The 57,671-nt window shown below is 73.3% G+C and carries 43 protein-coding genes and 5 pseudogenes (1 of these 48 only partly in view); 28 read left to right on the plus strand and 20 right to left on the minus strand.

What is annotated here, in order from left to right; all coding sequences use genetic code 11:
* Positions 1 to 472, plus strand: a 472-nt coding sequence (locus ACZ52J_RS24525) for an ROK family protein (RefSeq protein ID WP_465621703.1), incomplete at its 5' end; no start/stop codon positions are given.
* Between the two features lie 21 nt (positions 473 to 493).
* Here the strand turns inward: ACZ52J_RS24525 and ACZ52J_RS24530 are convergent.
* Positions 494 to 2,497 carry an alpha-amylase family protein gene (locus ACZ52J_RS24530; RefSeq protein ID WP_465621705.1) on the minus strand — a complete coding sequence of 668 codons (2,004 nt, stop codon included), beginning with the start codon at positions 2,495 to 2,497 and terminating at the stop codon, positions 494 to 496.
* Positions 2,498 to 2,736: 239 nt separating this feature from the next.
* On the opposite strand from ACZ52J_RS24530, the pseudogene ACZ52J_RS24535 reads away from it, so the two are divergent.
* A pseudogene (locus ACZ52J_RS24535) lies at positions 2,737 to 3,153 on the plus strand (SDR family oxidoreductase); the annotation flags it as partial.
* The gene (locus ACZ52J_RS24540) at positions 3,150 to 4,148 is read left to right on the plus strand and encodes an aldo/keto reductase (RefSeq protein ID WP_465621707.1); all 999 of its coding nucleotides are present in this window, start codon (positions 3,150 to 3,152) and stop codon (positions 4,146 to 4,148) included. The pseudogene ACZ52J_RS24535 and the gene ACZ52J_RS24540, both read left to right, overlap by 4 nt.
* A gap of 296 nt (positions 4,149 to 4,444) precedes the next feature.
* Here the strand turns inward: ACZ52J_RS24540 and ACZ52J_RS24545 are convergent.
* Positions 4,445 to 6,846: pseudogene (locus ACZ52J_RS24545) on the minus strand (SpoIIE family protein phosphatase).
* Between the two features lie 383 nt (positions 6,847 to 7,229).
* On the opposite strand from ACZ52J_RS24545, the gene ACZ52J_RS24550 reads away from it, so the two are divergent.
* The 8 genes from ACZ52J_RS24550 to aspA all read left to right on the plus strand — a co-directional run bounded on the left by ACZ52J_RS24550 (position 7,230) and on the right by aspA (position 17,413).
* Positions 7,230 to 7,964 carry a FadR/GntR family transcriptional regulator gene (locus ACZ52J_RS24550; protein ID WP_465621709.1) on the plus strand — a complete coding sequence of 245 codons (735 nt, stop codon included), beginning with the start codon at positions 7,230 to 7,232 and terminating at the stop codon, positions 7,962 to 7,964.
* A gap of 35 nt (positions 7,965 to 7,999) precedes the next feature.
* Positions 8,000 to 8,251, plus strand: a complete 252-nt coding sequence (locus tag ACZ52J_RS24555) for a hypothetical protein (RefSeq protein WP_465621711.1) — start codon at positions 8,000 to 8,002, stop codon at positions 8,249 to 8,251.
* A gap of 62 nt (positions 8,252 to 8,313) precedes the next feature.
* Positions 8,314 to 10,731, plus strand: coding sequence for a glycoside hydrolase family 95 protein (locus tag ACZ52J_RS24560; protein WP_465621713.1), 2,418 nt, complete (start codon positions 8,314 to 8,316; stop codon positions 10,729 to 10,731).
* A 458-nt stretch (positions 10,732 to 11,189) separates the two neighbouring features.
* A complete protein-coding gene (locus ACZ52J_RS24565) occupies positions 11,190 to 12,449 on the plus strand; it encodes a hypothetical protein (protein ID WP_465621715.1) in 1,260 nt (419 codons plus the stop codon).
* Positions 12,450 to 12,670: 221 nt separating this feature from the next.
* Positions 12,671 to 13,402 (plus strand): FadR/GntR family transcriptional regulator, encoded by a 732-nt coding sequence (locus ACZ52J_RS24570; RefSeq protein ID WP_360500133.1) that lies wholly within the window; start codon positions 12,671 to 12,673, stop codon positions 13,400 to 13,402.
* Positions 13,399 to 14,838 carry an amino acid permease gene (locus ACZ52J_RS24575; protein WP_360500136.1) on the plus strand — a complete coding sequence of 480 codons (1,440 nt, stop codon included), beginning with the start codon at positions 13,399 to 13,401 and terminating at the stop codon, positions 14,836 to 14,838. The genes ACZ52J_RS24570 and ACZ52J_RS24575 overlap by 4 nt, the downstream gene beginning before the upstream one ends.
* Before the next feature lie 102 nt (positions 14,839 to 14,940).
* A complete protein-coding gene (locus tag ACZ52J_RS24580) occupies positions 14,941 to 15,957 on the plus strand; it encodes an asparaginase (protein WP_465621717.1) in 1,017 nt (338 codons plus the stop codon).
* A 46-nt stretch (positions 15,958 to 16,003) separates the two neighbouring features.
* Positions 16,004 to 17,413 (plus strand): aspartate ammonia-lyase, encoded by a 1,410-nt coding sequence (gene aspA, locus ACZ52J_RS24585; protein ID WP_465621719.1) that lies wholly within the window; start codon positions 16,004 to 16,006, stop codon positions 17,411 to 17,413.
* A 207-nt stretch (positions 17,414 to 17,620) separates the two neighbouring features.
* On the opposite strand, the gene ACZ52J_RS24590 is transcribed toward aspA, so the two are convergent.
* Both ACZ52J_RS24590 and ACZ52J_RS24595 read right to left on the minus strand, forming a co-directional pair.
* Positions 17,621 to 18,112 (minus strand): universal stress protein, encoded by a 492-nt coding sequence (locus ACZ52J_RS24590; RefSeq protein WP_465621721.1) that lies wholly within the window; start codon positions 18,110 to 18,112, stop codon positions 17,621 to 17,623.
* Positions 18,113 to 18,116: 4 nt separating this feature from the next.
* The gene (locus ACZ52J_RS24595) at positions 18,117 to 19,373 is read right to left on the minus strand and encodes an SLC13 family permease (RefSeq protein ID WP_465621934.1); all 1,257 of its coding nucleotides are present in this window, start codon (positions 19,371 to 19,373) and stop codon (positions 18,117 to 18,119) included.
* Between the two features lie 369 nt (positions 19,374 to 19,742).
* On the opposite strand from ACZ52J_RS24595, the gene ACZ52J_RS24600 reads away from it, so the two are divergent.
* The 3 genes from ACZ52J_RS24600 (at position 19,743) to ACZ52J_RS24610 (ending at position 24,547) form a co-directional block, all read left to right on the plus strand.
* Entirely contained in the window at positions 19,743 to 21,104 is a 1,362-nt protein-coding gene (locus tag ACZ52J_RS24600; RefSeq protein ID WP_465621723.1) for a jacalin-like lectin, read from the plus strand.
* A gap of 86 nt (positions 21,105 to 21,190) precedes the next feature.
* Positions 21,191 to 23,122: a phosphatase PAP2 family protein gene (locus ACZ52J_RS24605; protein WP_465621725.1), complete on the plus strand. Its 1,932-nt coding sequence runs from the start codon at positions 21,191 to 21,193 to the stop codon at positions 23,120 to 23,122.
* A 174-nt stretch (positions 23,123 to 23,296) separates the two neighbouring features.
* Positions 23,297 to 24,547: a D-arabinono-1,4-lactone oxidase gene (locus ACZ52J_RS24610; protein WP_465621727.1), complete on the plus strand. Its 1,251-nt coding sequence runs from the start codon at positions 23,297 to 23,299 to the stop codon at positions 24,545 to 24,547.
* A 209-nt stretch (positions 24,548 to 24,756) separates the two neighbouring features.
* On the opposite strand, the gene ACZ52J_RS24615 is transcribed toward ACZ52J_RS24610, so the two are convergent.
* Together ACZ52J_RS24615 and ACZ52J_RS24620 are read right to left on the minus strand one after the other, a co-directional pair.
* Positions 24,757 to 25,596, minus strand: coding sequence for an SAM-dependent methyltransferase (locus ACZ52J_RS24615; RefSeq protein WP_465621729.1), 840 nt, complete (start codon positions 25,594 to 25,596; stop codon positions 24,757 to 24,759).
* Positions 25,597 to 25,928: 332 nt separating this feature from the next.
* Positions 25,929 to 26,312, minus strand: coding sequence for a VOC family protein (locus ACZ52J_RS24620; protein ID WP_465621731.1), 384 nt, complete (start codon positions 26,310 to 26,312; stop codon positions 25,929 to 25,931).
* A gap of 437 nt (positions 26,313 to 26,749) precedes the next feature.
* Here ACZ52J_RS24620 and ACZ52J_RS24625 point away from each other — a divergent pair, with 437 nt between their 5' ends.
* Entirely contained in the window at positions 26,750 to 27,544 is a 795-nt protein-coding gene (locus tag ACZ52J_RS24625; RefSeq protein WP_465621733.1) for a MerR family transcriptional regulator, read from the plus strand.
* Positions 27,541 to 28,791: a glycosyltransferase gene (locus ACZ52J_RS24630; protein ID WP_465621735.1), complete on the plus strand. Its 1,251-nt coding sequence runs from the start codon at positions 27,541 to 27,543 to the stop codon at positions 28,789 to 28,791. Before ACZ52J_RS24625 ends, ACZ52J_RS24630 begins: the two co-directional genes overlap by 4 nt.
* 126 nt (positions 28,792 to 28,917) lie before the next feature.
* Here ACZ52J_RS24630 and ACZ52J_RS24635 read toward each other — a convergent pair whose 3' ends face one another.
* Positions 28,918 to 29,691, minus strand: coding sequence for a class I SAM-dependent methyltransferase (locus tag ACZ52J_RS24635; RefSeq protein ID WP_465621736.1), 774 nt, complete (start codon positions 29,689 to 29,691; stop codon positions 28,918 to 28,920).
* A gap of 89 nt (positions 29,692 to 29,780) precedes the next feature.
* Here ACZ52J_RS24635 and ACZ52J_RS24640 point away from each other — a divergent pair, with 89 nt between their 5' ends.
* Together ACZ52J_RS24640 and ACZ52J_RS24645 are read left to right on the plus strand one after the other, a co-directional pair.
* On the plus strand, positions 29,781 to 30,200 hold the full coding sequence (locus ACZ52J_RS24640; RefSeq protein WP_465621738.1) for a hypothetical protein: 420 nt from the start codon (positions 29,781 to 29,783) through the stop codon (positions 30,198 to 30,200).
* Between the two features lie 7 nt (positions 30,201 to 30,207).
* Positions 30,208 to 30,975: a methyltransferase domain-containing protein gene (locus ACZ52J_RS24645; RefSeq protein ID WP_465621740.1), complete on the plus strand. Its 768-nt coding sequence runs from the start codon at positions 30,208 to 30,210 to the stop codon at positions 30,973 to 30,975.
* Between the two features lie 306 nt (positions 30,976 to 31,281).
* Here ACZ52J_RS24645 and ACZ52J_RS24650 read toward each other — a convergent pair whose 3' ends face one another.
* On the minus strand, positions 31,282 to 32,076 hold the full coding sequence (locus ACZ52J_RS24650; protein ID WP_465621742.1) for an OsmC family protein: 795 nt from the start codon (positions 32,074 to 32,076) through the stop codon (positions 31,282 to 31,284).
* 296 nt (positions 32,077 to 32,372) lie between these two features.
* On the opposite strand from ACZ52J_RS24650, the gene ACZ52J_RS24655 reads away from it, so the two are divergent.
* Positions 32,373 to 33,359 (plus strand): Acg family FMN-binding oxidoreductase, encoded by a 987-nt coding sequence (locus ACZ52J_RS24655; RefSeq protein ID WP_465621744.1) that lies wholly within the window; start codon positions 32,373 to 32,375, stop codon positions 33,357 to 33,359.
* A gap of 702 nt (positions 33,360 to 34,061) precedes the next feature.
* Here the strand turns inward: ACZ52J_RS24655 and ACZ52J_RS24660 are convergent.
* The 5 genes from ACZ52J_RS24660 to ACZ52J_RS24680 all read right to left on the minus strand — a co-directional run bounded on the left by ACZ52J_RS24660 (position 34,062) and on the right by ACZ52J_RS24680 (position 37,465).
* On the minus strand, positions 34,062 to 34,763 hold the full coding sequence (locus tag ACZ52J_RS24660) for a helix-turn-helix domain-containing protein (RefSeq protein WP_465621746.1): 702 nt from the start codon (positions 34,761 to 34,763) through the stop codon (positions 34,062 to 34,064).
* Positions 34,764 to 35,188: 425 nt separating this feature from the next.
* Entirely contained in the window at positions 35,189 to 36,163 is a 975-nt protein-coding gene (locus ACZ52J_RS24665; RefSeq protein WP_465621748.1) for a hypothetical protein, read from the minus strand.
* The gene (locus ACZ52J_RS24670; RefSeq protein WP_465621750.1) at positions 36,160 to 36,771 is read right to left on the minus strand and encodes a cytochrome b N-terminal domain-containing protein; all 612 of its coding nucleotides are present in this window, start codon (positions 36,769 to 36,771) and stop codon (positions 36,160 to 36,162) included. Before ACZ52J_RS24670 ends, ACZ52J_RS24665 begins: the two co-directional genes overlap by 4 nt.
* Positions 36,764 to 36,937 carry a hypothetical protein gene (locus ACZ52J_RS24675; RefSeq protein WP_465621752.1) on the minus strand — a complete coding sequence of 58 codons (174 nt, stop codon included), beginning with the start codon at positions 36,935 to 36,937 and terminating at the stop codon, positions 36,764 to 36,766. The genes ACZ52J_RS24670 and ACZ52J_RS24675 overlap by 8 nt, the downstream gene beginning before the upstream one ends.
* Before the next feature lie 120 nt (positions 36,938 to 37,057).
* Complete coding sequence (locus ACZ52J_RS24680) at positions 37,058 to 37,465, minus strand: HAD-IC family P-type ATPase (RefSeq protein WP_465621754.1); 408 nt, start codon at positions 37,463 to 37,465, stop codon at positions 37,058 to 37,060.
* 331 nt (positions 37,466 to 37,796) lie between these two features.
* Here ACZ52J_RS24680 and ACZ52J_RS24685 point away from each other — a divergent pair, with 331 nt between their 5' ends.
* Positions 37,797 to 38,750 carry a 1-phosphofructokinase family hexose kinase gene (locus ACZ52J_RS24685; protein ID WP_465621936.1) on the plus strand — a complete coding sequence of 318 codons (954 nt, stop codon included), beginning with the start codon at positions 37,797 to 37,799 and terminating at the stop codon, positions 38,748 to 38,750.
* Positions 38,751 to 38,906: 156 nt separating this feature from the next.
* On the opposite strand, the pseudogene ACZ52J_RS24690 reads toward ACZ52J_RS24685, so the two are convergent.
* Positions 38,907 to 39,164, minus strand: a pseudogene (locus ACZ52J_RS24690) (SpoIIE family protein phosphatase); the annotation flags it as partial.
* A 955-nt stretch (positions 39,165 to 40,119) separates the two neighbouring features.
* On the opposite strand from ACZ52J_RS24690, the pseudogene ACZ52J_RS24695 reads away from it, so the two are divergent.
* Positions 40,120 to 41,380 (plus strand): annotated as a pseudogene (locus ACZ52J_RS24695) (APC family permease).
* Here ACZ52J_RS24695 and ACZ52J_RS24700 read toward each other — a convergent pair.
* Positions 41,350 to 44,937, minus strand: coding sequence for a hydantoinase B/oxoprolinase family protein (locus ACZ52J_RS24700; RefSeq protein WP_465621756.1), 3,588 nt, complete (start codon positions 44,935 to 44,937; stop codon positions 41,350 to 41,352). The pseudogene ACZ52J_RS24695 and the gene ACZ52J_RS24700 sit on opposite strands and share 31 nt — an antisense overlap.
* 112 nt (positions 44,938 to 45,049) lie before the next feature.
* Here ACZ52J_RS24700 and ACZ52J_RS24705 point away from each other — a divergent pair, with 112 nt between their 5' ends.
* Positions 45,050 to 46,207 carry a Rossmann-fold NAD(P)-binding domain-containing protein gene (locus tag ACZ52J_RS24705; RefSeq protein WP_465621758.1) on the plus strand — a complete coding sequence of 386 codons (1,158 nt, stop codon included), beginning with the start codon at positions 45,050 to 45,052 and terminating at the stop codon, positions 46,205 to 46,207.
* A gap of 18 nt (positions 46,208 to 46,225) precedes the next feature.
* On the opposite strand, the gene ACZ52J_RS24710 is transcribed toward ACZ52J_RS24705, so the two are convergent.
* From ACZ52J_RS24710 to ACZ52J_RS24725, 4 genes are all read right to left on the minus strand, one after another.
* The gene (locus ACZ52J_RS24710) at positions 46,226 to 46,837 is read right to left on the minus strand and encodes a hypothetical protein (RefSeq protein WP_465621760.1); all 612 of its coding nucleotides are present in this window, start codon (positions 46,835 to 46,837) and stop codon (positions 46,226 to 46,228) included.
* Positions 46,838 to 47,104: 267 nt separating this feature from the next.
* Positions 47,105 to 47,638: a flavodoxin family protein gene (locus tag ACZ52J_RS24715; protein ID WP_465621762.1), complete on the minus strand. Its 534-nt coding sequence runs from the start codon at positions 47,636 to 47,638 to the stop codon at positions 47,105 to 47,107.
* Positions 47,639 to 47,730: 92 nt separating this feature from the next.
* On the minus strand, positions 47,731 to 48,603 hold the full coding sequence (locus ACZ52J_RS24720) for a universal stress protein (protein ID WP_465621763.1): 873 nt from the start codon (positions 48,601 to 48,603) through the stop codon (positions 47,731 to 47,733).
* 229 nt (positions 48,604 to 48,832) lie between these two features.
* Positions 48,833 to 49,093, minus strand: coding sequence for a DUF1918 domain-containing protein (locus tag ACZ52J_RS24725; RefSeq protein ID WP_465621765.1), 261 nt, complete (start codon positions 49,091 to 49,093; stop codon positions 48,833 to 48,835).
* 191 nt (positions 49,094 to 49,284) lie between these two features.
* On the opposite strand from ACZ52J_RS24725, the gene ACZ52J_RS24730 reads away from it, so the two are divergent.
* On the plus strand, positions 49,285 to 49,902 hold the full coding sequence (locus tag ACZ52J_RS24730; protein ID WP_465621767.1) for an Rv1733c family protein: 618 nt from the start codon (positions 49,285 to 49,287) through the stop codon (positions 49,900 to 49,902).
* A gap of 18 nt (positions 49,903 to 49,920) precedes the next feature.
* Here the strand turns inward: ACZ52J_RS24730 and ACZ52J_RS24735 are convergent, their stop codons facing one another.
* Positions 49,921 to 52,281, minus strand: a complete 2,361-nt coding sequence (locus tag ACZ52J_RS24735) for a glycoside hydrolase family 65 protein (RefSeq protein ID WP_465621769.1) — start codon at positions 52,279 to 52,281, stop codon at positions 49,921 to 49,923.
* Between the two features lie 357 nt (positions 52,282 to 52,638).
* Here ACZ52J_RS24735 and ACZ52J_RS24740 point away from each other — a divergent pair, with 357 nt between their 5' ends.
* From ACZ52J_RS24740 to ACZ52J_RS24760, 5 genes and pseudogenes are all read left to right on the plus strand, one after another.
* The gene (locus ACZ52J_RS24740) at positions 52,639 to 55,362 is read left to right on the plus strand and encodes a bifunctional acetate--CoA ligase family protein/GNAT family N-acetyltransferase (protein ID WP_465621771.1); all 2,724 of its coding nucleotides are present in this window, start codon (positions 52,639 to 52,641) and stop codon (positions 55,360 to 55,362) included.
* 5 nt (positions 55,363 to 55,367) lie between these two features.
* A complete protein-coding gene (locus tag ACZ52J_RS24745; protein WP_465621773.1) occupies positions 55,368 to 56,054 on the plus strand; it encodes a CBS domain-containing protein in 687 nt (228 codons plus the stop codon).
* Between the two features lie 87 nt (positions 56,055 to 56,141).
* Positions 56,142 to 56,360, plus strand: a pseudogene (locus ACZ52J_RS24750) (response regulator transcription factor); the annotation flags it as partial.
* A 112-nt stretch (positions 56,361 to 56,472) separates the two neighbouring features.
* Positions 56,473 to 56,763 carry an SHOCT domain-containing protein gene (locus ACZ52J_RS24755; protein ID WP_465621775.1) on the plus strand — a complete coding sequence of 97 codons (291 nt, stop codon included), beginning with the start codon at positions 56,473 to 56,475 and terminating at the stop codon, positions 56,761 to 56,763.
* Between the two features lie 22 nt (positions 56,764 to 56,785).
* Positions 56,786 to 57,671, plus strand: partial view of an Acg family FMN-binding oxidoreductase gene (locus tag ACZ52J_RS24760; protein ID WP_465621777.1) — the 5' portion only. Its footprint extends 95 nt past the window's final position; the window shows 886 of its 981 coding nt (coding positions 1-886); the start codon lies at positions 56,786 to 56,788; its stop codon lies beyond the right edge, outside the window.

Consider the following 57,671-nt stretch of genomic DNA (forward strand, 5'->3'; position numbering starts at 1 on the left):
CGAGGGTGGTTGCGCGCTCGTTGGAGACGGTGAGGAACGGAAGGAAGACGTCCGACTCCCCTCTCGGGACCTCGCCGACCCCTCCTCCCCTGGCGCCCGCGGCGGTGCCGCCGGGGCCGGACCGGCCCCGGCGGGGGACCCGGTCGCCCTGCTGGCCGAGCGGGCGGCCGCCGGGCACGCGCCCACCCTGGCGGCGCTGGACCGCGCCGGGCAAGCGCTGGGCCTCGCCCTCGCCTCGGCCGTGGAACTCATCGACCCGGACGGTCTGGTCCTCGGCGGCGCCTACGCCGAACTCGCCGACTGGCTGCTCCCTTCCGTGCGCGCCGAGTTGGCCGCCCGGGTCACCGTGCGGCCGTGGGCCCCGGAGGCGCTGCGCCCGTCCGCGCTGGGGCGGCGCGGGCCGCTGCTGGGCGCGGCGCTGACGACGGTCCGCCGGATCATGGCGGACCCGACCCTGCTGCCCGTCGGCTGACCCGGGACCCGTACCGCGTGGTCAGTCGTGCTCGACCACGACCATCGCGTGCCCGTCCACCGTGGTGACCCGTACGTGGACGTACTCGCCGTCGTGCTGCCAGGCGAGCTCCTGCCCGGCGGGCTGCAGCCGCACCGAGCGCGGCGCGGCGGCGAGCCGGACGGCGACGGGCACGTCGACCAACGGGAACGGGTCGTGCACCAGGTCAAGTTCCGGGGTCTCCCGGGAGGGGACGAAGCTGACCAGGTGCACCACGGTGCCCGTGGCGGTCCGGACGACCGTGGTCTCCAGGTGGACCGGCCCGCCGGCGCGCAGGAGCGGGTCCGGCAGGAGCCGGTCCAGGGCCGCGCCGAGCAGCCGGCGGTACGCTTCCAGGCCGTGCTCGTGGAAGGCCTCCAGCAGCGGCACGGTCACCACGGCCACCCCGTCGCCGACGACGACGGCCACCTCGTCGGTCGGGTCGGCCGGGGGAGTGTAGGAGTGGCCGCAGAAGCGGTCCCAGGAGCGCGGGAAGTACGGTGCCACGACCCGGGCCAGGACGTCGGCGCCGGGCAGCGCCCGGGCGGTCAGCCGGGATCCGTGGCTGATGACCGGGAAGTCCTCCGGGACGCCGGGGACGTCCTGGCAGGCGAGGAAGACCTCGCCGGCCGGAGCCGGGGCCAGGTCCTCGACCGGGAGGTCGGGCAGGGCCGGCTCCGTACCGTTCCTGAGCAGCGCGGGCCCGACCAGCAGCACGGCGCCACCGGCCCGCCGGTACTCCTGCAGGCGCTCGGCGAGGGCGTCGTCGACCGTCGTGGTCTCCGGCACCACGACGGCCCGGTACCCGCCGAGGTCGGCGGTCGGCGGGACCACGTCGAACTGCGCGCGGAGTTGCTGCAGCGCCCGTACGGCGCCGATGTTGCTCGCGCCGGGGTTGTCGCCGAGGCCCGGGTCGACGACCACGGCGAGCTCGCTGACGACGCGGCCGGCGTCGAGGAAGGGCTCGCACTCCTCGATGTGCCGGTAGACCGAGCCGATGAGCTCGTACACCGCGGGGGCGGGCACGCCCCGCGGGTGCAGCACGTCGCCGACGCCGCTGGTCAGACCGTGGCTCAGCATCTGGCTGCTCTCGTAGAGCAGCGCCGCCCGGGGCTTGAGGCCGGCGTTGTCGCCCCAGCTCTCGTGGAACCGCCCGGTGTGGCTGAGGGTCGGAAGCCCCAGCGGGCGGACGAAGCGGGCCACGTACGGAAGGAAGGCGTAGCCCCAGCCGCCGGTGGGCAGCCCCTCGATCTCGACGTGCCGGACGAACTGCCGCTCGTCGGGCAGTCCGGTCTTCGGGCGGCCGTTGAACCAGACGCCCTGGGCGGCGTCCGGGGGCAGGGCCTTCTCCACCATCGCCGAGTAGCGGGCCATGTAGCGCCGGGCCACCAGGTCCGCGTAGCGGGCCCGGTGGTCGGCGTCGGCCGGGTCCAGTCCCTCGCGGCGCATCCCGTCGACCGCCCAGCGGCTGACACTCGGCTGGTTCCAGCACATGTCGATGAAGATCCCGTCGACCGGGGCGAAGCGCCGCAGCACCTCGTCCAACTGGTCGGCGAAGTAGTCGGCGTAGGGGCTGGACAGGTCGAGGACGTTCCAGCCCGCCTCGAACGCCGAGGTGGTCCAGCGGCTGATCTTCAGGTTCTCGTCGTGCGCGACCCACTCGGGGTGCTCCCGGGCGGCGTACTCGTCGACCTGGAGGGAGAGGTAGATCGGCGCGCGGATACCCACGGAGTGCAGGGCTTCCACCTGCTCGGTGAGCAGGTCCAGGTCGGGGGCGAGGCCGGGGTGGCGCTCGGGCCGGTCGGTCCCGTAGTAGAGGTGGCCGTGGTGGCACTTGGCGAAGACGGTGACGCTGTCGACGTGGGCGTCCCGGAAGGTCTGCGCGAAGGTCACCGGGTCGAAGTCCCGGCCCACGTCCGGGATGTCGGGGCTGGTGTGGAAGTCCAGGTGCACGGTGCGGCGGGGGAAGTGACCGGGGCTGTGAGCGTTCACAATACCATGAGTCATGGGATGGATTTATAGGAGGTGCACGCTGAGGTGTCCAGAGGTTCGAGGCAGGAGCTGTGAAACTGCCCGCCGGTGAGCAATCATCAGAGGGATCATTGCGACGCCCACCGCCGCCTCGTATGGTCAGGCATCTCGGATTCATCCGATGTCTTGATGGGAGCCCCCACATGAGGCTGCTGCGAATCGGCGCCCCCGGAGCGGAGACGCCGATCGTCCGCGATGGGGGCGGAGCGACCTTCGCCCTACCCCACCTCCAGCGCTCCGCCGCCGCTTCGGTGGTCAACACCTGCTCCATCGCCGCCACCGCCGGCCTGCCGCGGCGGGCGCTCTACTCGGCGACCAAGAGCGCGGTCCTGTCGCTCCCCCTGGCCATGGCCGCCGACCACGTCCGCGAGGGCATCCGGGTCAACTGCGTCAACCCCGGCACCGTGGACACCCCGTGGGTCGGCCGGCTGCTGGACACCACGGACGACCCGGCCGCCGAGCGTGCGGCGCTGAGCGGCCGCCAGCCGCACGGACGCCTGGTCACCGCCGAGGAGGTGGCCGCCGCCATCACCTACCCGGCCTCCCCCTCGGCCGGCAGCACCACCGGTACGGCGCTGCAGGTCGACGGTGGGATGGCGGGGCTGCGGCTGCGGCCGGAGCCCTGGCCGTGATCGCGCGCCAACGGCCCCTCGGGCCCAGCGGGGTCACGGTCGGCGAACTCGCCTTCGGCGCGGCAGGCATCGGCAACCTGTTCACCCCGGTGACCGATGCCGACGCGGAGGAGGCCGTCACCGCCGCCTGGAAGTCCGGCGTACGGTACTTCGACACCGCCCCGCACTACGGCCTGGGCCTGTCCGAGCGGCGGCTCGGCCGGGCCCTGCGCGGCCGCCCCAGGGACGAGTACGTCCTGTCCACCAAGGTCGGCCGGCTGCTGCGCCCGGCACCGGAGCCGGGTGGCGACGACCTCGCCCACGGCTTCGCCGTCCCCGCCACCCAGCACCGGGTCCGGGACTTCAGCGCCGTGGGCGTCCGCCGCTCGATCGAGGACAGCCTGGGGCGGCTCGGCCTGGACCGGATCGACGTCGTCTACCTGCACGACCCGGACGACCACGCGGAGCAGGCACTCGCCGAGGCGTACCCGGAACTGGCCCGGCTGCGCGCCGAAGGCATGGTCGGCGCGATCGGCGTCGGGATAAACCAGGCCGGACTCCTCGCCCGGTTCATCCGCGAGGCCGACCTGGACGCCGTCCTCCTGGCCGGCCGCTACAGCCTGCTCGACCAGCGCGGACTCACCGAGCTGCTGCCGCTGGCCGCCGCACGCGGCGTCGGCGTCGTCATCGGCGGCGTCTTCAACTCCGGCCTGCTCGCCGACCCGCGGCCCGGCGCCACCTTCGACTACACCGCCGCGCCCGAGGAGTTGCTCACCCGTGCCCTGCACCTCAGGACCGTCTGCGAGAAGCACGGCGTGCCGCTGCGTGCCGCGGCGCTGCACTTCCCGTTCGGGCACCCCGCCGTGGTGAGCGTGCTGGTCGGCACCCGCAACGCCGCCGAGGTCCGGGACGCGGCCGCCATGCTCCGGCACCGTGTCCCGGACGAACTGTGGGCGGAACTGAAGGACCGCGACCTGCTCCCACCGGGCGTCCCGACCCCGCAGGAGGCGCACTGATGCGTCGCGCTGTTCATCACCTGCTTCGACGACACCCTGCTCCCCCTCGGCCGGGCTCCCCGTGGTGTGGGAACCGGGGCCATGACGGCCGCCCGGTCCGGCCCCGGTGCCCGGAACCCCCGCGGCCCGGCCGGGCAGAACCCCTGTGCTGCGAAGATCAGATGACCAGCGCCCCGGACGCTCTGCGACCGCCGCCCCACCGGTGGGGCGAAGACCTTGTCACTCCACAGGCGCGGACGTCTTCCGTTCCCGCCGTGTCCGGGCTCCACCGCCGCGGGCCGGGACCGCGGGCGGGCTCACATCGAGCCGAGGGTCTGGGCGCACCAGATCGTCTTGCCGTTGGTGGAGTGCCGGGTGCCCCAGCCCCGGGTGAGCTGGGCCACGAGCATCAGGCCCCGGCCGCCCTCGTCGAAGGCGCGGGCCCGGCGTAGGTGCGGGCTCGTGGAGCTGGCGTCGGAGACCTCGCAGATCAGCGCGGTGTCGCGGATCAGCCGCAGCCTGATCGGCGGCGCGCCGTACTTGATGGCATTGGTGACCAGTTCGCTGACGACCAGCTCGGTGACGAACGCCTCCTCCTCCAGGCCCCAGGCGGCCAGTTGGTCGGCGGCCAGCCGCCTGGCGTGCGCCACCTGGGAGACGTCGGGCTCGACGCCCCAGTCGGCGACGTGCCCGGGATCCAGCGCATGGGTGCGGGCGAGCAGCAGGGCCGCGTCGTCGGTGCGGTGGTCGGGGAGGAGGGCCTTCATCGCGGTGTCGCAGAGCGCCTCCAGCGAGGCGGCCGGTTCGCTCAGGATCCGGAGCAGGTCGATGACCCCCTGCTCGGCGTCGCGCTCACGGTTCTCCACCAGCCCGTCGGTGTAGAGGGCGAGCAGGCTGCCTTCGGGCAGCTCGATCTCGGTCGCTTCGAACGGCAGCCCGCCGACGCCGAGTGGGGGCCCCGATTGCGCGAGGACCGAGGTACTGGTGCCGTCCGGCGCGATGACCAGCGGCAGCGGATGACCCGCACTCGCCATGGCGCAGCGGCGGGAGACCGGGTCGTAGACGGCGTACAGACAGGTGGCACCGATTTCGCCGGTCGACTCGAAACCGCCTTCGGGCCGGGCCTCGTCGGGCAGGTGGAGCACCAGGTCGTCCAGGTGGGTGAGCAGTTCGTCGGGCGGCAGGTCGACGTCGGCCAGGGTGCGGACGGCGGTGCGCAGCCGGCCCATGCTGGCCGAGGCGTGCACGCCGTGGCCGACGACGTCGCCGACGACCAGCGCGACCCGCGCGCCGGACAGTGCGATGACGTCGAACCAGTCTCCGCCCACGCCCACGCCGGCCCCGGCGGGCAGGTACCCGGAGGCCATGTCGACCGCCCCGTGGCCCGGCAACCGCTGTGGCAGCAGACTGCGTTGCAGGGTCAGCGCGGTGGTGTGCTCGCGGGTGTAGCGGCGGGCGTTGTCGATGGCGACGGCGGCCTTGGCGGCCAGTTCCTCGGCGAGGATCAGGTCGTCGGCGGTGAAGGCCTCGGGCCGGTCGCTACGGGCGAAGGCGACGACGCCGAGCAGTGCGCCGCGAGCCAGCAGCGGCACGGTGATCCGGCCGGTCAGCCCCTGCGCGGCGATGGTCCGGTCGATCGTCGGGTTGCCCGGCGGCCAGTGGGCCGGGTCGGCCGCGAGCCCGGGACCGAAGGCCCATTCGCCGCCCTGGTCGGGTTCGGCGGCGAGCTGGACCATGGACCTGCCGGTGGCCATGCAGCGGGCCGGGACGGAACCGAGGGCGTAGACGACGGGCGTCCCGGATCCGGAAGGCCAGCCGGGGTGGTCCCGCGCGGTGTGCCGGGCGGCCCGGTTGAGCGTGATGGATCCGCCGGTGGTGATCGTGGCGGGCGAGGGCGGTTCCTCCCCGCGCAGCACCTCGTCGAAGAGGTCGACGGTGACGAGGTCGACGAAGCCGGGGACCGAGGTGCGGGCCAGTTCCTCCGCGGTGCTGATCACGTCGAGGGTCCGGCCGATGCCGCTGCTGGCCTCGTTGAGGATGAGCAGGCGTTGGCGGGCCCAGTACTCGGCGCTCATGTCGAAGCCCCAGTTGGCGACCGCGCGGACCCTGCCCCCGGCGTCCCGGACGGGCCACATGCTGGTGGCCCAGGCGTTGGCGTAGGCGCTGCCGAGCGGGCGGAAGACCGTGATGAGACGCGCGGCCTGCCCCGTCCTCGCCACCTCGGAGAGCTGGTGGGTGTACGCGGCGTCGTCCAGCTCGGGGAACAGCTCGCGGTACTTTTCGCCGAGCACCTGTTCCTCCGAGTGCGCTATCACCCGGCACGCGGCGCCATTGATCCACAGGAACCGCAGCTCGGGGTCGTAGATCCCCAGGGCGAAGGGGCACTGCTCGAAGGCCCGGTCGGCGATCACCGGGCGGCGCCCCCAGCGCTGGACGGTCATCACGCGGCCCGTTGCCAGGCCGTCCGCACCGCGCAGCGGGTGGGTCGTCACCACGGCCTCCACCGTGGAACCGTCCCGGTGGCGCAGGGTGACCAGAGGGTCCGGTTCGGAGTCGCCGCCCCCGGGGAATCCGGGCGGGGGATCGACCAGCAGGTCGGTCACGGGACGGCCGACGACCTCCCGCGCCGTCCAGCCCAGCAGGAGCAGCCCGCCCTCGCTCCAGGCGCTCACCAGGCCGTCCGAGCCACCACGACAACAGCCGTAGGCGCGTCCCGCATGCCAGCCGAATCCACGTGCCAGACCTCCGCCCGGGCAGCCGCGCACGCCGGAACCGGATTCCGGCGCCTGCGTTCCAGCCTAGGTCGGGCCCCCGCCGCTCGCGCACCCAGTCACAACGGGCAGGGGAAGGGCCGTGATCGAGTACGGCGGGAGCGGCTGGGCACCCGCCGTGCCCCGCGCCGCCGTGGTCAGTCCGGTGCCGCCCTTGCCGTACGAGACGGTGGTGGCCGTCAAGACATGGGATGGATCGGCGGGAGATCCAGCCTTGGATGTCCACTGGAACGGCCGGTGAGTGGGAACGTGCCTGCTCGCGTACGGGAGGTGCGAAGGAGTGGGCGTCGGATGCCTTCCAGGACATGGGATGGCCTGCTACGTTGACGTCGTGTCCCTGACTGACAAAGCCATCGCCCGCATCCGTCAGCTGATCCGGGAGGGCGAGCTGCCGCCCGGCTCGAAGCTGCCCCCCGAGCAGCAGCTCGCGGCCGAGCTGGGCCTGTCCCGGAACCTGATGCGCGAGGCGGTCAAGGCGCTCGTCGTCGCGCGGGTCCTGGAGATCCGGCGGGGGGACGGCACCTATGTGACCAGCCTCGCGCCCGGTCTGCTGCTGGAGGGGCTCGGCGGCGCGGTCGAACTGCTGCAGGGGGACACCGTCCTCGAACTCACCGAGGTGCGCAGGCTCTTCGAGCCGGTCGCCACCGCGCTGGCCGCCACCCGCGGCACCGACGAGGACTTCGCGGAGGTGGAACGCCATCTGGCGGCCATGCGGGACGCGCGGGACGACGTCGAGCTACTCATCCGGCACGACGCGGCCTTCCACCGGGCCGTGGTCCGCGCCACCCGCAACGAGACCCTGGCCACGCTGCTGGAGCACATCTCCGGGCGCACGCTGCGGGCCCGGGTCTGGCGGGGCCGGGCGGACGCCGACGCGGCCGGCAGGACCATCGCCGAGCACCAGGCGATCCTCGAGGCCCTCACCGCCCGCGACCCCGACCTCGCCCAGGCCGCGGCCCTGATGCACGTCCACACCACCGAACGCTGGCTGCGCGACCACCTGGCCGAGGGCGACGAGATCCCCGACTCGCCGTCCGGACCGCAGCAGGACCGGACCCGTACCTGATCATCCGTCAACCATCGATCGAGGAGCGACCGCGGGTGGGAGTCGACGCGCGCCACCAGGTGTGGGACCTGACCCGGCGCCCGCACTCCTGGCTCGACGCAGCGGAGCCGGCAGCCGTCCGGCGTGACTTCGGGCCGTCCGACCTGGCCCCCCGGGCCCGAGCGGCGGGCATCGACCGCACCGTGCTGGTGCAGGTCCTGCCGGATGCCGCCGAGACCGAGGAGTTCCTCGCCCTGGCCGCCCTTGCGGACACCGGCCGCCGACGCACCGTCGGTACCGCCCCCTGACCTCCTTCTTCCGGCCCGTCCACCCGGACGCCGGACCCCGCCGCCACGATCGGAATGACAACGTGCCCACGGACACCCAGCAGCCCGCCACGGCTCCGCTCTGGTACCGGCGCGCCGCCGCCGACTTCCTGGAAGCGCTTCCCCTTGGCAACGGCCGGCTCGGCGCCATGACGTACGGAGGCGTGCACACCGAGCGGATCGAGCTCAACGCGGACACCCTGTGGTCGGGCGGTCCCGGTCCCCGGGACCGGGCAGGCGCCGCCGACCACCTGTCCGCCCTGCGGGACGCGGTGCTGCGCGACCGCGACCACGCCGGCGCCCACGCGATCGCCACGGCCCACTTCCAGGGCCCCGACACCGAGGCGTACCAGCCGCTCGCCACCCTCCTGCTGACCTTCCCGTCCTGCGGCGAGGACGACGCCGCCGACTACCGGCGCGAGCTGGACCTCGACGAGGCCGTGCACACCGTGTCCTTCACGTCAGGAGGAGTCCGGTACCGGCGGGAGGGCTTCGTGTCCGCGCCCGCGGGCGTGCTGGCCGTCCGCCTCGGCACGGATGCCCCCGGCGCCCTCGCCTTCCGGGTGTGCCTCACGACGCCCCATCCGGCCGCGGCCCCGACAGTCGACCCCGGATCCGGGGTGCTGTCGGTCCACGGGCGTGCCGCGCCACGCGTGTCGCCCCGGCACGGCGTGGCCCCCGTTCCCCGGGACGACGAGGGCACGGGTTTCGCCGCCGCGATACGCGTGCGGACGGTGAACGGAACCACCCGCGCCGTGGACGGCGGGATCGAGGTCACCGGCGCCGACGAGGCGGTGCTCCTGGTCGCCGTCGGCACCGGGTACCGGGACTGGCGGCAGCGGCCCGACGGCCCCGAGACGGCGCTCGCCGAGGCCCGCCGGTGGCTGGACGAGACCGGCGGGCAGGACTACGACGAGCTGCGGGCCGCGCACGTGGCCGACCACCGGCGGCTCTTCGGTGCGGCCGAACTCCGCCTCCACGGCCCGGCGGAGGCGGCGCAGCGGCCGACCGACGAGCGCCTCGTCGCCGCGAACGCGGGCGCCGAGGACCCGGGGCTCACCGCCCAGCTGTTCGCCTACGGCCGCTACCTGTTGATCGCCTCCTCCCGGCCGGGCACCCAGCCCGCCAACCTCCAGGGGATCTGGAACAACGACGTCACCCCGCCGTGGAACTCCGACTGGACGTCGAACATCAATGTCCAGATGAACTACTGGCCGGCCGAGACCACGGGCCTCGCCGAGTGCCACGAGCCGCTGTTCGACCTCGTCGCCGACCTCGCCGAGTCCGGGCGCTCCACCGCACGGGCCTACTACGACGCGCCGGGCTGGTGCTGCCACCACAACGTCGACCTCTGGCGCGCCACCAACCCCGTGTCGGGTGACCCGGTCTGGGCGCACTGGCCCATGGCCGGGCCGTGGCTCGCCGCCCACCTGTGGGACCACCACCTCTTCCACGGGGACCGCGACTTCCTGGCCGAGCGCGCCTACCCGGTCATGCGCGAGGCCGCCCGCTTCCTCACCCACCTCCTGGTCGAGGACGCCGACGGTGAGCTGCTGACCTGCCCGTCCACCTCGCCCGAGCACCACTTCAGGCTCGCCGACGGCTCCCTGGCCGCCGTCGACGCCGGCTCCACCATGGACTACTGGCTGGCCGCCGAACTCCTCGACAACACCGTCGCCGCCGCCCGCGAGCTCGGTGTCGACCACGAGCCGGCGGACGAACTGAGCCGCGTCCGCGCCCGGCTGCGTCCACCGGCGCTCGGAGCCGACGGCCGCCTGCTGGAATGGCGGGACGACCTCCCCGAGGAGGACCCCGGCCACCGCCACCTCTCCCACCTCTACGGCCTCTACCCGGGCAGCGCCGTCGACCCGCTCGGCGACACCACCCTGCTGGACGCGGCCCGCCGCGCCCTGGTCCGCCGGTTGGAACACGGCGGCGGCGGCACCGGCTGGAGCCTCGCCTGGGTCGCCGCACTCGCGGCCCGCCTGGGCGACGGCGCGCTCACCGGGCACGCCGTGGAGCGCCTGCTCGCGAGCTCGATCGCGCCCAACCTCTTCGACCTGCACCCGCCCCGGCTCTTCCAGATCGACGGCAACTTCGGCATCACCGCCGCCATCGCCGAGGCATTGCTGCAGAGCCACAACGGCATCCTGCGGCTGCTGCCCGCACTGCCCCCGTCCTGGCCTTCCGGCGACGTCCGCGGTCTGCGCGCGAGGGGCGGGCTCACGGTCGGCCTGAGCTGGCGTCAGGGCGTGCTGACCGGAGCCGAACTGCGGGCCGCCCGTGACACGACGGTCGACCTGTACCTGCCCGAGCGCGCGGGCCATCCCGTCATGACCGACGATCGGGGCGACCTGGTCGCGGTCGCCGCGGTGCCCGGCGACGCGCGCCGCCTGCGGGTCCACCTGCCGGCCGGTGGTTGCCGCCGGCTCTCCTACCCGGTGCCGGACATCGGCCACTGACTCTCGGACCTCATCCTGCAACCGGAATACGACAGCCGGCCGTCGAGCGGCCCGGACGCGGTGAGCCTCGTGAAGCGCCCCCACTGAGCCGGCGCTCCGCGAACTGCCGTCACCTGCGCCCCCAGCCGATCAGGTCGGAACTGACTGCCAGTCAATCGACGTTGCCACACGGGCCTTCGCCCGTCTCGGCCTGTCTCGCTGCCTGGCGGGTTCACGAGCCGATCCTGTGGTTCGCGGTGACGTGATGTCAAGTCGCTGTTCACCGCTCGTTCACCATGGAGGATCATCCGGATCCTGCGATCGTTGCCGAGCGGCGGCCATGTCGCATCCGCTCGTATACGGACGCATATCGTGCTCAAAGACTGCAAGTGATCGGATTTGATCGGACACGCTCCTGCAAGGCAGGCTCAGTGCCGCACAGTGGCGGATCAGCCACGGTCCGGCACGGAGGGAGCCGCATGTCCGGGACCGAGCACACCGAACCGACCGCGCACGTTGTCGTCGGGTACACCCCGCAGGAAGGTTTCGTCGCCGTCCAACTCAGCCCGCCTCCGGCGGAGTACGTGTGGCACGACCGGCAGGCCGAGCACCACGAGCAGCGCTTCGGCCCGGGCAACGGCTACCAGCAGTGGCTGGCCGTCGACGTCGACACGGGTGCCGTGTGGTTCGGGGACACCGACTGGCGCACGCAGGGTGGGGATGCCGGCCCCTGGCTGCCGGGCCGCCGCCGGGCCGAGGTCGGGGACGGCGCCCTGCCGTCCCCGACCGTGTTGGTGCACCCGTTCGACCATCGCGTCATCGACGGCCAGGGCGCCGATACCTGGCGGTTCTTCGGCGTGGACGAACTCCACGCACTGGCCCGGCGGGTGCTGCCCCTGGTCCAGCGGGTGATCGGGTCCCTTCATCGTGTGGGCCGGACCGAGGACCTGGAGTGGTCCGCCGAGGCCGCCACGGCCTGGACCGATCTCGAGCAGGCCTGCCGCTTCACGCTCGACGCGGCGGGAACGGTGACCTGGGCCGGAGCCGGCGCGAGCCGGGTTCCCGGATGGCGCATCGAGGTGGCGGACTTCCTCGCGCGGAACCCGGAGCTGTGTGACCCGGCCTGGGCGACGGCTACCGACGCCGAACTGGACGCCTACGCCGCCTACGAACCCGATTCCGGCTACGGAGGCGTGCCGGGACGGATGTGTGCTCCCGTGGACGTCCGTATCGAGGAGGGCTATACCTTCTACGGCCACCGCGCGGCCCTGTACGCCTACCGGGCGGCCGCGTGCGGCGACCGCACACCGGTCGAAGCCGGGCTCTGGCTCCGGGGCAGCGAGGCCGGACGGAGCAGTTGGAAGGCCGCGAAGGTCGTGGGTGCGAGTCTCGCCGACGCCACCGACTGCGTGTTGAGCCACCTCGCCGACACGTTCCGCAGCGCCGCGCTCGACGAAGGCGTGGTCCTCACCGGCCTGATGGCCTACCTTCGGGAACAGCGGGCCGAGGAGCGAGGGGCGGTCGACGAGACGCTCGTTGCCACCGGCCTGGAGCTGAAGCGCCTCGACGAGGTGCTCAAGGAGATCCGACTCGTCCGGAACACGATCCTGACCCGGGTCCTCAGCTGGAGCGACGGGCGGGACGACGAAGCGATCGCCCGGCTGGCGGCGATGTCTCCCGCCGCCGTGGCCGAGTGGCGGGATCGCCTCACCGCCGACGAGGGCCTCTCGCCGGAGTAGCGGGAGGCCACTGCGGGACTCGGCCCGCAGTACGGGTGCCGTCCACCTCAGGCAACGCAGCCGGCGCCTGCGCCGCGAGCATCTCCGCCAGAGCCGCCAGAGCCGGAAGGGCCCGCGGCCGCGAAGCCGAGCGCGGTGTTGAAGTCGTCGCCCCCGTACTCCAGGCGGCCCGGAAGCCGGGAGTCTTGACACCGTGGCGCCCGTGCCCCGAGGATCACCGAGTGAACCTGTCAGACAGCCAGACAGCCAGTTCGATCCCGCGGCGCATCAGCGCCACCGAAGCAGTGTTCGGCCACCTGCGCAGCGCCATCGAGCGCGGTGACTACGCGGTGGGCGACAAGCTCCCGTCCGAAGCGGAGCTGTGCCGGACCCTGGAGGTCAGCCGGCCGGTGCTGCGGGAGGCACTGCGGGCCCTCCAAGCCATGGGCCTGACCGTTTCCAAGACCGGAAAGGGCACCTTCGTCGTGGCGAACACGGTCGAGGACCCCACCTTCGGCGACTACGCGGCCAGTGACCTGCTGGAAGTGCGCCGGCACGTCGAGATCCCGGTCGCCGGGTACGCGGCGCTGCGCCGGACCCCGGGGGACCTGGACCACCTGGCCCACCTGCTCGACCGGATGGAGCGGGAGACCGACACCACCGCATGGGTCGCACTGGACACCGTGTTCCACCTGGCGGTGGCCGAGGCCGCCCAGAACCCGGTGTTCCGCCGGGTCATCGAGGAGATCCGTGACGCACTGGCGCGTCAGTCGACCTTCCTCAACGAGCTGGGCGGTCGGCGCGAGCAGTCCAACTGCGAGCACCGGGCGATCGTCGAAGCGCTGGTGGACGGTTCGGAACACGACGCCGTCGAGGCCATGTCGCACCACCTCCACCGGGTCGAGACGACCCTCACCGACATCGTGCGCCCCAAGCGGGCGGACACCCCCACGGAAGGCAGATCCGAGGCGTGAGCGAGCAGTTCCTCAAAGACGAGAACCGTCCCACGACCCGTCACGTCGATGCCGGGGACACCGGCTACAGCAAGTCCCTGAAACCCCGTCACGTCAACATGATCGCCATCGGTGGCGCGATCGGCACCGGCCTCTTCCTCGGCGCCGGCGGGCGTCTCGCCGATGCCGGCCCCTCGTTGTTCGTCGCCTACGCCGTCTGCGGCCTCTTCGCGTTCCTCGTCGTGCGGGCGCTCGGCGAGCTGGTCCTGTACCGCCCGTCCTCCGGGGCCTTCGTGTCGTACGCCCGGGAGTTCCTCGGGGAGAAGGGCGCGTACACCGCGGGCTGGATGTACTTCCTCAACTGGGCGACCACCGGCATCGCCGACATCACGGCGGTGGCGACGTACACCCACTACTGGCACCTGTTCTCCAGCGTCCCGCAGTGGGTCATCGCGCTCATAGCCCTGGCCGTGGTGCTCACCGTGAACCTGATCTCGGTGCGGATCTTCGGCGAGCTGGAGTTCTGGTTCGCCATCGTCAAGGTCAGCGCGCTGGTGGTCTTCATGGGTATCGGGATCTTCCTGCTGGTCACCCGGCACCCGGTCGACGGCACCGTACCCGGTCCGTCGCTGATCACCGACAACGGCGGCATCTTCCCCCACGGCCTGATGCCGATGCTGCTGATCATCCAGGGCGTCGTGTTCGCCTACGCCTCCGTCGAACTGGTCGGTGTCACGGCCGGGGAGACCGAGAACCCTGAGAAGATCATGCCGAAGGCGATCAACTCGATCATGTGGCGCGTGGGCCTCTTCTACGTCGGCTCGGTCGTCCTGCTGTCGATGCTGATGCCCTGGAACAGGTACACCTCCGGCCAGAGCCCCTTCGTGACCGTGCTGTCCCACATCGGTGTCCCGGCGGCCGGCAGCGTGATGAACCTGGTCGTTCTCACCGCGGCCATGTCCTCGCTCAACTCCGGCCTGTACTCCACCGGCCGCATCCTGCGCTCGATGGCCGTCAACGGGTCCGCCCCGCGCTTCACCGCCCGGATGAGCCGCACCCAGGTGCCGTACGGCGGCATCCTGCTGACCAGCGGCATGTGCGTCCTGGGTGTCGGTCTCAACTTCGTGGTGCCCGCCGACGCGTTCGAGATCGTGCTCAACCTCGCGGCGATCGGCATCATCGCCACCTGGGGCATGATCATGGTCTGCCACCTCTTCTTCTGGCGGAAGACCCGGGCCGGCGAACTGACCCGCCCCGCGTACCGCCTGCCCGGCTCCCCCTGGACCGAAATCGTGACGCTGGCCTTCCTCGCCTCCGTCCTGGTCCTCATGTACGCCGACGGCGGCGCCGGACGCACCACCGTGCTGTGCGTGCCGCTGATCGCCGCCGCACTCGTCGCCGGCTGGTACGCCGTCCGCAGGCGCCCCGCGCGCGAAGCCGCCAGGGCCGACGGCTGAACCGAGCGGCGGCCCACGACGACGCGCGGACCGCTCCCGCCGTCGCCGAGGGCCGCCGCCGGCCGACCGACCGGAAGCGCCCCACCACCGATCGAGGCAGTGATGCACAGAAGTTCCCCCGCGGACGCTCCCGCGATCCGCGAACCCCACCACGTCCCCGTCGCCCACGTCACCCGCGGCGGCATGATCGAGGGGGTCCACTACGGCTCCGTCGTCGTCCTCGCCGCGGACGGCGAAGTCCGGTTCCGGCTCGGTGACATCGAGGCCGCCTGTTACCCGCGGTCGGCCCTCAAGCCGGTCCAGGCCGTCGCCATGGTGCGGGCCGGGCTGCCGCTGGACGGCGAGCTGCTCTCCCTCGCGATGGGCAGCCACTCCGGAGAGGAACGCCACCTCGCCGGCACCCGGCGGATCCTCGAACTGGCCGGCCTCGCCGAGGAGGACCTGCGCAACGTACCGGACCACCCGTACGACCCGGCCGTCCGGGACACCTGGGTGCGAGGTGACCGGCCGCCGTCCCGGCTCGCGCAGAACTGCTCCGGCAAGCACGCCGCGATGCTCTACCTCTGCAAGCTCAACGGCTGGCCCCTGAAGACCTACCTCGACCCCCTCCATCCGCTCCAGCGGGAGATCGCCGACGTCGTCGAGGAGCTGACCGGCCAGCGCACCGCGCACACCAGCGTGGACGGCTGCGGCACCCCGCTGTTCGCGGTCTCCCTGCACGGCCTCGCCCGCGCCGCCGCCCGCATCGCCACCGCGGCGCCGGGCACCCCCGGGTTCCGGGTCGCGGAAGCGCTGCGCGGTCACCCCGAGATGGCCTCGGGCACCGGACGGGACACGGCCGCGTTGATGCGCGCGGTGCCCGGACTGCTCGCCAAGGACGGCTTCGAGGGCGTCCAGATCGCCGCGTTGCCGGACGGCCGCGCCGTCGCCGTGAAGATCGCCGACGGGGCGAACCGGGCGCGCGTCCCGGTGGCGGCCGCCGCGCTGGCGCTGGCAGGAGTCGATCCCCGGCTGCTGGTGGACTGCGCCGGCGAAGCGACGGCCGGCGGCGGCCACCGCGTCGGCGAGGTGCGCCCGGTGCCGGCACTGGCGCCGCAAGCCTGCGCTGCTCCAGCGTGACCGATCCACGACCCCGCACCCGCCTCAGGAAGAGGACCCGCACACCATGATTGCCGCCACCCGCAGCGAGCACGACCTGCTCGGAGACCGCGACATCCCCGCTGACGCCTACTGGGGCGTCCACACCTTGCGTGCCACCGAGAACTTCCCCATCACGGGCACGCCCATCTCCGCCTACCCGCACCTGATCGACGCCCTGGCCGCCGTGAAGGAGGCCGCCGCCCTCGCCAACGAGGAACTCGGCCTGCTGGAGCCGCGGAAGGCCGCCGCGATCGTCGCCGCCTGCCGCGAGATCCGCGGCGGGAAGCTGCACGACCAGTTCGTCGTCGACGTCATCCAGGGCGGCGCCGGCACCTCGACCAACATGAACGCCAACGAGGTCGTCGCCAACCGGGCGCTGGAACTGCTCGGTCACGCCAAGGGCGAGTACCGGCACCTCCACCCCAACGAGGACGTCAACCTCGGCCAGTCCACCAACGACGTCTACCCGACCGCCGTCCGGATCGCGACCGTCGCCGCGGTGCGCGGCCTGCTCGACGCGATGGCCGTCCTCCAGGACGCCTTCGCCCGCAAGTCCGTCGAGTTCCGCGACGTGCTCAAGATGGGCCGCACCCAGCTGCAGGACGCCGTACCGATGACACTCGGGCAGGAGTTCTCCGCCTTCGCCGTCATGCTCGACGAGGACCGCAGCCGACTCGCCGAGGCCGTCGAGCTCATCCACGAGATCAACCTCGGCGCGACCGCGATCGGCACCGGCCTCAACGCCCCCGCCGGATACGCCGAAGCCTCCCGACGCCACCTCGCGGACCTCACCGGGCTGCCCCTCGTCACCGCGGCCAACCTGGTCGAAGCCACCCAGGACTGCGGCGCGTTCGTCCAGATGTCCGGTGTGCTCAAGCGCGTCGCCGTCAAGCTGTCCAAGACCTGCAACGACCTGCGACTGCTGTCCTCCGGGCCGCGCGCGGGCCTCGGCGAGATCAACCTGCCGCCGGTGCAGGCAGGTTCGAGCATCATGCCCGGCAAGGTCAACCCGGTGATCCCCGAAGTCGTCAACCAGGTCGCCTTCGAGGTGATCGGCAACGACGTTGCCGTCACCATGGCGGCCGAGGCCGGGCAGCTCCAGCTCAACGCCTTCGAGCCGATCATCCTGCACTCGCTCTCGGAGTCGATCACCCACCTGCGGGCCGCCTGCCTCACCCTCGCCGAGCGCTGCGTGGTCGGCATCACCGCCAACACCGAGGTGCTGCGCGCGACCGTCGAGAACTCCATCGGCCTGGTGACCGCCCTGAACCCGCACATCGGGTACACGGCCGCCACCGACATCGCCAAGGAGGCCCTTGCCAGTGGCCGGGGCGTGGCCGAACTCGTCCTGGAGAAGGGCCTGTTGCCGGCCGAGAGGCTCGCCGCCCTGCTGCGGCCCGAGGTCATCGCCGGTACCGGCGCGCCCGTCGCCTGAGAGCAGGCGCGGTTCGGGAGCGAACGATGCGCCGCCGCACCGGTCCCGGTGTGGCGGCGCATCGCGTCCATCCGGATCAGGCCGGACCACCCCGCGCGGCGAGTATCGGCAGCCACACGCTCCGCGCGGCTGCGTCGTCCGGCGGGCTGGTGCCGCCGAATCGCCCACCCTGGGCCGGACTCGGGCACTGAACGCCGGCCGGTCGCGTCATCGCTGGTGGGGCGGCGGGGGAGGAAGCGTGTCGGCGCCGGGTGCGGGTTCCGGCCAGACCAGCAGTACGGGGCAGGGCGCGTGGTCGACGACGAAACGGGTCGCGGGGCCGAGGCTGTGCGGGCCGAGGCGCGTCCGGTCGCCGTCGCGGGCGAGGACGAGCAACTCGGCGCCCTCGGCGGCTGCGACGACCTCGCGCTCGACCCGCCCGGTGCGCTCCACGTGGGCGCAGGGCCGCCCGAGACGCTCGGCCGCGGCGGCGAGCAGGTGCTGGGCCGAGGCCGCCGCCAGGGTCTCCACCCGGGTGCCGGGGTCGCGCTCGCGGTGGCCGCGACCGAGCAGCCCGGCGAACGCGCCGTGCGCGACGCCGGGGATCTCCTGGCCGCTGACGTGGAGCAGGACGATCTCCGCCTCCCGGGGTGCGTGGACGCGGGCGGCGTCCACGCAGGCGGGCCAGGTGCCTTCGGTGATCCAGACGACGACGGTCACGCGGTCAGCCTCCGATGATGTGCAGGGACCCCCACAGTGCCACCACGGCCGTTGCCAGGGCGGCGGGCACGACGAGCAGTCCGAGCCGGGTGAACTCGCCCAGGCCGACCTCGGTGTCGTGCTCGCGCACGATGCGCCGCCACAGCAGGGTGGCCAGCGAGCCGGCGTACGTGAGGTTGGGGCCGATGTTCACCCCGAGCAGCACCGCCAGCACCGCCCCGGCACCGGACGGGGCGGCCAGCGGGAGCAGCACGAGGGTGGCGGGCAGGTTGTTGATGACGTTCGCGAGCACCGCCGCCAGCGCCGCGATGCCGAGCAGGGCGGGCAGCGAGGTGCCGTGGGGGACGAGGTGCCCGAGCGCGGAGGCCAGCCCGTTGTCGACGACGGCCCGGACCACGATGCCGAGCGCCAGCACGAAGGCGAGGAACGGTACGGCGGCCGAACGCACGATCGCGACCGGGGTGGTGCGTCGCCGGACCAGGGCCCGGACGGCGAGCGCGAGCGCGCCGGCCAGGGCCGCCCAGGCCGGATCGACACCGACGATCGAGGTCAGGACGAATCCGGCGAGTGTGCAGGCGACGGTGACGAGGGCGAACAGCGGCATCTCCGGGGCCGCCGCCTCGCCCGCGGACGGGGCGCCCGCGTCCAGGTCGGCGGCGAAGAACCGGCGCAGCACCACGTACTCCACACCGATGGCCGCCAGCCACGGCAGCGCCATCAGCGCGGCGAAGCGGGTGAAGCTCAGCCCGCTGGCGGCGAAGGCCAGCAGATTGGTGAGGTTGGAGACCGGCAGCAGCAGCGAGGCGGTGTTCGACAGGTGGGTACAGGCGTACAGGTGCGGCTTGGGGCGCGCGCCGAGCCGGGCCGCGGTGACGAACACCACCGGCGTCAGCAGCACCACGGTGGCGTCCAGGCTGAGCACCGCCGTGACCACCGAGGCGACCCCGAACACCTGCACCAGAAGCCGCCGCGGACTCCCGGCCGACGTCCGGGCCATCCACGCCCCGCAGGCGCGGAACAGACCCTCGTCATCACACAGCTGCGCCAGCACCAGCACGGCCGCCAGGAACCCGATCACCGGCCCGAGCCGCTGCGCCTCGGCCAGGGCGTCCGACGGCGAGATCGCTCCGACGGCCACCACCAGCCCGGCCGCCGGGACCGCGACCACCGCCTCCGGCCAGCCCCACGGCCGCACCACCGCGCAGGCCAGCACCAGCACCAGCAGCCCGACGGACAGGGCTTCCGCGGATGACGTACTCAGGGTCTTGCTCCTCGCAGGTGACGGTGACCGCCCACCGATCCGGAAACACGCAGGTGAGCCGGTAGGAATGTACCGGTCGCGACAGCCCCGTCGGCGTCGGCGCGGGGGAGGTGCGCGATGCGCAAGACGTGGTATCCGGGTACCCCCCACCGCCTCGACCGCCGCCGAGGTCGCACGGTGTCCGAGCCACGGCGCGGCACGAACACTCTGTTAACGCTAACAGAACCTTTGCGAAAAATGTGGCATGGCCTCATAAAGTCCCAGGTCAGGGCCGATTGATGGGGGATTCGAACATGTTGACGCGCTCATGGTTCGCTCATACGCTCCGGGGCACCGGATTCCCGCGGCTGTCCTCCGATCGGAGCACCGATGTCCAAGCCCAGCCTCCGTCATGCCTTCGTCCGCTCCGTCCTCGTGGGCGCGCTCGGCGCGGCCGCCTCGCTGGGCGGCCTGGTCGGCGCGCCGGCCGCGCACGCCGACACCGGGGGCGGCTCGTTCTCCGTGCTGACCTACAACGTCGCCGGCCTTCCGCAGGTCCTGTCCAGTGCCTCGACCGACCGGCAGAGCAGCACCACCGCCATCGGCGGCCGGCTGGCGCCGTACGACGTCGTGAACGTCCAGGAGGACTTCAACTACCACGCCGCGCTGTACGCCGCCGACTCGCACCCGAACCGCACGGCGACCAGTGGCGGGGCGGGCATCGGCAGCGGCCTCAACACCCTGTCCGACCTCGCCCACGACACCGACGACTTCGAGCGGGTCACGTGGAAGGACTGCCGGCTGGACTCCGGAGACTGCCTCACTCCCAAGGGGTTCACCTTCATGCGGACCCGGCTGGCCGAGGGCGTGTACGTGGACTTCTACAACCTCCACGCGAACGCGGGGACGGCGACCGGCGACGAGGCCGCCCGCGCCGCCAACCTGGCGCAGCTCACCGACTACATCAGGACCCACTCGGCCGGGAACGCCGTCGTCGTGGCGGGTGACACCAACACGCGCTACACGCGTGCCGACGACACCATCGCCGCCTTCGCCGCCGACAACCGGCTGACCGACGCGTGGGTGGGGCTGGAACGCGGCGGCGTGGCACCGACCAGGGGTGCCGACCCGCTGCTGTGCGACCAGAACGCGCCCACCGACACCTGCGAGATGGTCGACAAGGTCCTGTACCGCGGCAGCGCGCTCGTCTCGCTGACCGCGACCTCGTACGCCAACAAGCACGCAGACTTCCTGGACGGCTCCGGCACGATGCTCTCCGACCACGACCCGATCGCCGTGGGCTTCACCTGGAGCCGGAACCCGGCCTATCTGGCGAGCGAGCAGTTCGGTGGCCCGCACGGCGACTTCTACGACGACATCGACCGCGTTCCGGCCGGTGCGCGGGCCGCCGTGGTCAGCCTGCGGGCCGGCGCCCGGGTCGACCAGGTCGGACTGACCCTCGCCGACGGCACCGCCCTCACCCACGGCGGCTCCGGCGGCACCGCCTCCTCGCTCACCCTGGGCAGCGGCGAGTACGTCAGCTCGGCGACGCTCTGCCAGGGCTCGTACAACGGGCACACCCGCGTCTTCCACGCCTCGTTCACCACCAACCTGGGCCGGACCCTGGCCGGCGGCAGCACCACCGCCGACTGCGTGACCCGCACCGCGCCCGCCGGCTGGCAGATCGCCGGGTTCCACGGACGCGCCGGTGACGAGGTCGACAAGCTCGGCTTCCTGTTCACCCGCCGCTGACCCCCCCGACTCCCCGGCCCGGGCCGGGGACCGTCCCCGCTCCCGCACGCCGCTCCGCCCGCCAGGCCCACCACAGGAAGACCAGCATGAACGATCAGCCCACCCTGGACCGCCGCCGCTTCCTGCGGAACTCCGCAGGCACCTCGGTCGGCATCCTCGCCGCGCCCACGGTCCTGAGCCTGTCGGCCGCCCCGCAGCGGGCCGCCGCGGCGCCCGGCGGCCCCGCCCGGAGCACCGCCTTCGTGGACTCCTACGCGACCAACACGATGGCCGACCTCACCCCGGAGGGGAACGCGGCCGTACGCATCCTCACCGGGATGAACCGGATCTGGCACACCGGCGGGTCGTGGAACGACGGCTCACCACTGCTGGCCGACGTCCTGCGCGCCAACGTGCGCTACTGCGTGCGGGCCACCACGCGGCGCACCGCGGCGCAGGCCCGGGAGGCCTTCATCTACGACCGCCAGCACCAGAGCTACGCCGTCATCGCCGGCCTCGGCCCACTCGCCGACCCGTACCGGACGGGCGCCCGGGCCGTCACCTCCATCACCACGGCGCCCGACTCCACCCCGCCCGCGAAGGTCGACGACGCCGTCCCCGCCGACGCGCCCGCCGGGTCCGCGCTCGGCGCCGGGGCCGTCGACTCGGAGCTGGGGCAGGTGGTGGCCCTGGTCAACACGCTCCGCGGACCGTACGCCTCCGGCAACCCCGCCAAGTACGCCTACCGGTACCCGCGTCCCTGGCGGCTGACCGAGGACAGCGCGGTGGTCGACACCGGCACCACCGACGCCCTCGGCTACCCGGTCTATGCCTCGGACGTCGCCGTCGCCCCACAACTGCTGCGCCAGCGCAGCACCTCGCCGGTCGACGACGGTGGCTTCGTGAGCGGGCACACCAACGCCTTCCACCTGGCCGCGCTGGCCCTCGCGTACGCGGTGCCCGAACGCTTCCAGGAACTGATCGCCCGGGCGTTCGAGCTCAGCCACACCCGGATCACCGCGGGCATGCACTCCCCGCTCGACGTCATCGGCGGCCGGACGCTCGCCACCGCGCTCGCCGCGGCCACCCTCGCCGACCCGCGCAACGCCGCCCTCAAGACCGCCGCCCGGAGCCAGGCGGCCGCGTACCTCCAGGCGAAGACCGGCACCACGGCCGACACCCTGTACGCCTTCGCCCACCGGGCCACTGCGGCCGAGGACCCGTACGCCGACCGAGCGGCCAACGCCGAGCAGGTCACCCGGCGGCTGACGTACGTCCTGCGCCGCGGCGGCCGGGACGTTCCGATGGTCGTGCCCAAGGGCGCCGAGGTCCTGCTGGAGACCCGGCTGCCCTACCTCGACGCCGCCCAGCGCCGCGAGGTGCTGCGCACCACCGCCCTGCCCTCCGGCTACGTCCTGCTGGACGGCCCGGAGATGTGGGGCCGGCTCAACCTGTTCGCCGCGGCCGACGGTTACGGCTCGTTCGAGCGGGACGTGACCGTGGAGCTGAACGCCGCCGACGGCGGGTTCCGCGCGGCCGACGCCTGGCGCAACGACATCGCCGGGCCCGGCGGCCTCACCAAGCGCGGCACCGGGACGCTGACCCTGAGCGGCACCAACCGCTACACGGGCCCCACCGTGGTGGCGGCCGGAGTCCTCGCGGCCGGCTCGCGTGACGCCCTCGGGCGCGGCGACGTCCAGGTCCTCGGCGGCATCCTGCGGGTGGATACCGAGCGGGGCGCCGTCCGGGTGCACGGCGACTACCTGCAGTCGGCCACCGGAACGCGCCTGGAGTTGACGCTCCATCACCGCAATGCCCCGGCCCTGACGGTCGCGGGCCGGGTGACGCTCGGCCCCGGGGCGCAGCTCGTCCTGCGGCTGCCGGACGCCGGCGCGCTGGGCGACGACGTGGTGCTGCCGGTGATCGGCGGGCGCACGCCGCAGGGCGGGTTCGGCAGCGTCACGGTCGAGGCGGGCGGGTACCGGGCGACGCCGCTCTACACCCATGACGGCCTCGCGGTACGGCTGACCCGCTGCTGACCCGCCACACTGACCGGCCGCAGACCGGCCGCAGACCGGCCGCAGACCGGCCGCAGACCGGCCGCAGACCGGCCGCAGACCGGCCGCAGACCGGCGGCAGACCCGCCGCAGACCCGCCGCCGACCTGCTGCTGACGGCACCGGTGCGTTCCCGAGACCGAGGAGGCAACACCCCATGACCGTGGCCGCGACCAACTGGGCCGGGAACATCACGTTCGGCGCCGAGCGGTTCCACGAGCCGCGCTCCGTGGCCGAGTTGCGGCGGATCGTCGCAGGCAGCCGGTCCGTGAGAGTCCTCGGGACCGGGCACTCGTTCAACGCGATCGCCGACACCACGGGCGACCTGGTGTCCGTCGCCGGCCTGCCCCGGGCGGTCGAGCCGGACGAGCGGACCCGCGCGGTCACGGTGAGCGCCGGGATGCGGTTCGGCGAGCTCGCCGGGGTGCTGGACCGGGCGGGATTCGCGCTGCACAACCTCGGGTCGCTGCCGCACATCTCGGTCGCGGGCGCGTGCGCCACCGGGACGCACGGATCGGGGGTGGCCAACGGCTGCCTCGCCACGGCGGTCCGGGCCGTCGAGCTGGTCACGGCGGACGGCGCCCTGGTGACGATCGGCCGGGGCTCGGCGGAGTTCCCCGGTTCGGTCGTGGCCCTGGGCGCCCTCGGCGTGGTCACCCGGCTGACCCTGGACGTGGTGCCGGCCTTCGGCGTCCGGCAGTGGGTCTACGAGGGCCTGCCGACGGCGGTGCTGCGGGAACGGTTCGACGAGATCATGGCGGCGGCGTACAGCGTCAGCCTCTTCACCGGCTGGCGTGCGGACCGCATCGACCAGGTCTGGCTCAAGCGGCGGGGCGGCCCCGACGCGCCCCGGACCTGGCTCGGCGCGGTGCTCGCCGACGGCCCGCGCCACCCCGTGCCGGGGTGCCCGCCCGAACCCTGCACGCGGCAACTGGGCGTCCCGGGCCGGTGGCACGCCCGGCTCCCGCACTTCCGGGCGGACTTCACTCCGAGCAGCGGCGACGAACTGCAGTCCGAGTACTTCGTCGACCGCGCCGACGCCGTCCGCGCCTTCGACGCACTGGACGCCGTCAGGGAACGGATCGCACCGGCCCTGCAGATCGGTGAGATCCGCACCGTGGCGGCCGACGCGCTGTGGCTCAGCCCCGCCTACCAACGCGACTGTGTCGCCTTCCACTTCACCTGGCACCCCGATGCGGCGGCCGTGGCGGACGCGGTCAGGACGGTCGAGGAGGCCCTGTCCGCCTTCGCCGCGCGGCCGCACTGGGGCAAGGTCTTCACCACGGCGCCCGAGGCGATCCGGGAGTCGTACCCGCGCTGGGAGGACTTCCGGGAGCTGCTGGGCGACATCGACCCGGCGGGCAAGTTCCGCAACGAGTTCGTCGCCCGCCACTTCGACATCGGGTAGTACGGACTCCTGGGGACCCAGGCTTCCGTGCCTTCGCCGATCGCTCGGGGACCCCGGCCGACGTGCGGCCGGGGTCCCCGACGGCTCACGCTGCCGCGCAGGTCGGGAGGCCGTTCGGTCACCACCGCCCGTGCCTCAGGTCACCAGCGACGATCTCAACTTCCACACCGCCGGCGCGCCCGCCTCGAGGGAGGTCCGCCGTGAGCCGGCTAGTTCTTGATGGCGACACCCGCGTAGAACGACACCTGGGCATCCGTGACAGTGTCCGGCGACCCGTCGGCAGCGTCCTCGTCCGGGCGCCAGCGGTGGGCGGGCACGATCCCGGGTTCCAGCAGGTCCAGCCCCTCGAAGAGGGTCTCGAACTCGGCGCGGGGCCGTAGCCGCAGCGTTGTGCCCGCCTTGTTGTAGATCTCCTGCACCATCGGCGCGCCCTCCGGGTCCAGCTCCGCCGTGGCGTGCGAGAGCACCAGCGCCGAGCCCGAGGGCAACGGCTTCAGGAGCCGCTCCACGATCGTGCGTGCCTCACCGAGATCCGGGACGAAGTGCAGCAACGCCACCATCGACAACACCACCGGCTGCCCCAGGTCGAGCGTCCGCGCCACCTCAGGGGCGCTCAGGATGGAGTCCGGATCCCGTACATCGCCGTGGACGTATGCCGTCCGCCCCTCCCGCGTGCTGGTCATCAGCGCCCGCGAGTGCGCGAGCACGATCGGGTCGTTGTCCGCGTAGACCACCCGCGCCTCCGGAGCCACCGACTGCGCGACCTCGTGCAGGTTCGGGGAGGTGGGAATGCCCGTGCCGACGTCCAACCACTGGCGCAGGCCCCGCTGCGCCAGCGTCCGGGTCGCCCGGTGCATGAACGCCCGGTTCGCCCAGACCGCGATCCGCATGGTCGGGAACACCGTGAGCACTCGCTCGGCGGCCTCGCGGTCCACCTCGTAGTGGTCCTTGCCGCCCAGGAACCAGTCGTACATGCGGGCGCTGTGCGGTATGTCCTGCCGTATGACGGTGCTGAGCGGCTTCTCCAGGCCCGGATCTTCCACGTTCATCGCCGCTGCTCCCCGCTTCCTCCCCGCGGCCGCAGCACGACCGGAAGGACGATATGACTTGACGTATGGTCAGTAGTGTGACAGGTGGGGCGGGCAAGATGCCAGTAGCCCGCCGCTCACCAGCCTGCGGCGGATCGGTGCCCGGCCGGAGCGGCGCCGGGGAGAGGACGGACGCTCCGGGAGCGGTACCCCCCGCCGGGCGTGCCGGACGACGAGAGCGGGGAGCACGGCGGTGCGCAGACCTGCACCTTCTGCGGTCAGGACCGAGCGGACCGGCCGGGCGGGGCTGAGACGTCCCGCCCGGCCGGTCGGGGGTTGGGGTCGGGCGGGCGTTACTTGGCGGGTCGCTCGGCCACGCAGAGGATGTTTCCTTCGCTGTCCTTGAACCAGGCGGCGCGCAGGCCGTCGCTGCCTTCAGCGATGCCGTCGACGGTTTTCAGGCCCGGGAAGTCGTACTCCTCGAACGTGATGCCGCGGGCTCGCAGCGCCGACACCTCGCCGTCGAGGTCGGCAACCTTGAAGCTGGCCAGGGTGTGTGCGGCCTGGCCTCCGCTCGGTGTCTCGTACATCCCGAACCGGGTGCCGCCGCTCTCGAAGGTGAGGTCCTCGGGGGTCTCCTCGACGAGCTTCAGGCCCAGGGTGTCGGTGTAGAAGGCCCTGGCCCGCGCCAAATCGGCGGCGGGGATCATGGCCAGCACCTGTGCGTCTCCCAGCATGGTGATTCGCCTCCTTCTGCTTCCAGGCTAGGCACCTCGAGGCAGGTGCGCCCACGGACGGGATCGGCGGCTCCACAGCGTGCGCGGCAGGTGGCTGGGCGTTACGCGGGCGCATTCCTTGGCCTTCACGCAACGTGGTCGGTCGGCAGCCGATTCATCACCGGCCCTGCGGCCGGCCGGCCCGTACACGCTCCAGGACTCCGCCGTCGCCTCCGAGGCCCGGGCCCGCGCCGGGTCGCCTGGACCTTCGGCATACCCGAGAGCGCCTACCATCCGCAGCGCGAGACCTGACCGGGTCCGGTTCCCGCCCCCGGAGCAGGCCGCCGAGCTACGCGTGTTGACCCTTACCCCACGTCAGGCCGCACGGTGGGGTACAGCGAACGCACGAAGGCACGGATGCACGCATGCACGCATGCACGGATGTACGGGAGGGATTCATGAGCTGGTCGGTGGGACAGGTCTCCGGATTCGCCGGGGTGACCATTCGGACCCTGCACTACTACGACCGGTCCGGGCTGCTGTCACCCAGTGAACGCAGCTCGGCCGGCTACCGGCTCTACAACGGCGCGGACCTCGCCAGGCTTCAGCAGATCCTCTTCTACCGGGAACTCGGCTTCCCGCTCGACGAGATCGCCGACATTCTGGCCGACCCGCAGGCCAACGCCCTCGAGCACCTGGTGGCGCGACGGCAGGCCCTCACCGAGCAGATCGCCCGGCTGCAGAAACTGGTCGACGTCGCCGAGCGGGCCATCGACGTCCAGCGCACGGGGGTCGAACTCGGCCCGGAGGAGCGCTTCGAGGTCTTCGGCGACGTCGTCTTCGACCTCAGCTACGCCGCCGACGCCCACCTCAAGTGGGGCGAGCGGGAAAGCCACCGGGAGGCGCTGGCCCGCGCCGCCACCCACTCGAAGGAAGACTGGCGGCAGCTGATGGCGGAGGCCGCCGGGTGGCGCCGTCGACTGCTGGCCGCCTTCGACGAGGGCCTCCCGGCCGACCACGAGGCGGTGCTGGACCTCGCCGAGGAGCACCGGCAGCACATCACCCGGTGGTTCACGCCCTGCCCGCCCGAGATGCACTGCCGGATCGCCGACGACTACGAGGCGGACGCCCGGGCCTTCGCGCTCGTCGTTCCGGCTGCCGAGCAACGCCCGGAGCTGGCCGGATACCTCCGGACGGCCATCGGCCACAACGCCGAACGGCACGGCGCGAGCGGCTCCGAGGTGACGCGATGAGGATCCTGGTGATGGCCGCAGGCTCCCACGGTGACGTCGCGCCCTACACCGGGCTCGGGGTGCACCTGCGTGGCGAGGGACACCAGGTCGCGCTCGCCGCGCCGGAGACCTTCCGCGAGCTGGTGGCCGGCAGCGGCCTCGAGTTCCGCTCGCTGCCGGTCGACCCGCGCGGGGCGCCCACCGGTCCGGAGGGCGGGCGCTCCGAACTGCTCGCGCGAGCCGCCGCGTTCATCGACCGGCTCGGTGACGGGCTCGCCGACGCGGCCGCGCCCGGTGCCGATCTGCTGCTGCTCGGCACCACCACCGCGCCGCTGGGCTGGCACCTCGCCGAGGCGATGGACGTACCGAGCCTCGGGGTCTACCTCCAACCCACCCTGCCGACGGGGGAGTTCCCGCCGGTCGTCGGCGGGAGCCGCTCGCTGGGCAGGTGGGGCAACCGGGCCGCGGGGGCGCTCGGCCAGCGGGTCGTGGACCGCCTGCACACCGGGGCCGCGCGTCGGCTGAGGTCGCGGCTGGGCCTTCCGGCAGGGTCGCAGGGCGCCCGGCGGCGGGCCGTGGAGCGGGCGAACTGGCCGGTGCTGCACGGGTTCAGCCCCACCCTCGTGCCGCGCCCGGCCGACTGGCGGGACGGGTTGCAGGTGGTCGGCAACTGGTGGCCGCACGTCGCGGCGGACTACCGGCTCCCGGCCGAGGTCGAGGACTTCCTGCGGGCCGGACCACCGCCGGTGTTCATCGGGTTCGGCAGCATGGCGGCGGGGCAGGGCGAGCGGCTGGGCGCCCTCGCGGTGGACGCGCTGCGGCGGGCGGGAGTCCGGGGTGTGCTGCAGGCGGGCTGGGCCGGGATCGCGGAGGAGGACGACGACGTGTTGAGCGTCGGGGAGGTGCCGCACGCCCACCTCTTCCCCCGCATGGCGGCTGTGGTGCACCACGTCGGCGCCGGCACGGCGGCCGCGACCCTCCGCGCCGGTGTCCCGAGCGTTCCGGTCCCGGTGATGGCGGACCAGCCCTTCTGGGCCGACCGGCTCGTCCGGGCCGGCACCGCCACCGCGCCGATCCGGTTCGCCGACCTGACGGCTGCCGGGCTGGCGGAAGCCATCCGCCGGGCCGTCGAGGGCCGGCCACTGCGCACGCGGGCGGAGGCGGTGGCTCGCGCGATGGCGGAGGAGAACGGCGCGGCGCGGGTCGCGGAAGCGGTGGCAGCCGTGGGGGGTGGTCGGCAGGCCGGTGTCATGGGGCGGGGGCGGTGAGGCGCGGGTGCCGGCAAGGGCGATGATGCGAGGGAGGGGAGCGAGTGAGCGGCCAGGTCCGGCCCGTCGCCGGGTGACCGGGTGACCGGGAGACCGGGAGACCGGGACGACGGGGTGCGGCAGACCTCACGGCGCTCGGGCGATCAGGACGGGCTGGAAGAACCCGGTGTCGGCGGGCGCCCGCCAGTCGGCCCCGGCGAAGCCGGCCTCCTCGGCGAAGGCGCTCAACTGCGCCTGGGTGAGGGCCCAGTAGGTGGACCGGTGGACGTCGACCCGCCACTGCCCGGCGTCGTCGGGCAGCAGCTGGAACAACTCCAGGTCGTACCGCTCGCCGTCCTCGTGCCACTGCCAGAGCTGGAAGACGACGGACCGCTGCCCCTCCCGCTCGGCGGTCTGCGGCGCGCTGGAGGACGGCCGGCTGCGGCGCAGCTCGTCGTACGGGCGGGTGGTGAGCAGCAGCAGACCGCCCGGGCGCAGGACGCGGCGCATCTCGCCGAGCGCGGCCAGGACGTCCTCGGGGGTGAGCAGGTGGGGCAGCGCGTTGTCCGCGCAGACGACGACATCGAAGCGGCCGTCAGGGAAGGGGAGTTGCCGCATGTCGGCGGCCGCGGTGGGGAGGGCGAGCCCGCGCCGGGTGGCCTCGGCGGCGGCGCGGTGGGCGGCCACCGGGCTGATGTCCGTGCCGGTGACCCGGTGCCCGAGCTCGGCGAGCCCGATGGCCTGGGTGCCGATGCCGCAGGCGCAGTCCAGCACCTCGGCGGCGCGGTCGCCGAGCCGCTCGCGGATCAGGGCGTCCAGCGCGGCGCCCTGGCGGGCGACGGAGGCGTCCCAGTCGGGGTAGAGGAGGTGGTAGCCCGCCGCGAGGGCGTCGTAGAAGCGCGCGATGGGGGAGCTGCTCATGGCGCTATCCTCGCGGAGGAGCACCGGCGCGGAGTACTGGTTTCGACAGGGTTCACGGGCCGGGGCGAGGAAGCCGAGCAGGGGGACGGATGCAACCCGCGCAGGATCGGCGGACGGGCCCGGAGCAGCCGGTCGAACTGCCCGAGGGTTCCTGGTGGGACTGGGACGTCTTCTCCTGGCGCCCGGGCGAGTTGCGCCTGGCCGCCGGGTACGACCTCGCCTACCACCACGGCCTGGAGCTGGTCTTCGCCGACCCGCTGTACGTCCGCTGCCCGGCGGACTTCCACGACCCGGTGTTCCGCGCGCCCACGCCGGAGGAGCGGCGGCTGGTCGGGCGGCAGTGCGGCGAGCCGCCTGGCGTGCTGGTCGCCTTCGAGGCGGACGGCGGTGGCACGGAGCCGGTGTCCGGGCTGATCGCCGCCGGGAGCCTGGAGGTGCGGGTCGGGTGGGTCCTGCGGCACGGACGGGGCACGGAATCCGGTGGCCGTGCGGTGCCGTCGCCGGGATGATGCGGGCATGCGCACCTTCGAAGAGTTGATCGCCGAGGCCCAGGCCGTGTCCGTGGACGGCTGGGACTTCTCCTGGCTGGACGGCCGGGCCACCGAGGAACGCCCCTCCTGGGGCTACCAGCGGCTGCTGTCCGAACGGCTGGGCACGGCGACGGCGGCTCTGGACGTCCAGACCGGCGGTGGCGAGGTGCTCGCCGGGGCCCTGCGGCTCGCCGAGCCGCAGGGGCTGCCGACGGTCCTCGCGGCCACCGAGTCCTGGCCGCCGAACATCGCCCGCGCCACGCGGCTGCTGCACCCGCTGGGTGCGGTGGTGGTCGCCGACCGGGACGAGCCTCCGCTGCCCTTCGCCGACCAGGCCTTCGACCTGGTCAGCAGCCGCCACCCGGTGCGGGCCTGGTGGCCGGAGATCGCCCGGGTGCTGCGGCCCGGCGGTAGCTACTTCGCCCAGCACGTGGGCCCGGCGTCCGTCTTCGAACTGGTCGAGTACTTCCTCGGGCCGCAGCCGGAGGCACGCGAGGGCCGCCGGCCCGAGGTCGAGAGCGAAGAGGCCCGGGCCGCCGGGCTGGACGTGGTGGACCTGCGCTCCGAGCGGCTGCGCATGGAGTTCCGCGACATCGGCGCGGTGGTGTACTTCCTGCGCAAGGTGATCTGGATGGTCCCGGGCTTCACCGTCGACGCCTACCGGGACCGGCTGCGCGAACTGGACGTCCGGATCCGGGCCGAGGGCCCGTTCGTGGCCCACTCGGCGCGCTTCCTGATCGAGGCGCGCAAGTAGATCGACCGATCCGGTGTCCGCATCGTACAGATATGGAAGGGTTGAGGAAAGACCGGAAGGTCCGGCTGGCCGTCCCTGCTGAGAGCACCGTTTGATCCAGGAGACGGCCCGACATCGCTCTGAACTGGACGGATGCCCCGTGCAGTCGTGCGTATGAGAGCTCTTCGACAGGTGCCGAGCGGTCGACTCCAGTCGGGGGCTCCTCGTGTGGGGGCGTCGAGAGTGGTCGAGTCTCACGTCTGTGCTCGTTGGACAGGGTTTGCTCGTACCTATGCTGACCTCTTGCTGACCGCGCTTGATGGCTAATCAGGTATATTTCGCGGCCACAGTGATGCGCCTGACTGCAGTGACCGCCCCTCGCATCCTGCGAGGGGGCCTGGCCCCGCCGTCGTGCCGGCCAGTCTCACCCCTGCCATCGCGCAACTTCGACAAGGCCCTGATCGGCCTGGCGGGGTTCGCGGGGATGGGGAGGGAGACGGTCACCTCGGGCGGGTGGTCGAGTGTGTTCTTCACCGTGCAGTGACCGACGACGGCCAGCAGACCGGCTGCCCGCTCGGGAGGCATGTCGGGGGCGGTGACCTCGATGGACACCGAGGCGATCCGGGCCGGACGGTCCCAGGCCATGGTGTAGTCGGCGGTGACCCGCAGGCCGTCCCTGCCCAGGTTGTGCCGATCGAGGTAGCTTCCGGCGTAGTGGGCGGTGCAGGAGGCCAAGGCGGCGGCGCACAGTTCGACGGGCGTCGGCGCGGAGTCGCCGCCGCCGGCGTCGATCGGCTGGTCGACGCTCAGGGCGTGGGAGCGGATGCCGATGGCATACGTGTCCCGCTCGACCGGGTCCACCTCGATTCGCCCGGCGGGAAGGATGCCGGGCCGCTCGACCGCGGCGGCCTGGCGGAGCAGCATCCCGGCCAGCTGTCGGGCCTCGGTCGGGGTGAGCGAGGCCCAGACATCGTTCGTGTCATACGGTTCGCGAGCGGTGTCGAGGACGACGCGGCCGGTGTCCGGCAGGACCTCCGGGGTGTAGCGGGATACGGCGACGGTCCGCCCGGAGGCGGTGTGCGTCAGCTGCTGGGTGGTGGTGTGAGAGTCGTGGGTCAGCACGGCCGTGCCTCCGGTGCTCAGGGCCCGGCACGGCGAACCGGACCGCTGCTGTCCAGCAGACCGCCGCCGGGGGTGAAGAGGAAGGGCCGTTGGACCCGCCGGTGGGCCCCATCGGCGATCCCGGAGGGAGCACGTCGCAGCATGCCCGACGAGGCCGGATGCGGCTGCTGGAGACGGCGGAGTTCCACCTCGGCATCGGCCGGCGGGCCCCGGGGCCGTTGGACCCTCGCCCGACACGCTGGTCCGGCGGATGCTGGAACCACCGGCGCTCCCCGCCGGCAGGGAGTGAAACCACCATGACCACCGAAACCGTCCTCACAGCCCCCGACCTGCACCTGCTGGCCGAAGCCGGCGGCGCGGCGCCCTCGCTGCACAACAGCCAGCCCTGGCGCTTCCGCCCCACCCCCGACCTGCTCGCCCTGGAGGTCCACGCGGACCTCGACCGGGCCGTCCCGGCCGCCGACCCCGACGGCCGGGCGATGCACATCTCGATCGGCGCCGCCGTGTTCAACCTGCGGGTGGCCGCCGCCCACCTCGGCCGGGAGGCCGCCGTCCGACTGCTGCCGGCCGGCGCCGACGCGCAGCCGCGAGCCGTCCTCGACCTCTCCGCCCCGGCCCGTTCACCGCAGCCCTTCGGCGCCGACCTCTACCCCGCTATCGCGGGACGCCACTCCAGCCGACAGCCGTTCACCAACCGGGACGTCCCCGAGGCGCTGGTCGCCGACCTCATCACGGCCGCCCGGGACGAAGGGGTCACCCTCACCATGCTGGAGGAACACGGCGTTCGCCGCGTCCTCGCCCTCACCTTCGAGGCCGAGGCCCGGATCGCCGCGGACGTGACCCGCGAGGCCGAGACCCGACGCTGGCTGCGCCTGGAACCCTCCTACGACGGCATCCCGCTCGCGGCCCTCGGCTCGCACGACCGCGACGCCCGCGTCCCGATGCGCGGCTTCGCCGGCCACCCGCCGCGCCACACCACCGCGGCCGAACGCTTCGAGGCGCTGCCGCAACTGGCGACCCTCAGCACCCACCTCGACACCCCGGCCGACTGGCTGCGCACCGGGCAGGCGATGGAGCGCGTGTGGCTGCTCGCCACCGTCCACGGCTTGCGCGCCTCCGTCCTGCACCAGGCCGTCGAGATCCCGGACACCCGCTGGCGCCTGCGCGACCCCGCTGAAGGGCCCGGGCACGTCCAGCTCGTGCTGCGCCTCGGCTACGGCCCGCCCGGTGCGGCCAGTCCGCGCCGCGCGGTGGAGGACGTTCTCGACCCGGCCGAGGGGTAGCGGGAATCGTCTGCCATCCCGGTTCATCTCCTGTGCGCAGGAGATGAACCGGACATCTTCCGCTGCCCCGAGACCCGACCGGCTTCGGGGTGGACGGGTTTCCGGGGTCAGCCGGGGCCGCTTGCCAGCGTGTGCGACATGCCGTCCAGGGCCAGTTGCATCGCCTGCCGTGGCCGACCTTGTCGACCACGGCCGAAGTGCGGCCCTCGATGCCCCGGGCCGCGAACTCGTGCTCCACCACTTGGTGCAGCCGTGGGCCGAAGGCCTGGACGTAGCCGGACTCGTAGGTGGTCCAGGTGAGGTGGACGAGCGAGCGGAGGTCCGACCGGCGCAGCCGGGTGTCCACCATCAGCGCGATCTCGTACAGCGGCCCGGCGCACTTGTTGTTCGGCGGGACGTGGAACAGCACCCGCCGGTGTTGTCCTGCTCGGGCGGCGCCCTTGAGGTCCTGGAACCGCCGGCCCGGCGACCGCATCTGCCGGGGCGTCCACGGTGGATGCGGAGCGGGGCCTCCTCGGCTCCGAACGGAAGGTAGATGGTGTTGGGCTTGAACAGGAAGTCCTCCTGGTCGGCGGCGAGCGACAGCCGGACGCGGTCGCCGAGCAGACGGCGCGGACCGAAGGCCGTCTCCAGGCCTGCGAAACCCCCCCCGCCGACCACGAGGACGTGCGGTTTCGAAGTCATCGCGGGGTCCGTGCCTTCCTACTCGGGCTCGATGACCGGAGGGCCCTCGGGGCGGATGATCCGGCCGCTGATCCCGGCGGGCTTGATGCGCATCCAGGTGTCCCGGGTACCGCCCGCCCAGGGGTGGGGGTCGGCGTGCTGTTCGAACCAGCGCACGACCTCGTCGTCGGAGACGGTCGAGACGGTGCCGTTCACCAGGACGCTCCAGCCGGTGGCGAACACCTCGTCCAATTGGTCGACCTCGAAGGCGACTTCGCTGCCCTCGGCCTGGGCGAGGGTACCGTCCGCCTCGGTGCGGTAGAGGATGGTGGCGTCCAGCACCCGGTAGTTGACGGGCAGCGCCACCAGTCCGCGCGGTGCCGTCAGGATCACCCGGCCGACGCCACCGGGGGTGAGTTTGGCCCAGCAGCCTGCCGGTTCCAGTTCCTCCAGCCGGACGCGGGCGTTGGCGCGGGCCCGGCCGGACGGGACGTCGCGCCCACCGCCGAGCAGGTCGGTGGCCGTGGTGTCGAGCGCGTCGGCGAGCCGGGCGAGGGTGCTGACGCCGACCGGGACGGGGTGTGTCTCCAGGTACTCCAGGAACCCGGGGGCCAGGCCGCCGCGCTCCGCCACCAGCTCGCGGGTGAGCCCCAGCTGGGTACGTCGGCGGGCGACCCGGCGCCCGAGGTCGCCGGGGTCGGCGGAGCGGATGTGTGCCCGGCCGCTGTCGGTGCTGTTCATCGGGACCTCCTGTTCAGCCCGCGGGCCCCTGGCCGCCTGGGACGATCACCAGCGGGGCCGTGCGGCGGTGCCTCCCGAGCGGCTCGCCTCGGAGCGGTCGATGCCCACGATCACGGGGTGGTGGGTTCCGAAGCCGTTCGTCGCGGACCCCGTTCGGCCCCGGCCGGTGCCGTCGCCGTCGCCGGCTCTGTGCGGAGCCTTCACCACCTTCATCGTCGGGCACTGTTGTACGGGCCGGGGAGGGTCGGTCGGGCCCCGGCAGCAGGCCGATGGGCCCCGACGACCCTCCCCCCATCCGGTCACCGGGTTCGAGCCGCTCGACCTGCTGGAGGGCATCCTGACGGCCGTCCCCCAGCTGGTGGACGGCCGGTGCGATCCGGGAGCTGGTCCCGCAGGACCCGGCGGTCACCGCCCGCGGGCGTCCGTCAGCCTGGTGGCTCCCCCGGGCCGCGGGTGTCGCGTCCGGGTCGGGGTTCGCTCCGGTAGTGGTCACGCCAGATCAGGCGGTACACCCGGGTCCAGCGGGGAACGGACCTGAGACCGGGGATGAAGGGGAGCAGGACCAGTGCCAGACTGAGCACGGCCATGATCGCCCAGACCTCCGCGTCCGCGTTCTTCGAGGTCTTGAACGGGTCGATCTGGTACCAGAACGTGTACAGCCACAGCCAGGCCTGGCCCGGGTAGTTGCCGGTCTCGTTCATCATGCCCCACTGGCTGCCGGTCAGGTGCTGGGCGGTCGCCTGGTCCGACAGGTAGGAGCCGTCGGCGAGGAAGAGCATCGGCCGGGTGTAGTCGGTCTGGTAGAAGCGCCCCTGTGCCAGCAGCCGGCCGTCCAGTGCGCCGGACTGGGCGAGGGCCAGCAGTCGGGCTGTGAGTGTCGGCACCGGGCCGTATCCGTCGGGGGCGACCTTGGCCGGATCGCCGTCCGGGGACTTGCCCAGTGCGTCGGAGTACGCCGAACTCCAAGCCTGCCGCTGATCGGCCGGGGCGGCGCGCCAGGCCGTGAGCGCGGCGGTGACCTCAGGGGGCTCGGGGGACTGGCTCAGCGGGCGCAGCACGAAGTCCTCGGCCGGGTCGACCGGGATGCGGACCCCGGCGGCGCGCTGCAGTCCGACCGGGCCGATCTTCTGTCCGGCGCCCGGGGTGTGGTTGTACGGCGGGCCGTAGCCCGCCGAGGTGCTGGTGCCCGCGAGTTCCGCGACCGCCGTGGCGGTGAAGTCGGCCTGGTCCGCGGTCGACCAGGACGCCAGGGTGATCGGCTTCTCGTCCGGTGACGAGAACAGTGCGGCGAGGCCCGCGCTCAGCAGGGCGACCACGACCAGGGCGATCGTGAACTCCTTGACCAGGTCGTACGGGCGGGTCGGGAAGTCACCCGACTCGGGGGTATCGGTGTGCCTCACGGCGCTGCCTCGGGCGGTGCGGCGTCGATCGGTGGCACGATCCCGCGGGTGCGCACCAGCAGGAGGTGCCAGCCCGTGAGCAGTACCAGCACGAGCGGGAAGAGCGCGATGTGCCACATCAACATCTGGCCGAAGTCCAGGACGTTGAACCAGGCGCCGATCCCGACGGCGTTGAGTGCGTCCTTGGCCTGCCCGGAGATCCACTGTGCGTCGAAGTTCTGCTGCACCACGTACCCGGTGAAGGCCGTGGCGATCGAGGCCAGGAAGGTGACCGCACCGGTCACCCAGGTCAGCGCCCGCCGCCCGCGCCAGGCGGCCATGAAGAACTTGCCCCACAGGTGGATCACCATGAACGCCATGAACAGCTCCGCGCTCCACAGGTGCACGCTGTTCACGTACTTCCCGACAGCGGAGGCATGCCACCACCCCGGGCCCTCCAGCGCCAGGACCCCGCCGGAGACCAGCACCACCACCAGCGAGGACACCGTGAGGACACCGAAGAGGTAGATCCACGAGGCCATGTACACCGGCTGGGTGTCCGGCAGCAGCTTCTCCGGGGGCAGCCGGCGGACGGCGAACCGCCGCACCGCACCCGTCCAGCTAGTCATCGCGGTGCTGTCCGGTCGGGAACGGCAACAGCAGTGCGGCCACGAAGAGCAGCACCATCACGCCGATCACCACCAGGTTCGCCACCGAGATCTGCACCACGCCCCAGTGGACGTAGTGCCCGGGGTGGTTGAGATCGACGGGTGCCGACATCGGTGTCACCGCCATCACGCTCTCCTTCCGAACGCCGGGAGCCCGGGGCCCAGTCTCGGCGGGCACCAGGCCTCCGGCATGCGGGGCTGCTCCGATCGGCGGGTCGCTCCTGTTCGGCGGCCGCCACGGCGTGCTTCACGGTGGCGAGGCTGTCCGGGGTGACGGAGACCGAGCCGATCCCGGCGTGCACCAGGGCCATCGGGTGGACGCGGACCTGGTGGGCGACCACGAACTCGGTACGGGCCAGCCCCACGCCGGGGGGATCGCGGCCGACCGCAGCGTGGTCACCGACTCCCCGGTCAACGCCGACATGTCGACCTCGATGGCCCCCTGCAGCAGGCGAATGTCGGCGGCGATTCGGTCACCCGCCTCGATGACGACGACGTCGCCCGGGACCAGCTCGGTGGCGTCGATCTCCCGCGGGACACCGTCCCGCAGCGCCTTCGCCCGCTGGGGGATGTAGGCGGCCAGCGCCTCGACCGCGTGCTGGGCGTGCACCTCCTGGACGAACGCGAACGCGGCGTTGAGGAAGATGATCAGCACGACCGCGGACCGCCACGAGCAGGCAGCACGGGTCGGCGGCTGCGAGGTGCTCCCGATCGCGCCTCCTGCGCTCGCGCAGCACGATGGAGGGAGTGACCGAGTGAGGCGATCGAGATGGCCGGCGAACTGCTCCATCGACGTGGGTACCGTGGCCTTCGTTCCCGGACTTGTTCAAGGACTTTCCCATGACGTCCCGCCCCTGTCCGGAGGACCCGGGAGGGCAGCCACGGACGATCGGGATCACAACCGCCGTGTCACCGCGATGAACGGCCCTGACGCGTCCGGTCCGCTTGCGGCGGGCAGCGGAGGGAGGAGTCCGCTGCCGGAGACCATGCCTCCGATCCTCACCCTGACAGTGAACCCCACCGTCGACATCTGCTGCGAGGTCGACCGCCTGGCGGACATCGGTAAGACCCGTGCCCGGGTCAGGTTCGTGGCCGCCGGCGGCGGAGGGATCAACGTCGCCCGGGACGTGTCGAGGCTCGGCGGACGGGCGACCGCCGTCCACACCGCCGGCCGCGAGGTCGGCCAGCGCCTCAACCGCCTATTGGACGAGGAGGGGGTCGACCACATCGCCCTCGGGATCGCGGGTGAGACCCGCGAAGCGTTCGTGCTGTTCGAGACCGAGTCACGCCGCAGCTTTCACATCGTGCCGCCGGGCCCGCGACTGGACGATGTGGAGGGAGGGCGCCTCCTGGACGCGCTTGGCCGAGCGGCTGGCAGTCACCAGTACGTCGTGGCCAGTGGCAGTCTGCCCAGCGGCCTGCCCGACGCCTTCTACGCGGCGGTCGCCCGCCGGGTCAAGGAGGCCGGGTCCCGGCTGGTGCTGGACACCTCGGGGCGGGCCCTGCGCGAGTCGCTGCACGAGGGCGTCTTTCTGCGGAGGTGCAACAATCACGAGGCTGCCTCCCTCGCCGGCCGGGCGGTCCGGAGCTTCGACGACGCCCGCGCTGTCAACGAGTCGCTGCTTGCCGCAGGAGCGACTGAGATCGCCGTCACCACCCTCGGGGAACTCGGAGCACTCTGTTCGACGAGGTACGGCCATACCGGGTTGCGAGCCCCGCAGTCGCCTGGGGAGTCACTCAGCGACGCCGGGGCCGGAGACGCCATGGTGGCCGCACTCACTCTGCGACTGGCGGCGGGCGATGATCCCGTCCAGGCGTGTGCCCTTGGGGTGGCCGTGGCCGCCGCGGCGGTGCTCACCCCCGACACCGAACCGTTCGATCGAGAGGTGGCCGAGTCCCTCTACCCCGCGGTGCGAATAAGACGGCAAGCAGGTTCATGACTGCCCCCGGGCCGTCCGTGTCCCCGGTGGTCAGGGCCCTCCAGATCACGGAGCGGCAGGGGTCCTGGACACGGGTGAAGGCGGCTCGGCTCCGGTACTGAAGGACCACCATCGAGACCGAGCTGCCGGTCTACCAGGGGGCGAGGCACCCCCTGTTCACGGGCCCGGGAGTGTGTCGCCTGCGCGAGGGATGTGTACTGGGGTCCGGCTCGGTGGGCGTGGAGTGGGCGGGGTGCGGAAGGTGAGGAGGGTGAGGAGTGCGAGGTCGTCGCGTCCATCGGCGAGGCGGGCGTCGGCCAGGTTCCGGCACAGGTCTTCGAGGGGCAGGCCGGGGTCGGCGTACAGGTAGCGGGCGGTGCCGTCGGGGCCGACCAGGAGCGGCGGCGGGTGTCCGGCGTTGCTCCAGTGAAGTGTCCGTCGGCGAACGGGACGATCAGGCGCAGCCCCGGGTCGCGCGCTCCGGTGATCCGGCCGAACCGGAAGACGACCCCCTTCTCGTACTGGCGGACGATGCGGATCGACATCGCGAGCCCGATCAGGACCAGGATGACCAGCACCACCAGGACTGCGATCACGGCGGTCATGTCGGCTCCCTTCGATTGCGGACCTGCGTCGACAGCCAGGTCCGGGAACGCGTCGCCACGAGCAGAGCGACCGGGAGGCGCGGGACCGGTACTCGGTCCTACCGTGAGCCTGCCCCGCATCCGGTGCCGGCGACAGGGCCGAACGGGCCCGCTCCCGTCGTGACCGGCCCGCCCCACGTGCAGGACTTCCGGCTTGGCGGGTCACCGATGGCGTCCCCGAGGAGGTATCCGTCGCCCGAACGCCGACACCGGAGCGGGGAGGGCCGGTAAGCGCACGTACCCGGCCACCCTGCGCTTCGCCCGCAACCACACCCGGGGGTGACCGTCCGCAGGCAATGCGTCGCACCTGAGAGAGGAGTGCACAGCGTCCCCACCCACTTCGGCCCTGGCGCCGGGCGGGGGCGAGCGTATTGTGGGAATCGGCCTGCAGGGCGAGCGAGGGAGTTCGACCGGATGGCCCTGGGCGATGGGCGGAGGCTCCGCGCGGGGCGTTTGTCGACGGTCGGGCTGAGAGGCTGGATGGTCTGTGAGACCGGAAGGCGACCTCCACCACCTGATCCGGACAATGCCGGCGAAGGGAGCCCACCTTGCAGGTTTTCGCCTGCCCGCACGGCATTGCGGCGAGGTGCGTTCGCCTTGGCCGGCGTGCACCCGGCCGAGACCGCTGAAGGCGGTCCGGTGCAGAGCAGCAGGCCCCCGGTTGCGGGGCGCTCGGCCGCCGGACCGGGGCCGTTCGACCCATGCGCCGACCTTCCTGTTCCCTGGCTGGGATATAGGGGTTGGCCATGGGACGACCGGCTGGGAGCGCCGAGCCGCAGCTGCGCCGTCAGCTGGGGGTGCTCGACGCCGTGGTCATCGGGCTGGGGTCGATGATCGGTGCGGGGATCTTCGCCGCACCGGCCCCCGCCGTCGGCGTGGCCGGGTCCGGTCTGCTGCTCGGGCTGGTCCTCGCGGCGGTGGTGGCGTACTGCAATGCCGCGTCGTCGGCCGGCTGGCCGCGCGCTATCCGCAGTCCGGCGGGACGTACGTCCACGGGCGGGAGCGGCTGGGCGCGTTCTGGGGCTACCTGGCCGGGTGGGGTTTCGCGGTCGGGAAGACCGCGTCCTGCGCGGCGATGGCGCTGACGGTGGGCGGCTACGTCTGGCCGGGCCAGGTGCACGTGGTGGCGGTGGCCGCCGTCGTGGCGCTCACGGCCGTGAACTACGCCGGTGTGCAGAAGTCCGCGTGGCTCACCCGGCTGATCGTCGCGGTGGTGCTCGCGGTGCTCGCGGCCGTGGTGGTGGCCGCGCTGACCTCGGGCGGCGCGGACGCGGCCCGGCTGGGCATCGGCGTGGATGCCACACCGGGCGGCGTGCTGCAGGCGGCGGGCCTGCTGTTCTTCGCCTTCGCCGGCTACACCCGGATCGCCACCCTGGGGGAGGAGGTCCGCGACCCGGCCCGCACCATCCCGAGGGCCATCCCGATCGCGCTGGGCATCACGCTCGTCGTCTACGCCGTGGTTGCCGTTGCCGTCCTGATGGTGCTCGGGCCCGAGCGGCTGGCAGCCGCCCCCGCGCCGCTGTCCGAGGCGGTGCGGGCGGCGGGCACCGACCGGCTGGTGCCGGTGGTGCGGGCCGGGGCGGCAGTGGCCGCGCTCGGCTCGCTGCTCGCGCTGATCCTCGGGGTGTCCCGGACGGCGCTCGCGATGGCCCGCGACCGTCATCTGCCGCACGTCCTGGCGGCGGTTCATCCTCGGTTCCAGGTGCCGCACCGCGCCGAGCTGGCGGTCGGCGCGGCCGTCGCGGTGGTGGCGGCGACCGCGGACGTGCGTGGGGCGATCGGGTTCTCGTCCTTCGGGGTGCTGGCGTACTACGCCGTCGCGAACGCCTCGGCGTGGACGCTGACCGAGGCTGAGGGCCGCCCGCCACGGATGGTTCCGGTACTCGGCCTGGTCGGCTGCCTGGTGCTGGCGCGTTCGCGCTGCCGCTGTTCTCGGTGATCTCAGGCGCGGCCGTCCTGGCGGCCGGTGCCGTCGCCTACACGGTTCGCCGACGCTGGTCCTCGTGAGCGGAGCCGGCCGAACCGAATCCGCCACCGCCGGGGGTCCGGATCTCCAGGGCGTCGCCGGCCGTGACGTCCGCGGTGCCGCAGCCGGGCAGGTCGTCAGCGGTGCCGTCGGCGTGCAGGACCCGGTTGGCGCCGAGGGCGCCGGGGGAGCCGCCGGCCAGGCCGTACGGGGGGACGCGCCGGTGGCCGGAGAGCAGGCTGACGGTCATCGATTCGCGGAAGCGCAGCCGGCGCAGCGCGCCGTTGCCGCCGTGCCAGCGGCCGTCGCCACCGCTGCCGGGGCGGACGGCGAACTCCTCGACCAGGACGGGCAGGCGCCACTCCAGGACCTCGGGGTCGGTGAGGCGGGAGTTGGTCATGTGGGTCTGGACGACGTCGGCGCCGTGGAAGCCGGGGCCGGCGCCGGAACCGGAGGCGATCGTCTCGTAGTACTGGTGGTGCTCGTTGCCGAAGCTGAGGTTGTTCATCGTGCCGGAGCCCTCGGCCTGGACGCCGAGGGCGGCGTAGAGCGCTCCGGTGATGGCCTGGGAGGTCTCGACGTTGCCGGCGGCGACGGCGGCGGGGTACACGGGGGCGAGCATCGAGCCGGGCGGGACGACGATCCGCAGTGGGCGCAGGCAGCCGTCGTTGAGCGGGATGTCGTCGTCGACGAGGGTGCGGAAGACGTACAGGACGGCGGCGGTGACGACGGCGGACGGCGCGTTGAGGTTGCTCTTCTGCTGGGGCGCGGTGCCGGTGAAGTCGATGGTGGCGGTGCGGTGTTCGTGGTCGACCCGGACCTGGACGGCGATGACGGCGCCGGAGTCGGTCTCGTAGCGGTAGGCGCCGTCGGCGAGGCCGTCGATGGCCCGGCGCACCGCCTGTTCGGCGTTGTCCTGGACGTGCCGCATGTAGGCCTGGACGACGTCGAGGCCGAACTGGTCGATCATCGCGTTGACTTCCTCGACGCCCTTGCGGTTGGCGGCGACCTGGGCCCGTAGGTCGGCGAGGTTGGTGGCCGGGTCGCGGGACGGGTAGGGCGCCTCGGTGAGCAGCCGCAGGGTCTCGGCCTCGCGGAGGCGCCCGTCCGTCACCAGCGGCCAGTTGTCGAACAGCACGCCCTCCTCGTGGATCTCGCGGCTGGCGGCGGGCATCGAGCCGGGGGTGATGCCGCCGATCTCGGCGTGGTGGCCGCGGGAGGCGACGAAGAACAGCGGCTCTCGGCCGGTCGGGTCGAAGACCGGGGTCACCACGGTGACGTCGGGCAGGTGGGTGCCGCCGTGGTACGGGTCGTTGACGGCGTAGGTGTCGCCGGGGCGCACGGCGGGGCCGCGGCGGCGGATCACCTCCTTGACGGTGGTGCCCATCGAGCCGAGGTGGACGGGGATGTGCGGGGCGTTGGCGACGAGGTTGCCGTCCGCGTCGAAGAGGGCGCAGGAGAAGTCGAGCCGCTCCTTGATGTTGACGGACTGGGCGGTGGACTCCAGCCGGGCGCCCATCTGTTGGGCGATCGCCATGAAGAGGTTGTTGAAGACCTCCAGCAGGACGGGGTCGGCAGCGGTCGGGGCGGCCGGCTCGGCGCGGGCCCGGATCTGCTCGACCAGCAGGTGACCGGCCGGTGTCACGGTGGCCCGCCAGCCGTCGTCCACCACGGTGGTCGCATTGGCCTCGGCGATGACGGCCGGGCCGGTGAGGGTGCCGCCCGGTCGCATGGACTGACGTTCCAGCAGGGGGACTTGGCGCCAGGCGCCGTCGGCGTACAGCGGCACGTCGACGGGTTCGGAGGCTTGGGCGGGGGAGCGGGTGTCGAGTTCCGGCTGCTCGGAGAGCCCGGTGCCCTCGACGGCGAGGGCCTCGATGACCAGCGGCCGGTCCATCAGGAAGGAGTAGGTGGCGCGGTGCCGTTCCTCGAACTCGGCCGCCATGTCGGCGGGTTCGCCCAGCGGGACGCCGAGGGTGGTGTCGGTGCCCTGGTAGCGCAGCCGAGCCCGGAAGGCCAGCCGGATCTGCTCCGGCGGGGTGCCTTGGTCGAGCAGTTCGGCGGTGGCGGCCTCCGCCAGTCCGTCGGCCAGGGCGCGTACGTCCGCCATCTCCTCGGCCGCCAGCGGGCGTTCGACGGCGTGCTCGCGCAGGACGGTGGTGTCGGCCAGGCCGATGCCGAGGGCGGAGAGCACGCCGGCCATCGGCGGGACCAGCACGGTGCGGATGCCCAGTGCCTCGGCGACCGCGCAGGCGTGCTGGCCGCCGGCGCCGCCGAAGGTGGTCAGCGCGTAGCGGGTGACGTCATGGCCCTGCTGGACGGAGATCCGCTTGATCGCGTTGGCGATGTTGCCCACCGCGATCCGCAGGAAGCCCTCGGCGGCCTCCTCCGGTGATCTGTCCCCTACGTCGGCCGCCAGTTCCGTGAACCGGCGTCGCGTCAGTTCGGCGTCGAGCGGCTGGTCGCCGTCGGGGCCGAAGACGCGGGGGAAGTGCCCGGCCTGGATCCGGCCGAGCAGCAGGTTGGCGTCGGTGACGGTCAGCGGGCCGCCGCGCCGGTAGCAGGCGGGGCCGGGGTCGGCGCCCGCCGAATCCGGCCCGACCCGCAGCCGTCCGCCGTCGAAGCGCAGCACCGAGCCGCCGCCGGCCGCGACGGTGTGGATCGCCAGCATGGGCGCGCGCAGCCGCACCCCGGCGACCTGGGTCGTCACCACCCGCTCGTACTCGCCCGCGAAGTGCGAGACGTCCGTGGAGGTGCCTCCCATGTCGAATCCGATCACCCGCTCGCAGCCGGCCAGTCGGGACATCCGCACCATGCCGACGATGCCGCCCGCCGGGCCGGAGAGGATCGCGTCCTTGCCGCGGAAGTGCCCGGCCTCGGCCAGGCCGCCGTTGGACTGCATGAACATCAGCCGGACGCCGGCCAGTTCGTCGGCCACCTGTCGGACGTAGCGGCGCAGCCCGGGGGAGAGGTAGGCGTCGACCACGGCGGTGTCGCCGCGCGGGACCAGCTTCATCAGCGGGCTCGCCTCGCTGGACAACGACACCTGGGTGAAGCCGAGTTGCTCGGCGATCCGGCCGATTGACCGCTCGTGAGCGGGGTGCAGGTAGCTGTGCAGGCAGACCACGGCCACGGAACGGATGCCGTCGCGCAGGCACCCGCGCAGGTCCTCGGTGAGCCGGTCGAGATCGGGAGGGCGCAGCACCGTGCCGTCGGCGGCGATCCGCTCGTCCACCTCGACCACCCGGGCGTACAGCGGCTCGGGCAGCGCGATCTCGCGGGCGAAGATCTGCGGCCGGTTCTGGTAGCCGATCCGCAGCGCGTCCGCGAAGCCGCGGGTGATGACCAGCGCGGTCGGCTCGCCGGTTCGCTCCAGCAGGGCGTTGGTGGCCACGGTGGTGCCCATCCGGACGGCTTCGATGCCGGCTCCGGACGGCAGCAGGGCCCGGATCCCGGCCACGGCGGGGTCGCGGTAGCGGGCGGGGTCGTGTGAGAGCAGCTTGTGGGTCAACAGCCGGCCGTCCGGGGCCAGCGCGACGACATCGGTGAAGGTCCCGCCCCGGTCCACCCAGAACTGCCAGCCCTTGGATGCCGCCATGACCGGCTCCCTCCGCCGTGCCGAGTGGCGCCCCGTGCACGAGTATCCGTCCGGGTGAACCGGGCGGGCAATCGGAACACACTGGGCATGCGGGCCGACCAGAGAGGCAGCGATGACGACCACGACGGTAGGAGTGCTCCGGGAGACCGTACCGGGCGAGTGCCGGGTGGCTCTCGTCCCCGACCTGGTGCCGGCCGTCGGCCGGCTCGGGCTGACCGCGGTGGTCGAGCCCGGTGCCGGAGCCCTCGCCGGGTACCACGACGCCGACTACCGTGCCGCGGGAGCGACCGTCGTCGGGCGGACCGACCTGCTGCGTCGCGCGGACGTCCTGCTCGGCGTCCACCCGCCGACCGTCGACCCGGTGCACGGCCTGCGCCCCGGCCAGGTGCTGGTCGCGATGCTGCGCCCGCACCGGATCCCCTACCGGGTCCGGCAGTGGGCGGATCGGGGGGTCACCGCGATCGGCCTCGACCTGGTGCCACCCGCGCTGCCCGCCGGTTATCCGCTGGACGCCGAGGCCTCCCAGGCGAGGGTGACCGGCTACCAGGCGGTGCTGCTCGCGGCCGCCCGGCTGGGCCGTTGCCTGCCGCCCTGGGGCTCGGCGGACGGGCTGTTCGACCCGGTCCGGCTCCTCGTGGTCGGTGCCGGACACGCGGGCCTGCAGGCGATCGACACGGCCCGTCGTCTGGGCGCGCAGGTCCACGCGGTCGAACTGCGCCGCCGCGAGCGTGCGGCGGTCGCCGCCCTGGGGGCCGACCTGCTGGACCTGCCCTTGCTCCACCCGGTGGCGGACGATCGGGAGCTCCGGGAGACGCTCGACCTCAAGCGCTCCGCCTGGACGGCGGGGCTCGCCGAGGCCGTCACGCGCCACGACCTCGTGGTGACCGCCCTCGGGCTCCCCGGTCGCGTCCCCCCGGTGCTGCTCAGTACGGCCGCAGCGGCTGCGATGAGGCCCGGTTCGGTGCTGGTGGACCTGGCGGTCTGCCCAGAGGGCGGCAACATCGAGGGCGTCCTGCCGGACACCACCACGCTGGTCGGCGACGGGGTGGTGGTGATCGGTGCCGGGGAGTTGGCCGCGCAGGTGCCCGTCACCGCCTCGTGCGCGTACGCCCACAACGCGCTGGCGTTGCTCGCTCGCCTCCTGCGGGCCGCCGCGCCGGCGGACGACCCCGTCCTGGGGCCGATGCTGGTGACCCACCAGGGCATGGTGCTGCACGAACCCACCAGGCGGTTGCTGCTGGAGGCGACCGCCGTGGCGGGCCTGCCGTAGCCTCGGAAGCCCCGGGCCTCAGAGCCCGGCGTGCGAGAACAGCACCGCGTGGCGGGCGATCGACCCCGCGTGGGCCGCGCACTGCTGGTAGCAGCAGGACAGCAGCACGAGGTCGGCGATGTCGACCAGGTCCGCCGACTCCTCGTGGATCAGCAGTTCGTACAGCAGCCGCTGCCGTTGTCCGACCTCGTGCAGCTCCCCGAGGATGTCCGCGACGCCCTCGGGCGCACCGGATTCCAGGACGTCGGCCGCCCGTGCGGCCAGGTCCAGGGCGGCGTCGGCGATCCCGCGCAGCGGGGCCTGGAGCCGCTCGTCGACCGGCTCCCGTTCCTGACGCGCCCAGGCCGCCTCCAGCAGCCGCTGGGCGAGCTGCCCCAGGGCCTCCACCTCGGTGCCCACATGGACACCCGTGACGACCCCGGCCCGCCCGCCGAGCGTTCCGGCAGCGTCCTCCTCGATCCGGTCCCGCAGCTCGGCCAGTGCCTTCTCCGCCGCCGGGACCCCGTCGTCGGCCGGATCCGTCAGCGCGGCGGTCGCGCCGCACAAGGCGGCGTGCGCGAGCCGCACCAGTCCGGCCAACTCGGCGATCAGGGTGCGGTACTCCCGGTTCCGCTCTCCGCCATCAGACATCCGTTCGCTCCTGTCCTCCGCGGAGCGCCCGAGCGGCCTGTCCGGCCCGCTCCGCCTCCCCCTCGACCAGTGTTGCTCCGCCCGGTGCGGGGCGTACCCGGCGTCGGGCGGTGGCGCGGCGTCCAGGCGTACTTCGGTACTGCCGTCCGGGGCCGCGGCCATCGCGAAGGAGAGCCGGTCCGGCCTCTGCCCGACGACCGCACGGGGCCGGACCCCTGGGGTTCGGTCCGGCCCCGCACGCTTGCGTCCGGGGCGCCGCCGGGGCAGTCAGATCAGGCGGGCGCCCCAGGCGCGGGCGCGGTCGAGTTCGCCGCTGCGCAGCGGGCCGTCGACGCCCTCGACGATGAAGCCTTGGGGCTCGGCGACCACGTCGTAGTGGTGGCGGGAGAGCCGCTGGGCGATGCCCTCGGCGGCGCCGCCGCTGCCGGGTGTGGCGCCGCGGGTGTCGAACGCGGCGGCGTAGGTGCCGGGTTCGGTCTTCGGGAGGTCGTGGAACCAGGAGCGCAGGCCCGGCCCCTCGGCGGTCTCCCGGGCTTCGGCGGCGGCGTCCTCGTGGCCTTCCTTGTGGCCCTCGGCGGTGGCCGCCATCCGGCGGCTGAGCCCGGAGGACATGCCGCGCATGTGGGTCGGGCCGCCGACCACCAGCAGGTCCGCGGTGCGGGTCACGTCCGCGCCGGCCTCGGTCACCGGGAGGCAGTCGACGGCTGCCGAGGGGTCGGCCTGGTGGACACCTTCGGCGATGGCCTCGGCGATCTCGCGGGTGTTTCCGTACATGCTCTCGTACACGATCACGGTGTGCATGGTCTCCACCTTTCCTCACCATCAGGTTCGCGCCGCGCGGACGGTCCGGACGCGGGCCGTTCGGCCCGGATCGGGTCGCCGGACGGTCCGTGTCAGTCGTGCGGGACGACGGCGATCGGGCAGTGGGCGTGGTGGAGCAGTCCGTGCGGGACGGAGCCGAGCCGCATGCCGGTGAAGCCGCCGTGCCCCCGGCGGCCGACGACCACGGCGAGCGCGTGCTCGGAGGCCCGGGCCAGTTCCTCGACCGGGTGGCCGTGCACCAGTTCGTGGGTCACTGCGACGTCGGGATGGAGCTCCTGCCGCCCGGCGGTGCTCTCGAACAGCAGACTCCGCAGGGTCTGCTCGGTGGCGTGCTCGTCGAGGTTGCCGATCGGCGGACGCTGCCACACCCAGAGGACGCGCAGGGCGGCACGTCGTTCGGAGGCGAGGTCGAAGGCGAAGTCGACGGCGGCCGCCGAGGACAGGCTGCCGTCCACGCCGACCACGACGTAGGGCGGCTCCTGGGTGACGTGCTCGGGGTCGCGGACGACGATCACCGGGCAGTGGGCCTGGGCGCTCACCGGGACGGCCACCGAGTAGGCGCTGAGCGCCTCCGCCGTCCGCCCCAGCCGACGGGAGCCCAGCACGACGAGCGCGGCGTGCGCGGACTCCCGGCACAGCGCCGGTGCCGGAACGTCCTCCGAGACGGCGGTGGTCACCGTCAGCCCGGGGTGCCGCTCCCGGGCCACGGCGGAGGCCCGGTCGAGCGCCTGGTCGGCCCGCTCGCGCAGGGCCTTGTGGTACCGGCCCTCGTCGAGGACCCGGTACTCGCGGTACAGCGACGGGATGGCGTGCACCAGGCGTAGCGGCAGGCCCCGGCGGTCGGCCTCGTCGGCGGCCCAGGTGGCGGTCATCCGGCCGGTGTCGAGCGCGTCGACGCCGAGGACGACGGGACGGCGCGTGCCGTCGGAACTGACGGATGTCATGGCTCCTCCTCGGGCCCGTCGAACGGACCCTTGCTCCCACGCTAGGCAGCTCCGACGCCCGGCACGAGAGCCGACCGGCCCCAGCCGCCGGAGCCCGGCAGCCCCACCCGCGAGCCGGTACCGACGCCTTGCCGCGCAGGAGGCTGGTGGTCCCCGCGAACCTCCTCCTTCCCCTGGCCCTCCCCGCCCCGCCGAACTCGCGGCCGGAGACGGCCACGGCGGCGGCCCTTCAGTCGGCGAAGAGGTGGGGGTCGGGCGGTGCGGGCACGGCGGCGTCCTCGTCCTCGCGCTCGTGAGGGGAGTGGTGGAAGTGGTGGATCCGGGCGTCCGGGCCGGGACAGTACTCGGTGACCCGCTCGCTGTCGGACCAGCGCACGTCGTACGGCGGGCTGCCGTCCGGGTGGTGCAGGCCGACGATCTCGCCGTCCCTCCTGGTGGCGCCCGGCCGGGTGCCCTGGACGATGATGCGGTCTCCGACGGCGGCTTCCATGCCGTCCTCCTGGGGTCGATACGAGGACGGGGCCAGCCGTCCGTACCTCCATGGCACCACCGGAGGCCGGGTACGGAAGGGGCCGGAAGGGCCCGGGCCGGTGGCCCACCCGGCCCTGGAACCGCCGCTCCGGGCCGGCGAACACTGGCGGTACGACCAGCAGAGCCATCCCGGCACGGAGGAGGCGCGTCATGTCCGTCGCAGCCACCACGCACAGGCCACCGGCCTCGCGGACCTCCCTGCGGCAGCACGCCCGCCGGGCCGCCGGCCGGGACCGCAACCCGCTCTGCCGCCCGCTGGACCGGGCGTACAGCCGCCTGGTGGCCGGGTTCGCGCTGACGGTCCTGGCCGCGCTCGGCGTGGCGTCGGTCGCGGCGCTGGTCGTGTTCCGTGCGGAGGCGCATACTGCGGCCCAGGTCGCCCGGCACCGGCACGTCGTCAGCGCCGTCACCACGGGTCCGGCGCTGTCGGACGGCCTGCGGGCGGGCGGCGCGCGGGCGTATGCCCCGGCCCGCTGGACGTACCCGGCCGGGCCCGATGCCGGGACCATCCCGGTCCCGGACGGCACGCTCGTCGGGACGGCCGTCGTGATCGGGCTCGACGACGCCGGGCACCCGGTCGGCGCGCCCAAGGGAGCCACGCAGATCCTCTCGGATGCCGCCCTGCTGGGCCTGGGCACGGTCTCCGTGCTCGGGCTCGCCGCGGAGGGCGGCTTCGCGCTGCGCCGCCACACGCTGGACCGGCGGGCGGAGCAGAGCTGGGAGTCCGACTGGGAGCAGGTGGAACCGCGCTGGTCCGGGCGGCGATGAGCGGGCCGGCTGTCGGCCTCACAGACGGAAACGGCGGGTCTCGCCCGGTCGGATCGTCGCCTGCGTGCCGCGCAGCCGGATCACGACCGGGTCCTGCCGGTCCTCACGCAGGCTCACCGTGACCGCGCCCCGGTCGACGGCGATCGCGACGCCCCAGTGGCCGCGGTAGCGCAAGTCCAGCTCCAGCCGGCCGAGGGCGGACGGCAGGTGCGGGTCGAGCCAGAGGGCGTCCTCGCGGACCTCCAGCCCTGTGTAGCAGCGCTGCAGCAGGTCGACCGCGCCCGCCATGGCGCCCAGGTGAACACCCTCCGCCGTGGTGCCGCGCTGGCTGTCCTGCAGGTCGGCCACCAGGGCGTCTCGGAAGTACCGCCAGGAGGCGCGGCGGTCGGAGCGGGTGAGCACCCAGGCGTGCACCACGGAGCTGAGCGTCGAGCCGTGGACGGTGCGCTGCAGGTAGTAGTCGGTGGTGCGGCGGAGCAGTTCGTGGTGCGCGGGGTAGCCCAGGCGCCGCAACAGGTCGCGCACCTCGCGGGCGGAGAACAGGTACCAGAGCATCAGCGCGTCGGCCTGCTTGGACGCCTTGTAGCGGTTCACCGTGTCGTCCTCGGCCTCCAGGATCCGGTCGAGCCGGCGCAGGTCCGGGTAGCGGCGCCGGTAGGCGGCCCAGTTGAGCTCGGCGAGCTGCTCGTAGCCGTCGAACTGGCTCAACACGCCGTCGTGGAAGGGGACGTGGAGGTGGCGGCCGACCTCCTGCCAGCGGTCCAGCTCCGGATCGTCGAGGGCGAGGCGCTCGCGCAGCTCGTCGCGGCGGTAGGCGGGCAGGACGTCCAGGGCGTCCTGGGCGCGGGCCAGCACCCAGGACGCCAGCACGTTGGTGTAGGCGTTGTCGTCCAGACCGGGCCGGTCCGCCCCTGGATAGGCGTCGTGGTACTCGTCGGGGCCGAGCACCCCGCGGATCGACCAGCGTCCGCGGCTCTGGTCGTGGGTGGCGGCGGAGGACCAGAAGCGGGCGATCTCCAGCAGCGTCTCGGCTCCGGCCGAGGCGAGGAAGTCGCGGTCCCCGGTGGCCTGGTAGTACTGCCAGACGTTGTAGGCGACCGCCGAGCCGACGTGCCGCTGGAGGTGGCTGTGGTCGGGCAGCCAGCGGCCGGACAGCGGGTTGAGGTGCAGCTGCTGGGACTCTTCCCGGCCGTCGCTGGCGCTCTGCCACGGGTACATCGCCCCGCGCAGCCCGACCTCGTGGGCCTGCCGGCGGGCGGCGTCGAGGCGGCGGTGGCGGTAGCGGAGCACGGCGCGGGCGAGTTCGGGGAAGCGGAGGTTGAGCAGCCGGAGGACGAACAGCTCGTCCCAGAAGACGTGGCCCCGGTACGCCTCGCCGTGCAGGCCGCGGGCCGGGATGCCGACGTCAAGGTCGATCGAGTGCTCGGAGTAGGTCTGGAGCAGGTGGAACAGGTTCAGGTGCAGCGGGCCGGCGCCGTCGAAGTCCGCCTCGATCCGGCAGCGGCGCCACAACTCCGCCCAGCGCAGCGCGTGTTCGGCCAGTAGTTCCTCGAAGACCCCGGCCTCGGCGGCGAGCAGCCGGGAGGCGCGCAGCGGGGTCTCGATCGCCCGATCGCGGGAGGTGTGCAGCGCCACGGTCTTCTCGACCGTGACCGGTCGGCCACGGTCGGCCCGCACGGTGAGGACGTGGGCCGCCCAGCTGTCACGGGACTCGGTCGACACCGTGGCCCCGTTCGCCCTGGTGCGGGCGGAAAGCGCGATGCGCAACGGCGAGTCGGCCGCCGAGGCCTCCAGCCAGAGCAGTCCGTTCGCGTCCACGCCCTGGCTGGACGAGGCGAAGTGGCGCTCCGTCAATCCGCGGTAGCGGGCGACGCCGGTGTTGGCGACGTCACCGTCCAGCGCCGAGCGGACCTCCAGTCCACCCGACCAGTTCTCCGGAGTGATGGCGCTCTCCAGGGCGAGCAGATGAGGGCGGGCCTGGCTGGCGAGGCGGCGCTGCACCAGCCGGGTCCGCCGTCCCCGGTCGTCGACGACCAGGGCGGTGCGGGTCAGAACGCCCCGGAGCAGGTCCAGCTCCACGGTCTGTTCGGCAGGCGGGCCGGAGAACCAGACACCGCCCGACGGGCGGAATGTCAGCGGAAGCCAGTTCGGCCAGTTGACGAGGTCCTCGTTGGTCACGACCCGCCCCGCGACCGTCGAGTCCGCGCGGTCGTAGCAGCCCGCCAGGTACGTCCCCGGATAGTGGACACCGTCGGCGACGGATTCGGGCGCGGCACCCCGACTGACCACGTAGCCGTTGCCGACCGCGCACAACGCCTCCCGCAGCCCCTCCTCGGCGGGGTCGAAGCCCTGGTAGCGGAGGGTCCACGGGTCCGGCATGTCGGGTTGTCCCGCTGCTGCGTCCGCTGCCACCTCGCGACCTCCGCGCCGACGGGTCTGCCTCCAGTGTGCGCAGCGCGCCGCCGAGCCGCTCGCCGCTCTGCTCGGACAGCGGCATGTGCGGGTGGTGAGCGGACCGGCACCGGCGAGGAACGCCTCACTGGGGGGGTGACCAGCGCGGTGAGTGCCCGGTGGACGGCGCGGGCGAGGATTCGGCAGGACCGACGGGCCATCCGGCGACCCTCCGTGGGCGGCGGCGCCGTTCGGCGGCGCGGGCGGGGCCGGTCGGCCCTGCCGGGGCCAGGGGCGGACGTGGAGGCTGGAGGGGTAGAACGGCGACGGCCGAGGAGATGCGCCATGTCCACCGTCCACCCGCTGCGCAGCACCGCCGAGGCACTGCTGGCCGACGGCACCACCGTCCGGATCCGTCCGCTCGGCCCGCAGGACCACCAGGCGGTGCTCGACCTGCACACCGCCGGGATGTCCGAGGAGAGCCGCCGGATGCGGTTCTTCGGCGTCAGCCGCAACGCGCCGCGGCAGGCCGCCGACCGGTTGTGCGGGCCGCCGCGCCCCGGCTTGCTGGTACTGGGGGCCTGGGCGGGGGAGGAGCTGGTGGGCGAGGCGGACTGTGAGCTGCTGGACGATTCGCCGCAGACGGCGGAGCTGGCGCTCGCGGTGGCCGACCGTTGGCACCGTCGCGGCGTCGCGACCCTGCTGCTGGAGCACCTCGTGCACGCCGCCCGGGCCGTGGGCGTCCGCTGTTTCGAGGCCGACACCCTGGCCGGCAACCGCGGGGTGCACAAGGTGTTCGCGGACCTCGGCCTGCCGGTGCATCGCCGGCTCGCGCAAGGGGAGGTCAGGGTGCGGGTGCCGCTGGACGAGACGGACGAGCGCTACCGTGCGGCGGTCGACGAACGAGGCCGCCGGGCCGACGTGGCGAGCCTGGCCGCGCTGCTGCGCCCGGCCTCGGTCGCGGTGGTCGGGGTGTCCCGTCGGGAGGGGTCCGTCGGGCGGACCGTCCTCGCGAGGATCCGGCAGGGCGGCTTCGCCGGGCCGGTCTGGGCGGTCAACCCGCACGCCGCCGAGGTCGACGGCGAGCCCACGTACCCGTCCGTCGGCGCGCTACCGGCCGTGCCGGATCTCGCGGTGCTTGCCGTCCCGGCTGCCGCGGTGGGGGAGGTTGCCGAGGAGTGCGGCCGGGCAGGCGTCCGGGCGCTGGTGGTGCTCACCTCCGGGCTCGGCCCGGACGGCGCCCGGCGGCTGATGCGCGCCTGCCGCCGGTACAGCGTGCGGCTGGTCGGCCCGAACAGCCTCGGCATCGCGCAGGCCGATCCCGCCGTCCGGCTGGACGCCGAGTTCGGCGGGGCGTTCCCGAGGCCCGGAACCGCCGGGGTGGCCGTGCAGAGCGGCGGCGTCGGGATCGCCCTGCTGGAGCGGCTGGCCTGGTTGGGGGTCGGGGTGTCGAGCTTCGTCTCGCTCGGCGACAAGTACGACGTGAGCGGCAACGACCTGCTCCAGTGGTGGGAGGTGGACGGCCGCACCGACCTGGCCCTGCTCCACCTGGAGTCCTTCGGCAGCCCGCGGGCCTTCGCCCGCACGGCCCGCCGCGTCACCCGGAAGCTGCCGGTGCTGACCGTGGATGCCGGCCGCTCGGACGCCGGGCGCCGGGGAGCCGCCTCGCACACTGCGGCGGCTGCCACCCCGACCGTCACCCGGCAGACGCTGTTCCGGCAGGCCGGCATCACGGCCACCCGCAGCATCGAGGAACTCGTCGAGGCCGCCGCCCTGTTGCACGCCCAGCCGCTGCCCGCCCCGCGCGGCGCGGTCGCCGTGGTCTCCAACGCGGGCGGCATCGGGATCCTGGCTGCGGACGCCTGCGTCGACGTCGGGCTGACTCTGCCCGAACTCCCGCAGGAGCTGAGCGAGTTGCTGCCGCCCGGTGCTTCCGTTCGCAACCCGGTGGACACCACGGCGGCGATCGGTCCGACCGAACTGGCCTGCTTCCTCAGGGCGTTGGAGCACGAGGCGGCTGTGGACGCGATCCTGGTGTGCCTGGTGCCGACGGCGCTGGGCACCACCCCCGGCCGCGACCCGGTGCGTGCCCTGCTGGAGGGCCCGGCCCGGCGCCGCGTCCCGATCGCCGCCGTCCTGCTCGACCAGCAGGTGCCCGTCCGGTACCGCGGCTGCGCGGACAGCGGAGCACTGCCGGTGTACTCGGACACCGCAGCGGCGGCCCGCGCCCTCGCCCATGCTCGGGACCGCGCTCAGTGGCTCGCCGAACCGGCCTCCGCCGAGGTGGACCCGCCCGACTGTGACCAGCGCACCGCGCGCAGTCTGGTCGACGGCTACCTCACAGCCCACCGCGAGGGCGGCTGGCTCGATCCGCTGACCACCGCCGACCTGCTGGAGAGCTACGGCCTGCCGCTCGTCACCTCGGTCTGGGCGCGCGACGAACACCTCGCCGTGCTCACCGCCGCCGGGCTGCGACGCCTGGGGTACGAGGGCAAGGTCGCGCTGAAGGCGTACTGGCCGGGCCAGGTGCACAAGAGCGCCGCGGGCGCCGTCCGTACGGGCCTCGCCGACGACGGTGAAGTCCGCGCCGCCTACCGGGAGTTCGCCCGCAGATTCGGGGCGGACCTGGCCGGGGCGGTGGTTCAGCCGATGGCGGTGCCAGGGGTCGAGCTGCTGGCCGGCGTCGTCCAGGACCGCGTCTTCGGGCCGCTGGTCATCCTGGGCATGGGAGGCACCGCCACCGAAGTCCTCGCCGACCGGGTGGCCCGGCTCGCTCCGCTGAGCGAACGTGACCTCGCCACCATGGTCGCCGAACTGCGCGGCGCGCCCCTGCTGTCAGGGCATGCCGGATCACCTCCGGTCGACCTCTCGGCCGTGCGGTCCGTGCTCGCCCGGCTGTCCCGGCTGGCCGACGACTTCCCGGAAGTCGTCGAGGTCGACCTCAACCCCGTCATCGCCCGCCCCGACGGAGCCGTCTGCGTGGACGCCCGGGTCCGGCTCGAACCCCGTCCTTCCTTCGACCCCTACCTGCGGCGGCTCCGGCGGCCCACGGTCGTCGAGGGGGAGTGAACACCGTGAAGCACAGCATCCTCGACGGCACACCGAGCGACACCTTCCCGTCTCCCGATCCCGCCCGGCCGCCCGGCCGGACCCGCGTCGGCGACTGCATGAGCCGACCCGGCGTCGCCGTCACCCCGGGCACCGACTTCGCCACCGTCGCCGCCGTGCTGAGCGCCTCGCGGCGCGGCATCGTGCCGGTGGTGACGGCGGACAGCACGGTCACCGGCGTGGTCGCCGCGTCCGACCTGCTCGCCGCCTACGCCGACGAGGACCTCCAGGACGAGCTCCGTGCCCGCGACCTCATGGCTGCCCCCGCGATCACCGTCACGGACGACACGAGCGCCGTCGCGGCGGTGGCCCTGCTGGCCGGGCACTCCCTGCACCACCTGCCCGTCGTGGACGGTGACGGCCGGCTGGTCGGCCTGCTGTCCTCGCACGACCTGCTTGACGCCCTGCGCCGCGACGACGAGGCGATCCGGGCCGAGGCCCTCGACCTCGCCCTCACCCCGGGCAGCGGCGTCGTCGGGAACTCGCTGCACATCCGCTGCGAGCGGGGCCGCGTCTCGGTGGCCGGACGCACCCGCACCCGCAGCGATGCCGCAGCGCTCTGCCTCCAGATCGCCCGGATCGACGGCATCAACGGCCTCGCCGACCACCTCACGTGGGACACGGACGACAGCCGGCCGTCGGCCGGTTGCTGACCTCACCCCGACTCATACCGCGTGGATCAGCCGCAGGTCCACCTGCTGCGGTAGCTGCGCCACCACGAGGAGAGTGCGACCGATGTTGCGCTCGCCCAACTCACGCCCCGGGAACGGGAGATCCTCGCCCTGGTGGGGGAGGGGAAGACGAACCGACAGATCGGTCAGGAGCTCTACCTCGCCGAGAAGACGGTGAAGAACCACGTCTCGCGCCTGCTCGCCAAGCTCGGCGTCGAGCGCCGCCTCCAGGCCGCTGTCCTCGCCGCCCACGCCGAGCCCGAACAGCACCACCAGCGCCCGCACTGAGCCACAGTGCCCGGGTGGACCCCCGGAGGGAGCCGAACGGCCCAAGCGCCGCGCCGGGCCCCGGCTGCAAGGTGGAGGTGATCGACCGCCCACCACGGCTGAGGAGACGGCGATGATGTACTGGAACGATCACGGCATGAACGGCTGGGGAATCGGCCTGATGACCGTGAGCATGCTGCTCCTCCTCGCGCTCGTGGCCTTCGGCGTGATCGCCCTGGTCCGGTACGTGGGGCGGACCGCCCCGCACGGCCCGGCGGCGTCGACGCCCACCGCGCCACCACCACAGCGGCCCACGCCGGAACAGCTGCTCGCCGAACGCCTCGCCCGTGGCGAGATCGACCCCGACGAGTACCGCAGCCGCCTGGAAACCCTGCGCGGCGGCGACCCGCCCGGCTCAGGCTGACACCGCACCCCTGGAGGCGGTCATGCCCACCCTCGCCCTCGACGCCGCCGCACTGGAGAAGCTCGTCTCCGCGGCGGTCGCCGCACCCTCGATCCACAACAGCCAGCCCTGGCGCTTCCGGTTCGAGCCCGACACCTCGACCCTGGAGGTCCGGGCCGACCGGAGCCGGGCCGTCCCGGCGGCCGACCCGCAGGGCCGGGCCCTGCACATCTCCGTCGGCGCGGCCGTCCTCAACCTGCGGGTCGCCGCCCGTCATCTCGGCTGGGCGCCCGACGTGCGCCTGCTGCCCGACCCGGCCGAGCCGGACCTGCTCGCCGCCGTCCGGCTCGACATCGTGGCCACAGCGCCGGTCCCGGTTACCGAGAAGCTGTACGAGGCGATCTGGCACCGCCATTCCATCCGCACACCGTTCACCGGCGAGCCCGTGCCGCCGGCCGTCCTCGACGAACTGGCCACGGCCGCGCGGGCTGAGGATGCGGCGCTTCATCTGCCCGACCACGCGGAGACCGCCCGACTGCTGCACCTCACCGCCGAGGCCGAACGGCGCAACACCACCGCCCCGGCCCAGCGGGACGAGAGCCGCAGCTGGATCCGCACGGGCGAGGTGCCGCCCTACGGCATCCCGGTCGCCGCGCTCGGCCCCCAGGACCGGGGCGGCCACCTGCCGATGCGCGACTTCTCCGCCATCCACGCCGCCGAGCACCGGGCGCCCGCCTCCTTCGAAGCCGAGCCCCGCATCGCCGTCCTCACCACCGAGCACGACACGCCGACGGACTGGCTGCGCGCCGGCCTCGCCCTGGAACACGTCCTGCTCGCCGCCACCGTCCACGGCGTCCGCGCCTCCCTGCTGCACCAGGCCATGGAGTGGCCCTACCTGCGCTGGGAGACCCGCGACCCGCACCACCGCC

Source organism: Kitasatospora sp. NPDC034035, assembly GCF_055575755.1.

Coding starts and splice junctions, on each gene's coding strand:
- ACZ52J_RS24610 (WP_465621727.1), top strand. CDS start 23,297: ATGACCGTGGCCGCGACCAACTGGGCCGGGAACATCACGTTCGGCGCC.
- ACZ52J_RS24640 (WP_465621738.1), top strand. CDS start 29,781: ATGCAACCCGCGCAGGATCGGCGGACGGGCCCGGAGCAGCCGGTCGAA.
- ACZ52J_RS24730 (WP_465621767.1), top strand. CDS start 49,285: ATGTCCGTCGCAGCCACCACGCACAGGCCACCGGCCTCGCGGACCTCC.
- ACZ52J_RS24530 (WP_465621705.1), bottom strand. CDS start 2,497: ATGACTCATGGTATTGTGAACGCTCACAGCCCCGGTCACTTCCCCCGC.
- ACZ52J_RS24705 (WP_465621758.1), top strand. CDS start 45,050: ATGACGACCACGACGGTAGGAGTGCTCCGGGAGACCGTACCGGGCGAG.
- ACZ52J_RS24720 (WP_465621763.1), bottom strand. CDS start 48,603: ATGACATCCGTCAGTTCCGACGGCACGCGCCGTCCCGTCGTCCTCGGC.
- ACZ52J_RS24670 (WP_465621750.1), bottom strand. CDS start 36,771: ATGACTAGCTGGACGGGTGCGGTGCGGCGGTTCGCCGTCCGCCGGCTG.
- ACZ52J_RS24660 (WP_465621746.1), bottom strand. CDS start 34,763: ATGAACAGCACCGACAGCGGCCGGGCACACATCCGCTCCGCCGACCCC.
- ACZ52J_RS24600 (WP_465621723.1), top strand. CDS start 19,743: ATGTCCAAGCCCAGCCTCCGTCATGCCTTCGTCCGCTCCGTCCTCGTG.
- ACZ52J_RS24710 (WP_465621760.1), bottom strand. CDS start 46,837: ATGTCTGATGGCGGAGAGCGGAACCGGGAGTACCGCACCCTGATCGCC.
- ACZ52J_RS24685 (WP_465621936.1), top strand. CDS start 37,797: ATGCCTCCGATCCTCACCCTGACAGTGAACCCCACCGTCGACATCTGC.
- ACZ52J_RS24620 (WP_465621731.1), bottom strand. CDS start 26,312: ATGCTGGGAGACGCACAGGTGCTGGCCATGATCCCCGCCGCCGATTTG.
- ACZ52J_RS24735 (WP_465621769.1), bottom strand. CDS start 52,281: ATGCCGGACCCGTGGACCCTCCGCTACCAGGGCTTCGACCCCGCCGAG.
- ACZ52J_RS24740 (WP_465621771.1), top strand. CDS start 52,639: ATGTCCACCGTCCACCCGCTGCGCAGCACCGCCGAGGCACTGCTGGCC.
- ACZ52J_RS24655 (WP_465621744.1), top strand. CDS start 32,373: ATGACCACCGAAACCGTCCTCACAGCCCCCGACCTGCACCTGCTGGCC.
- ACZ52J_RS24715 (WP_465621762.1), bottom strand. CDS start 47,638: ATGCACACCGTGATCGTGTACGAGAGCATGTACGGAAACACCCGCGAG.
- ACZ52J_RS24645 (WP_465621740.1), top strand. CDS start 30,208: ATGCGCACCTTCGAAGAGTTGATCGCCGAGGCCCAGGCCGTGTCCGTG.
- aspA (WP_465621719.1), top strand. CDS start 16,004: ATGATTGCCGCCACCCGCAGCGAGCACGACCTGCTCGGAGACCGCGAC.
- ACZ52J_RS24580 (WP_465621717.1), top strand. CDS start 14,941: ATGCACAGAAGTTCCCCCGCGGACGCTCCCGCGATCCGCGAACCCCAC.
- ACZ52J_RS24565 (WP_465621715.1), top strand. CDS start 11,190: ATGTCCGGGACCGAGCACACCGAACCGACCGCGCACGTTGTCGTCGGG.
- ACZ52J_RS24755 (WP_465621775.1), top strand. CDS start 56,473: ATGATGTACTGGAACGATCACGGCATGAACGGCTGGGGAATCGGCCTG.
- ACZ52J_RS24635 (WP_465621736.1), bottom strand. CDS start 29,691: ATGAGCAGCTCCCCCATCGCGCGCTTCTACGACGCCCTCGCGGCGGGC.
- ACZ52J_RS24615 (WP_465621729.1), bottom strand. CDS start 25,596: ATGAACGTGGAAGATCCGGGCCTGGAGAAGCCGCTCAGCACCGTCATA.
- ACZ52J_RS24725 (WP_465621765.1), bottom strand. CDS start 49,093: ATGGAAGCCGCCGTCGGAGACCGCATCATCGTCCAGGGCACCCGGCCG.
- ACZ52J_RS24630 (WP_465621735.1), top strand. CDS start 27,541: ATGAGGATCCTGGTGATGGCCGCAGGCTCCCACGGTGACGTCGCGCCC.
- ACZ52J_RS24675 (WP_465621752.1), bottom strand. CDS start 36,937: ATGGCGGTGACACCGATGTCGGCACCCGTCGATCTCAACCACCCCGGG.
- ACZ52J_RS24605 (WP_465621725.1), top strand. CDS start 21,191: ATGAACGATCAGCCCACCCTGGACCGCCGCCGCTTCCTGCGGAACTCC.
- ACZ52J_RS24700 (WP_465621756.1), bottom strand. CDS start 44,937: ATGGCGGCATCCAAGGGCTGGCAGTTCTGGGTGGACCGGGGCGGGACC.
- ACZ52J_RS24625 (WP_465621733.1), top strand. CDS start 26,750: ATGAGCTGGTCGGTGGGACAGGTCTCCGGATTCGCCGGGGTGACCATT.